At 71.3% G+C, this 54,348-nt stretch carries 55 protein-coding genes and 5 tRNA genes (1 of these 60 cut by a window edge); 30 read left to right on the forward strand and 30 right to left on the reverse strand.

Annotation, left to right across the window (positions count from 1 at the left end; translation table 11 throughout):
* Window positions 1-106, forward strand: the end of a protein-coding gene (locus ACIO5E_RS08795) for an acyl-CoA dehydrogenase (RefSeq protein ID WP_400665143.1). The gene continues 1,724 nt to the left of window position 1, outside the view; the window shows 106 of its 1,830 coding nt (coding positions 1,725-1,830); its start codon lies off the left edge, out of view; its stop codon occupies window positions 104-106.
* Between the two features lie 355 nt (window positions 107-461).
* Window positions 462-1,772, forward strand: a complete 1,311-nt coding sequence (locus tag ACIO5E_RS08800; RefSeq protein WP_400665146.1) for a M18 family aminopeptidase — start codon at window positions 462-464, stop codon at window positions 1,770-1,772.
* A 100-nt stretch (window positions 1,773-1,872) separates the two neighbouring features.
* Here the strand turns inward: ACIO5E_RS08800 and ACIO5E_RS08805 are convergent, their stop codons facing one another.
* On the reverse strand, window positions 1,873-3,687 hold the full coding sequence (locus tag ACIO5E_RS08805; protein ID WP_400665149.1) for an NHL domain-containing thioredoxin family protein: 1,815 nt from the start codon (window positions 3,685-3,687) through the stop codon (window positions 1,873-1,875).
* Window positions 3,688-4,134: 447 nt separating this feature from the next.
* Between ACIO5E_RS08805 and ACIO5E_RS08810 the strand changes: the two genes are divergently transcribed.
* Entirely contained in the window at window positions 4,135-4,887 is a 753-nt protein-coding gene (locus ACIO5E_RS08810) for a TIR domain-containing protein (protein ID WP_400665152.1), read from the forward strand.
* 68 nt (window positions 4,888-4,955) lie between these two features.
* A complete protein-coding gene (locus ACIO5E_RS08815) occupies window positions 4,956-5,846 on the forward strand; it encodes a macro domain-containing protein (protein ID WP_400665155.1) in 891 nt (296 codons plus the stop codon).
* Window positions 5,847-5,878: 32 nt separating this feature from the next.
* Here ACIO5E_RS08815 and ACIO5E_RS08820 read toward each other — a convergent pair whose 3' ends face one another.
* Together ACIO5E_RS08820 and ACIO5E_RS08825 are read right to left on the reverse strand one after the other, a co-directional pair.
* Window positions 5,879-6,349, reverse strand: a complete 471-nt coding sequence (locus ACIO5E_RS08820; RefSeq protein WP_400665158.1) for an NUDIX domain-containing protein — start codon at window positions 6,347-6,349, stop codon at window positions 5,879-5,881.
* 3 nt (window positions 6,350-6,352) lie between these two features.
* The gene (locus tag ACIO5E_RS08825; RefSeq protein ID WP_400665161.1) at window positions 6,353-7,096 is read right to left on the reverse strand and encodes an XRE family transcriptional regulator; all 744 of its coding nucleotides are present in this window, start codon (window positions 7,094-7,096) and stop codon (window positions 6,353-6,355) included.
* Window positions 7,097-7,413: 317 nt separating this feature from the next.
* Between ACIO5E_RS08825 and ACIO5E_RS08830 the strand changes: the two genes are divergently transcribed.
* Both ACIO5E_RS08830 and ACIO5E_RS08835 read left to right on the forward strand, forming a co-directional pair.
* Window positions 7,414-7,608, forward strand: coding sequence for a hypothetical protein (locus ACIO5E_RS08830; RefSeq protein ID WP_400665164.1), 195 nt, complete (start codon window positions 7,414-7,416; stop codon window positions 7,606-7,608).
* A gap of 797 nt (window positions 7,609-8,405) precedes the next feature.
* Window positions 8,406-8,942, forward strand: coding sequence for a hypothetical protein (locus ACIO5E_RS08835; protein ID WP_400665167.1), 537 nt, complete (start codon window positions 8,406-8,408; stop codon window positions 8,940-8,942).
* A gap of 473 nt (window positions 8,943-9,415) precedes the next feature.
* Here the strand turns inward: ACIO5E_RS08835 and ACIO5E_RS08840 are convergent, their stop codons facing one another.
* Both ACIO5E_RS08840 and ACIO5E_RS08845 read right to left on the reverse strand, forming a co-directional pair.
* Complete coding sequence (locus ACIO5E_RS08840; protein WP_400665170.1) at window positions 9,416-10,951, reverse strand: recombinase family protein; 1,536 nt, start codon at window positions 10,949-10,951, stop codon at window positions 9,416-9,418.
* A gap of 21 nt (window positions 10,952-10,972) precedes the next feature.
* On the reverse strand, window positions 10,973-11,113 hold the full coding sequence (locus tag ACIO5E_RS08845; protein WP_400665173.1) for a hypothetical protein: 141 nt from the start codon (window positions 11,111-11,113) through the stop codon (window positions 10,973-10,975).
* A 112-nt stretch (window positions 11,114-11,225) separates the two neighbouring features.
* Here ACIO5E_RS08845 and ACIO5E_RS08850 point away from each other — a divergent pair, with 112 nt between their 5' ends.
* Complete coding sequence (locus ACIO5E_RS08850) at window positions 11,226-11,474, forward strand: hypothetical protein (protein WP_400665176.1); 249 nt, start codon at window positions 11,226-11,228, stop codon at window positions 11,472-11,474.
* A 6-nt stretch (window positions 11,475-11,480) separates the two neighbouring features.
* On the opposite strand, the gene ACIO5E_RS08855 is transcribed toward ACIO5E_RS08850, so the two are convergent.
* Window positions 11,481-11,990, reverse strand: a complete 510-nt coding sequence (locus ACIO5E_RS08855; RefSeq protein ID WP_400665179.1) for a GNAT family N-acetyltransferase — start codon at window positions 11,988-11,990, stop codon at window positions 11,481-11,483.
* Window positions 11,991-12,080: 90 nt separating this feature from the next.
* On the opposite strand from ACIO5E_RS08855, the gene ACIO5E_RS08860 reads away from it, so the two are divergent.
* A complete protein-coding gene (locus tag ACIO5E_RS08860) occupies window positions 12,081-12,569 on the forward strand; it encodes an LURP-one-related/scramblase family protein (protein WP_400665182.1) in 489 nt (162 codons plus the stop codon).
* Between the two features lie 115 nt (window positions 12,570-12,684).
* Window positions 12,685-13,107 (forward strand): DUF350 domain-containing protein, encoded by a 423-nt coding sequence (locus ACIO5E_RS08865; protein ID WP_400665185.1) that lies wholly within the window; start codon window positions 12,685-12,687, stop codon window positions 13,105-13,107.
* 29 nt (window positions 13,108-13,136) lie between these two features.
* Here ACIO5E_RS08865 and ACIO5E_RS08870 read toward each other — a convergent pair whose 3' ends face one another.
* Window positions 13,137-13,484, reverse strand: coding sequence for a winged helix-turn-helix transcriptional regulator (locus tag ACIO5E_RS08870; protein WP_400665188.1), 348 nt, complete (start codon window positions 13,482-13,484; stop codon window positions 13,137-13,139).
* A gap of 127 nt (window positions 13,485-13,611) precedes the next feature.
* Here ACIO5E_RS08870 and ACIO5E_RS08875 point away from each other — a divergent pair, with 127 nt between their 5' ends.
* The gene (locus tag ACIO5E_RS08875) at window positions 13,612-14,502 is read left to right on the forward strand and encodes an NAD(P)-dependent oxidoreductase (protein WP_400665191.1); all 891 of its coding nucleotides are present in this window, start codon (window positions 13,612-13,614) and stop codon (window positions 14,500-14,502) included.
* Window positions 14,503-14,525: 23 nt separating this feature from the next.
* Window positions 14,526-15,095, forward strand: coding sequence for a GNAT family N-acetyltransferase (locus ACIO5E_RS08880; RefSeq protein WP_400665194.1), 570 nt, complete (start codon window positions 14,526-14,528; stop codon window positions 15,093-15,095).
* A 26-nt stretch (window positions 15,096-15,121) separates the two neighbouring features.
* On the opposite strand, the gene ACIO5E_RS08885 is transcribed toward ACIO5E_RS08880, so the two are convergent.
* The gene (locus ACIO5E_RS08885; RefSeq protein WP_400665197.1) at window positions 15,122-16,177 is read right to left on the reverse strand and encodes an aldo/keto reductase; all 1,056 of its coding nucleotides are present in this window, start codon (window positions 16,175-16,177) and stop codon (window positions 15,122-15,124) included.
* 224 nt (window positions 16,178-16,401) lie between these two features.
* Here ACIO5E_RS08885 and ACIO5E_RS08890 point away from each other — a divergent pair, with 224 nt between their 5' ends.
* A complete protein-coding gene (locus ACIO5E_RS08890) occupies window positions 16,402-17,304 on the forward strand; it encodes a class I SAM-dependent methyltransferase (protein ID WP_400665200.1) in 903 nt (300 codons plus the stop codon).
* 61 nt (window positions 17,305-17,365) lie between these two features.
* Here the strand turns inward: ACIO5E_RS08890 and ACIO5E_RS08895 are convergent, their stop codons facing one another.
* The 4 genes from ACIO5E_RS08895 to ACIO5E_RS08910 form a co-directional block, all read right to left on the reverse strand.
* The gene (locus ACIO5E_RS08895) at window positions 17,366-17,677 is read right to left on the reverse strand and encodes an ArsR/SmtB family transcription factor (RefSeq protein ID WP_400665202.1); all 312 of its coding nucleotides are present in this window, start codon (window positions 17,675-17,677) and stop codon (window positions 17,366-17,368) included.
* A gap of 182 nt (window positions 17,678-17,859) precedes the next feature.
* Window positions 17,860-19,593, reverse strand: a complete 1,734-nt coding sequence (metG, locus tag ACIO5E_RS08900; RefSeq protein ID WP_400665205.1) for a methionine--tRNA ligase — start codon at window positions 19,591-19,593, stop codon at window positions 17,860-17,862.
* Window positions 19,594-19,722: 129 nt separating this feature from the next.
* Window positions 19,723-19,923, reverse strand: a complete 201-nt coding sequence (locus ACIO5E_RS08905; protein WP_280674032.1) for a DUF397 domain-containing protein — start codon at window positions 19,921-19,923, stop codon at window positions 19,723-19,725.
* Window positions 19,920-20,771: a helix-turn-helix domain-containing protein gene (locus ACIO5E_RS08910; protein ID WP_400665209.1), complete on the reverse strand. Its 852-nt coding sequence runs from the start codon at window positions 20,769-20,771 to the stop codon at window positions 19,920-19,922. Before ACIO5E_RS08910 ends, ACIO5E_RS08905 begins: the two co-directional genes overlap by 4 nt.
* Before the next feature lie 310 nt (window positions 20,772-21,081).
* On the opposite strand from ACIO5E_RS08910, the gene ACIO5E_RS08915 reads away from it, so the two are divergent.
* Window positions 21,082-21,330: a hypothetical protein gene (locus ACIO5E_RS08915; protein ID WP_400665212.1), complete on the forward strand. Its 249-nt coding sequence runs from the start codon at window positions 21,082-21,084 to the stop codon at window positions 21,328-21,330.
* Window positions 21,331-21,417: 87 nt separating this feature from the next.
* Here ACIO5E_RS08915 and ACIO5E_RS08920 read toward each other — a convergent pair whose 3' ends face one another.
* The 3 genes from ACIO5E_RS08920 to ACIO5E_RS08930 all read right to left on the reverse strand — a co-directional run bounded on the left by ACIO5E_RS08920 (window position 21,418) and on the right by ACIO5E_RS08930 (window position 23,796).
* Complete coding sequence (locus tag ACIO5E_RS08920) at window positions 21,418-21,615, reverse strand: DUF397 domain-containing protein (protein ID WP_400665215.1); 198 nt, start codon at window positions 21,613-21,615, stop codon at window positions 21,418-21,420.
* A 113-nt stretch (window positions 21,616-21,728) separates the two neighbouring features.
* The gene (locus tag ACIO5E_RS08925) at window positions 21,729-22,331 is read right to left on the reverse strand and encodes a GNAT family N-acetyltransferase (RefSeq protein ID WP_400665218.1); all 603 of its coding nucleotides are present in this window, start codon (window positions 22,329-22,331) and stop codon (window positions 21,729-21,731) included.
* A 181-nt stretch (window positions 22,332-22,512) separates the two neighbouring features.
* Entirely contained in the window at window positions 22,513-23,796 is a 1,284-nt protein-coding gene (locus tag ACIO5E_RS08930; protein WP_280674037.1) for an adenylosuccinate synthase, read from the reverse strand.
* 126 nt (window positions 23,797-23,922) lie between these two features.
* Here ACIO5E_RS08930 and ACIO5E_RS08935 point away from each other — a divergent pair, with 126 nt between their 5' ends.
* The 3 genes from ACIO5E_RS08935 to purM all read left to right on the forward strand — a co-directional run bounded on the left by ACIO5E_RS08935 (window position 23,923) and on the right by purM (window position 27,768).
* Window positions 23,923-24,777: a diacylglycerol kinase gene (locus ACIO5E_RS08935; RefSeq protein WP_400665220.1), complete on the forward strand. Its 855-nt coding sequence runs from the start codon at window positions 23,923-23,925 to the stop codon at window positions 24,775-24,777.
* Window positions 24,778-25,019: 242 nt separating this feature from the next.
* Complete coding sequence (gene purF, locus ACIO5E_RS08940) at window positions 25,020-26,603, forward strand: amidophosphoribosyltransferase (RefSeq protein ID WP_280674039.1); 1,584 nt, start codon at window positions 25,020-25,022, stop codon at window positions 26,601-26,603.
* A 76-nt stretch (window positions 26,604-26,679) separates the two neighbouring features.
* Window positions 26,680-27,768, forward strand: a complete 1,089-nt coding sequence (gene purM / locus ACIO5E_RS08945; protein WP_280674040.1) for a phosphoribosylformylglycinamidine cyclo-ligase — start codon at window positions 26,680-26,682, stop codon at window positions 27,766-27,768.
* 147 nt (window positions 27,769-27,915) lie between these two features.
* Here purM and ACIO5E_RS08950 read toward each other — a convergent pair whose 3' ends face one another.
* Entirely contained in the window at window positions 27,916-28,173 is a 258-nt protein-coding gene (locus ACIO5E_RS08950; protein ID WP_280674041.1) for a DUF3073 domain-containing protein, read from the reverse strand.
* 386 nt (window positions 28,174-28,559) lie between these two features.
* Entirely contained in the window at window positions 28,560-29,717 is a 1,158-nt protein-coding gene (locus tag ACIO5E_RS08955; RefSeq protein ID WP_400665221.1) for a Glu/Leu/Phe/Val dehydrogenase dimerization domain-containing protein, read from the reverse strand.
* Window positions 29,718-29,915: 198 nt separating this feature from the next.
* Between ACIO5E_RS08955 and ACIO5E_RS08960 the strand changes: the two genes are divergently transcribed.
* On the forward strand, window positions 29,916-30,812 hold the full coding sequence (locus tag ACIO5E_RS08960) for a hypothetical protein (protein WP_400665222.1): 897 nt from the start codon (window positions 29,916-29,918) through the stop codon (window positions 30,810-30,812).
* A 485-nt stretch (window positions 30,813-31,297) separates the two neighbouring features.
* Window positions 31,298-31,504 (forward strand): developmental transcriptional regulator BldC, encoded by a 207-nt coding sequence (gene bldC / locus ACIO5E_RS08965; RefSeq protein WP_014137253.1) that lies wholly within the window; start codon window positions 31,298-31,300, stop codon window positions 31,502-31,504.
* Window positions 31,505-31,851: 347 nt separating this feature from the next.
* Here the strand turns inward: bldC and ACIO5E_RS08970 are convergent.
* Both ACIO5E_RS08970 and hrpA read right to left on the reverse strand, forming a co-directional pair.
* Window positions 31,852-31,925, reverse strand: a tRNA-Asp gene (locus ACIO5E_RS08970).
* A 117-nt stretch (window positions 31,926-32,042) separates the two neighbouring features.
* Window positions 32,043-36,026, reverse strand: coding sequence for an ATP-dependent RNA helicase HrpA (gene hrpA, locus ACIO5E_RS08975; protein WP_400665223.1), 3,984 nt, complete (start codon window positions 36,024-36,026; stop codon window positions 32,043-32,045).
* A gap of 186 nt (window positions 36,027-36,212) precedes the next feature.
* Here hrpA and ACIO5E_RS08980 point away from each other — a divergent pair, with 186 nt between their 5' ends.
* Both ACIO5E_RS08980 and ACIO5E_RS08985 read left to right on the forward strand, forming a co-directional pair.
* Window positions 36,213-36,731: a SigE family RNA polymerase sigma factor gene (locus ACIO5E_RS08980; RefSeq protein ID WP_400665224.1), complete on the forward strand. Its 519-nt coding sequence runs from the start codon at window positions 36,213-36,215 to the stop codon at window positions 36,729-36,731.
* Window positions 36,728-37,696, forward strand: a complete 969-nt coding sequence (locus ACIO5E_RS08985; RefSeq protein WP_400665225.1) for a hypothetical protein — start codon at window positions 36,728-36,730, stop codon at window positions 37,694-37,696. The genes ACIO5E_RS08980 and ACIO5E_RS08985 overlap by 4 nt, the downstream gene beginning before the upstream one ends.
* A 43-nt stretch (window positions 37,697-37,739) precedes the next feature.
* Here the strand turns inward: ACIO5E_RS08985 and ACIO5E_RS08990 are convergent, their stop codons facing one another.
* Complete coding sequence (locus ACIO5E_RS08990; RefSeq protein WP_400665226.1) at window positions 37,740-38,720, reverse strand: LysR family transcriptional regulator; 981 nt, start codon at window positions 38,718-38,720, stop codon at window positions 37,740-37,742.
* A gap of 180 nt (window positions 38,721-38,900) precedes the next feature.
* Between ACIO5E_RS08990 and ACIO5E_RS08995 the strand changes: the two genes are divergently transcribed.
* Window positions 38,901-39,821 (forward strand): zinc-binding dehydrogenase, encoded by a 921-nt coding sequence (locus ACIO5E_RS08995; RefSeq protein ID WP_400665227.1) that lies wholly within the window; start codon window positions 38,901-38,903, stop codon window positions 39,819-39,821.
* 47 nt (window positions 39,822-39,868) lie between these two features.
* Complete coding sequence (locus ACIO5E_RS09000; protein ID WP_400665228.1) at window positions 39,869-41,005, forward strand: alpha/beta hydrolase family protein; 1,137 nt, start codon at window positions 39,869-39,871, stop codon at window positions 41,003-41,005.
* 316 nt (window positions 41,006-41,321) lie between these two features.
* Here ACIO5E_RS09000 and ACIO5E_RS09005 read toward each other — a convergent pair whose 3' ends face one another.
* The 6 genes from ACIO5E_RS09005 to ACIO5E_RS09030 form a co-directional block, all read right to left on the reverse strand.
* A complete protein-coding gene (locus tag ACIO5E_RS09005; RefSeq protein WP_400665230.1) occupies window positions 41,322-41,747 on the reverse strand; it encodes a cytotoxic translational repressor of toxin-antitoxin stability system in 426 nt (141 codons plus the stop codon).
* Entirely contained in the window at window positions 41,744-42,160 is a 417-nt protein-coding gene (locus ACIO5E_RS09010) for a prevent-host-death protein (RefSeq protein WP_400665231.1), read from the reverse strand. Before ACIO5E_RS09010 ends, ACIO5E_RS09005 begins: the two co-directional genes overlap by 4 nt.
* Window positions 42,161-42,333: 173 nt before the next feature.
* Window positions 42,334-42,410, reverse strand: a tRNA-Phe gene (locus tag ACIO5E_RS09015).
* A 27-nt stretch (window positions 42,411-42,437) separates the two neighbouring features.
* A tRNA-Asp gene (locus tag ACIO5E_RS09020) sits at window positions 42,438-42,511 on the reverse strand.
* A gap of 55 nt (window positions 42,512-42,566) precedes the next feature.
* Window positions 42,567-42,639, reverse strand: a tRNA-Glu gene (locus ACIO5E_RS09025).
* 115 nt (window positions 42,640-42,754) lie between these two features.
* Complete coding sequence (locus ACIO5E_RS09030; RefSeq protein ID WP_280674049.1) at window positions 42,755-43,096, reverse strand: metallopeptidase family protein; 342 nt, start codon at window positions 43,094-43,096, stop codon at window positions 42,755-42,757.
* A gap of 70 nt (window positions 43,097-43,166) precedes the next feature.
* Between ACIO5E_RS09030 and crcB (ACIO5E_RS09035) the strand changes: the two genes are divergently transcribed.
* The 5 genes from crcB (ACIO5E_RS09035) to ACIO5E_RS09055 all read left to right on the forward strand — a co-directional run bounded on the left by crcB (ACIO5E_RS09035) (window position 43,167) and on the right by ACIO5E_RS09055 (window position 48,867).
* Window positions 43,167-43,664: a fluoride efflux transporter CrcB gene (gene crcB / locus ACIO5E_RS09035; protein WP_400665232.1), complete on the forward strand. Its 498-nt coding sequence runs from the start codon at window positions 43,167-43,169 to the stop codon at window positions 43,662-43,664.
* Entirely contained in the window at window positions 43,661-44,011 is a 351-nt protein-coding gene (locus ACIO5E_RS09040) for a DUF190 domain-containing protein (RefSeq protein WP_280674051.1), read from the forward strand. The genes crcB (ACIO5E_RS09035) and ACIO5E_RS09040 overlap by 4 nt, the downstream gene beginning before the upstream one ends.
* Window positions 44,008-44,382, forward strand: coding sequence for a fluoride efflux transporter CrcB (gene crcB / locus ACIO5E_RS09045; RefSeq protein WP_400665233.1), 375 nt, complete (start codon window positions 44,008-44,010; stop codon window positions 44,380-44,382). Before ACIO5E_RS09040 ends, crcB (ACIO5E_RS09045) begins: the two co-directional genes overlap by 4 nt.
* 1,122 nt (window positions 44,383-45,504) lie before the next feature.
* Window positions 45,505-47,832, forward strand: a complete 2,328-nt coding sequence (locus tag ACIO5E_RS09050; protein WP_400665234.1) for a DEAD/DEAH box helicase — start codon at window positions 45,505-45,507, stop codon at window positions 47,830-47,832.
* Window positions 47,833-48,036: 204 nt separating this feature from the next.
* Window positions 48,037-48,867, forward strand: a complete 831-nt coding sequence (locus ACIO5E_RS09055) for a TIGR02452 family protein (protein ID WP_400665235.1) — start codon at window positions 48,037-48,039, stop codon at window positions 48,865-48,867.
* 105 nt (window positions 48,868-48,972) lie between these two features.
* On the opposite strand, the gene ACIO5E_RS09060 is transcribed toward ACIO5E_RS09055, so the two are convergent.
* A complete protein-coding gene (locus ACIO5E_RS09060; RefSeq protein WP_063348325.1) occupies window positions 48,973-49,308 on the reverse strand; it encodes a hypothetical protein in 336 nt (111 codons plus the stop codon).
* 162 nt (window positions 49,309-49,470) lie between these two features.
* On the opposite strand from ACIO5E_RS09060, the gene ACIO5E_RS09065 reads away from it, so the two are divergent.
* Window positions 49,471-49,998, forward strand: coding sequence for an RICIN domain-containing protein (locus ACIO5E_RS09065; protein WP_400665236.1), 528 nt, complete (start codon window positions 49,471-49,473; stop codon window positions 49,996-49,998).
* 34 nt (window positions 49,999-50,032) lie between these two features.
* Here the strand turns inward: ACIO5E_RS09065 and ACIO5E_RS09070 are convergent, their stop codons facing one another.
* Window positions 50,033-50,728: a tyrosine-protein phosphatase gene (locus ACIO5E_RS09070; protein WP_400665237.1), complete on the reverse strand. Its 696-nt coding sequence runs from the start codon at window positions 50,726-50,728 to the stop codon at window positions 50,033-50,035.
* 150 nt (window positions 50,729-50,878) lie between these two features.
* Window positions 50,879-51,640, reverse strand: a complete 762-nt coding sequence (locus tag ACIO5E_RS09075) for an SDR family oxidoreductase (protein WP_400665239.1) — start codon at window positions 51,638-51,640, stop codon at window positions 50,879-50,881.
* Between the two features lie 131 nt (window positions 51,641-51,771).
* Here ACIO5E_RS09075 and ACIO5E_RS09080 point away from each other — a divergent pair, with 131 nt between their 5' ends.
* Complete coding sequence (locus tag ACIO5E_RS09080) at window positions 51,772-52,554, forward strand: DNA polymerase beta superfamily protein (RefSeq protein ID WP_400665241.1); 783 nt, start codon at window positions 51,772-51,774, stop codon at window positions 52,552-52,554.
* 37 nt (window positions 52,555-52,591) lie between these two features.
* Window positions 52,592-52,664 (forward strand) — tRNA-Lys (locus ACIO5E_RS09085).
* 328 nt (window positions 52,665-52,992) lie between these two features.
* Here the strand turns inward: ACIO5E_RS09085 and ACIO5E_RS09090 are convergent.
* Window positions 52,993-54,075, reverse strand: coding sequence for a fatty acid desaturase family protein (locus ACIO5E_RS09090; RefSeq protein WP_400665243.1), 1,083 nt, complete (start codon window positions 54,073-54,075; stop codon window positions 52,993-52,995).
* Window positions 54,076-54,348: the final 273 nt, after the last annotated feature.

Consider the following 54,348-nt stretch of genomic DNA (forward strand, 5'->3'; position numbering starts at 1 on the left):
GGCCCGCTTCTTCGCCAAGAACATCCTGCCGACCGTCACCCCGCAGCGGCTGATCGCCGAGGGCATGGACAACGAGATCATGGAGCTGGCGGAGGAGGCCTTCTAAGGCTCCCCACCCCACCGACCGCCTGACACCACCCTCACGCCGAAGGGCCCGGTTCTCCGCCGGGCCCTTCGGCGTCGGTGCGGTCGGGGGTGCGGGCGGTGCAGTTGGTACGGTCGGTGCCGTCGGTGCACTGCCAACTTCCTTGCGGGAAGCGGCAGTGCGGCCTCCCGATGACCGTCCGCGATCGGTGCGAACCTCTGGGTGTACGGAGTTTGGCGCGGCGTCACTTCACGGTTGCGTCCGCGTTCTGCATCCGTTGGGAGGTTCCGAGTGCCCTGTCCGTGTACGGGCATATGCTCAAGGTGCGAAGCCGACTCCCCATCCGGCTTCGGCCCTCCCTCGACTCAGGAGCAGTATGTCGACCGCCGCCGCCCGCCAGGCATTCTTCGACCGGACGCACAGCGACGATCTGATCGCGTTCCTCGGCACCTCGCCGTCCCCGTACCACGCGGTCGCGAGCGCCGCCGAGCGGCTGGAGAAGGCAGGCTTCCGGCAGGTCGCCGAGACCGACGCCTGGGACGGTGCCGCCGGCGGGCGCTACCTGATCCGCGGCGGTGCACTGATCGCCTGGTACCTGCCGGAGAGCGCCCGCCCCGAAACCCCGTTCCGCGTGGTCGGCACCCACACCGACTCGCCCAACCTGCGGGTCAAGCCGGTGCCGGACACCGGCTCGGCCGGCTGGCGGCAGGTCGCGGTGGAGATCTACGGCGGTGTCCCGCTGAACACCTGGCTCGACCGCGACCTCGGGCTCTCCGGGCGCCTTGCGCTGAAGGACGGCAGTTCGCGGCTGGTCCAGCTGGACGAGCCGCTGCTGCGCGTGCCGCAGCTCGCGATCCACCTGGACCGCCAGGTCAACGACGGCATGAAGCTCGACAAGCAGCGCCACCTCACCCCGATCTGGGGCCTCGGCCCGGTCGACGAGGGCTCGCTGATCGCCTACGTCGCCGAGCGCGCGGGCCTGGACGCCGCCGAGGTGGCGGGCTGGGACCTCATGACGCACGACGTCCAGCCCGCCTCCTACCTGGGCCGTGACCGCGAGCTGCTGGCCGGCCCGCGCCTGGACAACCTGCTGTCCGTCCACGCCGCCACCGCCGCGCTGGCCGCCGTCGCCTCGGCCGAGGGCGCCGCCGACCTGCCGTACATCCCGGTGCTGGCCGCCTTCGACCACGAGGAGACCGGCAGCGAGTCGGACACCGGCGCGCAGAGCCCGCTGCTCGGCAACGTCCTCGACCGCAGCGTCCACGCGCGCGGCGGCACCCCGGAGGACCGCGCCCGGGCGCTCGCCGGGACGATCTGCCTCTCCTCGGACATGGGCCACGCCGTCCACCCGAACTACGCCGAGCGGCACGAGCCGGGCCACCACCCGCTGCCGAACGGCGGGCCGATCCTCAAGGTCAACGTCAACAACCGCTACGCGACCGACGGCGTCGGCCGGGCGGTGTTCGCGGCCGCCTGCGAGAAGGCCGGCGTGCCGTGGCAGTCCTTCGTCTCCAACAACGCGATGCCCTGCGGCACCACCATCGGCCCGATCACGGCGGCGCGCCTGGGCATCCGGACGGTGGACTGCGGCATCGCGGCACTGTCCATGCACTCGGCGCGCGAGCTGTGCGGTGCGGAGGACCCGTACCTGCTGGCCAGCGCGATCAAGGCCTTCCTGGAGGGCTGATCCCCCATGGCGAAGGGGCCCGGCGGAGTTCGTTCCGTCGGGCCCCTTCGTTGTGGCCGCAACGCCGGGCGCCGGGCGCCGGGCGTGGGGTGTCGGGTGGCTACTCCAGTCCGGCGAGCACCAGCGGCAGTCGGCGGGCGCCGTCGGCGACCAGCTTCACGGGCACGCCCCAGTCCTGCTGGTGCACGTGGCAGGCCGGGAACTCGATCTCCGGGTCGTCGTCGCAGGACGCCGCCATCGCCGAGACGTGCAGCACGCCCTCGGCGACCTCGTCGGAGAGGACCAGCTCGCGGGAGAGGTCGGTGTCCGCGCCCGCGCCGGAGACCAGCAGCTCGGGCGGGGTCGCGCTGACCAGCAGCCGGGTGGACGGGCCGTAGCGCTCGTCCAGCTTCTGGCCGCTCGGCGCCGAGAACACCACGTCCAGGCGGAACGCGCCCGGCGCGACCTCGGTGGCCGCCCGCTGGGTGCGGTGTGCGACCGACTCGACCTGCACCGCCTCGTCCGGCAGCCGCAGCCTGGTCAGCCGGTGCCGGGCCGACTCGACCACCACGATGTCCCCGTCCACCAGGACCGCGCCGGACGGCTCGCGCAGGTCGGTGGCCAGCGTGGTGACCTCGCCGTTCGCCGGCTCGAAGCGGCGCAGCGCGTGGTTGTAGGTGTCGCTGACGGCCACCGAGCCGTCCGGCAGCACGGTGACGCCCAGCGGGTGCTGGAGCAGCGCCTGGGCGGCCGCGCCGTCCCGGTGGCCGAAGTCGAACAGACCGGTGCCGACGGCGGTGTGGACCGTCTTCGTTTCACGTGAAACCCAGCGCAGCGCGGAGGTCTCCGAGTCGGCCACCCACAGCTTCCCGCCGTCCGCCGAGACCGCCAGGCCGGACGGCTGGGCGAACCAGGCCTCGTCGACGGGCCCGTCCACCAGGCCTTCGTTGGTGGTGCCGGCCGCGACGCCGACGGTGCCGGCGGCCGGGTCGTACGCCCACAGCTGGTGCACGCCGGCCATGGCGATCCACACCCGGCCGTCGAACCAGGCGACGTCCCAGGGCGAGGAGAGGTCCACCTCGCGGGCCGGGCCCTCGGTGGCCGAACCCTGCCACCACTGGCGGCCGGTGCCGGCCAGGGTGGTCACGCTGCCGTCGGCCAGCCGCAGCCCGCGCAGCGCGTGGTTGACGGTGTCGGCCACGATCACGTCGTAGTCCGAGCCCTCCGGCAGCAGCGCCAAGCCCTGCGGCTCGCTGAACCGCGGGCTGGTGCCGTCCACCAGGCCGCGCTGGCCGTCGCCGATCCGGCGGACCACCGTCTCGCCGTCCTCGGCCAGCTCGACCAGCGAGTGGTGGCCGGAGTCGGCGACCAGGTAGTGCCCGTCGGGCAGGCGGATCGCCTTGCCGGGGAACTTGAGGTCCCCCGCGGTCGGCTCCGGCGCCACGTACGGGCCGTCGCCGCGGCGCAGCGTGCCCTTCGCCGCGTGCTCGGCCTCCAGCTCCTCCACCAGCCGCGCGATCGCGTGCGCGTGGCCCTCACCCGCGTGCTGGGCGACCACGTACCCCTCCGGGTCGATCACCACCAGCGTCGGCCAGGCCCGCACCGCGTACTGCTTCCACGTCGCCAGCGCCGGATCGTCCAGCACTGGGTGGTGCACCTCGTACCGGGCGACCGCGTCCACCACGGCCTGGTGGTCCGCCTCGTGCACGAACTTCGGCGAGTGCACCCCGACGATCACCACGGTGTCCCGGTGCTTCTCCTCCACCTCCCGCAGCTCGTCCAGGACGTGCAGACAGTTGATGCAGCAGAAGGTCCAGAAGTCTAGTACGACACACTTACCTCGCAGGTCGGCAAGCTTGAGTTCCTTGCCGCCTGTGTTGAGCCATCCACCGGCGCCGACCAGCTCGGGGGCGCGGACACGTGCACGAGAAGCCATGCACACATCCAACCCCATCGGGTCGTGGAAGCATTCCGTACGGCCCATGGAGGGGAGCGACAGCCGGCTGAGGACAGGGGTGAGGCACGTCAGAAGCCCAGGAGAGCGCCGGGGGGCTCACGGAGCGTGCTGCTGGTGCCGCCCGAGGTGTGCTCATGGAGGCTGCGGGCTACGACCCGGATCGGAGCCGAGTAAATCCGCCGCTGTTAGGAGGTCCAGGTCCCTGCGATATGGATGGCCGGTGCCCATGGTGTCTGCATGAACTTATGTGATCAAAGATTTGGCTGACAATTCTGAGGCGCATTGATGCTAGAGGTGCAGCTGGTGTCAGTGGCCTGACAGGGGCCGTACGCCACAGGGTCTTTGGAGAAACATGAACGTCCTGACAGCAGGGAGCATCCTCGCTACACTCGATTCATGTCTGACCCTTGGCCTTCTGATCGCATAATGCAGCTGACCGAGTCGCTGGCTTCGATGACTCAAGCTGAAAGCGAGAAGTTCTTCTTCGCGCATGGCCTCGATGACGCGTATCGGAAGCCAGGCGCCTGGAGTTCTAAGGCACTGAAGGTCACATCAGCCCTTAGAGAAGCCAAAGCAAGGGGTGGAGATTTCTATGTTCACCTCCTTGGCGAAGCAGAGAGATTTTCTACTAAAAGCGGCCGAGGCGAAGCGTTGGGAAGTGGCCAGAGAACTGTGTCGAATGACCGATCGATATTCATAAGCCATGCCACCCATGACAAGATTCTGGCCGATGAACTCCGTAGGCTCCTTTTGCTTGGCGGGGTGCCGAATGATCAAATCTTCTACTCTTCTCAGAGATCGACCGGAATTCCTTCCGGCGAGAGCATTCCGGCTCGCTTGCGCTCCACTCTCTTGAAGTCAACCCTTGTCATCGAGCTGGTTAGTAGAAATTTCTTGGCGCGCCCCTACTGTCTGATGGAAATGGGGGCGGCGTGGGCCCTGGAGAAAGATACGTACCCCGTAGTAGTTCCTCCGTTGAGCCTGGGAGAGGCGATCCAGGCGGTGGGTGACATCCGGATGGCATTCCTTGGGGATGAGTCGGATGTCGATGCTTTGGTCGATGAGCTGCATGAGCGACTAGAAAAGATTCCGGGGATTTCGCTACCGTTGCAGCAATGGAATTATGCAGGGCGGGAATTTAAAAGCTTCTGGGTGCGGCATCGAGATGCTGGGCAATGATTCCGGCCGGCCCCCTGGATGGTCCTGAGAGTTGCGATGGCTGATTTCGGCTGCCGTAAACGAGACTGGTGACTGTGAGTTCGCTTAGTATGTTTGCTTCCCGCGGCATCTGCCGCTGCATTGGAAATAAACGCTGGTGGCGCAGCCTGGCAGCCAACTCTACTCTGGCATTCGGGGTCGGTTCGGGGATTATTCAGCTACTTTTTGCCTTGTGGCCGAATATTGAGACGTCACGCATCGCCATCCTCCTTGCCCTGATGGTGTCATCGCTTGCTTGTGGGGTCCTGAGGGCTGTTCCCCGGACGAAAGTCAGTCGGAGCTTTGGTAGGCCTGATATCACTGTCGTAGTCAAAGTGGGAGACCTTTTTGACGAGCAATCCCATTTAGTCATAGGCTTCAATGACGTATTTGACACGGACTGGACAGGGGATGTCGTAATATCGCGGGGGAGTGTGCAGGGGCAGTTCTTGGACCGGGTTTACGCTGGAGATATCGACCAGCTGGACAGTGATCTTTCTGTCTCTCTTGCTGGGTTCCCGGTGCAGAGTCGGGAGACCAGGTCTAGCAAGCGTGCGGGAAAACTTATTCGCTATCCCGTCGGCTCCGTCGCGGTGCTTTCCAGTGGCGAGAAAAGCTACTTTTGCTCGGCCTATGGAAAGATGGAGAATGACTTGACGGTGAGCTCAAATATGGACGATCTCTGGCTGAGTCTTGGGGGTCTCTGGAGGGCAGTAGGCCGTCATGGTAGGCGAGAAGCCATTGCGATGCCAATTATCGGCTCCGAGATGGCCCGCATAGATCACGCTGATCGAGAAATGCTCGTAAGGATGATCCTTCTGTCTTTCGTAGTCAACTCCCGCGAGCGCCTGATATCCAAGAAGCTAACGATCGTCATACACCCTGATGATGCCCACCGGGTAGATATGCTGGAAATGGGTGCTTTTCTTAGAGTTCTGTGAGAAGTCGCGCCGACGGAGGCTCGGGCCGCCGTCTAACCGAGGTACGGAGAAGTCCTCTGCTCCAAGAAGTGCCGGAGCCGTAGGTGCTGGGTGTGGTGCATCGGCAGGTTGGTGATCTCCTCGGGGAGGACGAAGCGGAGGTCGGTGGACTCGTCGGAGATGCGCAGCGTGCCGCCGGTCACCCGGGCGGAGAAGCAGACGTTGAACTGCTGCCTCACCTCGCCGTCCGAGTAGGCGATGACGTGACGCGGGTCGGTGTACGTGCCGACCAGGCCGGTGATCTCGACTTCCAGGCCGGTCTCCTCGAAGACCTCCCGCACGGCCGTGCCTGGCAGCGACTCGCCCAGATCCATCGTCCCGCCGGGCAGGGCGTACAGGCCGTTGTCTACCCGTCGTTGGAGCAGGATGCGCCCGGCGTCGTCCGTCACGACGGCGGATGCGGCGACCACCAGTCGGTTGGGCTTGGGGGCGTTGGGATCGTCGTAGTACTCGGTCCGTGCCACGGATCAGCTCTCCTCGACCGGTCGGGCGGTGTTCCACACCGCATCGAAGCTCGAAGCGTAGGTGTCGAAGAGCGTTCCCGCACCTGTCCGTCGAAGGTGCCAGACCGGCGCTCCGAAGGCGTTCACGCCCCATACGTGGGCGTTCACCAACAACTGGTCGTCGGCCCGGTAGAGGCTGTTGTAGAGCGTGGTGCCGTGGGTGCGGATCTCGATGCCGGGCGTGCCGAGGAGCGGCCGGTAGTGCATGAGGGCGAGCCTGCACCGTGACTCGATGCCGTGGCCGAACTTCTCTTCCTCACCGCGCTGCCGCACGTTCTCGCTGTCGGGGTCGCCGATGGCGATCCGGACCACACAGCCCTCGGCAGCGCGCTCCCGAAGTAGATCGTTGAGCCGTGGGTAGGCCTCGTGGAGGAACACAGCGGCGTAGACCAGCACGTCGATGTGCTCGGTGGCCTTCTCCAGCAAGTTCACGATGGCGGATACCGGTAGGTCGGCCCGCTGCTCGTACAGGGCCACGAGTTCGGGGCTTATCGCCCGCGCGGCACGTGGCTGCCGCAGACTCGGCCACAGAGCGAACATGTCTTCTCCCAGCGCTTCGGCAGCCGCACGGGCCGTCCCCAATCGGGGCGTACGGTTCTGATTGGCCCAACGCTCAACGGATTTGGTGTCGACGCCGGCCTTGTCCGCCAGGGCGGCGCACGTCCAACCACCCGCCGCCATAACGGCTTTCAGTCTCTCGTTCGGCATCTCGCGTGTCTCCCCGCAAAGCCCGGACTCTTGTAGGGACGTTGTACCGCGTGAGGGACGTTCTGAAGTGTCCTTTGCGCGAGGTTTCACCGTCCAGGGCGCTGTCAGATCTTGGTGACAACTCGGCGGAGGAAGACCAATGACGGCGAAGAACCGGAGTGCGCAGATGTTCCCCGAACGCAGGGCGGTGCGTCGCAGGACGTTGGCGTCGTTCAACCGTGTCAGCGACCACGACACCGGGATGTCGGCCTGGGCGGTCACCCGAGCGCTGCCCGAGTGCCAGGACACGACGGTGCCCTGTGACGGGAGTTAGCCGCATGTCGATCGTCGGACGCATCCTGCCGATCACGACCGAGACCGCCCCGGACGCCGGCCAGTGCCCCGGGTGCGGCCTCTTCGACGGCATGGAGGCGCAGTACCCGGACATGCCCACGATCCTGCGCAAGGTCGCCAAGTGGCGTGCCCAGCACGTGGACGACGGGGAGTGCCTGGCAGTGCGCCATGACGGATGACGTCCAGGGAGCCCCGCAGGCCCCCACGGAAGGCCCTTGTGAGGATGCTGCGCCCGTGGACCCGTTCGGCTGGATGAGGTCCCACCCGTGGCCCCCATCGCGGCCCGCCGTGCTCCGACCGGTCCTGTCTCCGGAGGAGTTCAGCGAGGCCCCGTTGACGCCCGAGGAACGCGACCGGCGGGCGGATCTCCTCACCAGACTGCGAGAAGCCAACAACCCATGGCGCTAACGTGCCTCGCGGACTCGCCTTGAGTGCCCTGAACACCCCGTCAGCGACCGTCAGAGGTGCCTTCGCGACCCTGCTTCTTGGCGGCTCTTGATCTGAAGACTCTTGCAGAGATGACTAGTTGATCACCGTGGGGCGAGAAATCGGCAACACACCCAGGACGCGTCTGTCGAGCTGGGGCCGGGACTGCCAGCGGCTACGTCTTGTCCGGTTCGTGGTTCGTCTTGCGAGATGTTGTAGCTATGGCGAGCACCGGCCCGTAACGCTTGGTGGCGCTGTCGCTGGTCGGGCTACGTCCCGCTTGACCCCGCCTACGTCCACCGGAGCCACAGCGGACCACTCACGCCCCTGCCGTCTCGGGCTCCGGTGCGCCATGATGTGGCCCACACATCACCTGCCGAGAGATCCGGATCATGGGCATCGTTTACGGATTGGCGTTCTTCTGGGGGGCATCGGCTTCCCTCTCCAGCGGGCGAACGATGAGCACATATCAGCGTGGTGGCACGCGGTCGTCGCCGCTCTTCTCATAGGTATCGCATCGGTCTTCCTGGCGCTCGCTGTCCCGAGGGCCATGACCGCCTTCGCCTCCGGAAGCGCGATCGGCTGCCTCATTGGCATCGTGGGCGCCCCGTTCTGGGGTCATGCCAACCAGGAGGCTGGCTTGGCTGTCGGACTGATTGCCGCACTGCTGGTGCTGGCGGTAACGCGGCGGGCGATGAACGTGCAGGCAAGCGCAGCACCTCGGGCCACAGTCCCGCTTGCAGCATTCGCTCAGCGGATCGAGCGCACTACGTCGCAGCAGATCGGCACCCCAACTCACCCTGCCGGCTTGATGGCAGAAGGGATGGTCGAGCCGTTCCTGACGACCGCCACTGGCGGTGAAGCAACCATCACTCTGGAGCGCGGGTCCGGACTGCGAGCTGTGACCTCAGCGGCGACGTTCGCAGTGGAGCTTGAACACGTCGTCGACTTCAGCGTTGCACCGGGAAAGTTCAAGGACGGTCGACAGTTGCCCTGGTTGACGCTAAGCCCCACCTACCCCTTCATGCTCGGGGTATGGCTACAACCGGACGAAGCGCACAGGTGGCGTGGAGCATTGCCGAGTTGATACACCGCCCGGAGTACCGAGATCCAGGCCAGGTGGCTGCAAATCTGCTGCTGGGGGCGCAGATCGGCCTTTAACCTACCTGGATCTCCCATGGGGGCGGTTTGGGAGTCCACCCATCGGTGGCCCCGTAGGACCGACGGGCAAGGATCTAGCGGGATGGGACACCGCGAAAACGGTCCGATCAGCCATGCGGGAGATTTCCCTCCCTGCCGCGCTGGGGCAGGAGTGGAAGGGGGCACCCGCCTGGTCGGCGGCGAGAGGCAGTGCGGTACAGGTGACGTGGTGACGAAATGACGGCCAGTTCTGGTTTCTCTATGACACACGCGGTCTAGAGAAAACCTGGATCACCCGTCATTCCGTCACCACGTCACCTTCGCCGGCCGACCGCGAACGCCCACATGGCCGCCAGCGGGCACGAAGAAGCCCCACCCGACCATCGGGCCGGACGGGGCTGGGAGGGTCACACAGAGCGGCTACTCCGTGATCGCTGCCCACTCGATGCGGACGCGCTGCTCCGGGACGAAGCGCTTGCCACGTTCGCCCTTGCTGATGAACACGCCGTCTATGGCCAGAGACAGGCGGTCCCGCTTCTGGTCCTGCGTTGACGCCTCCCAGGCGGGATACAGCATTTCGCCGTCCAGCAGCGGTGTGATGTCGACTGCGGGGAGTGGGATGTTGGCGAGGTCGGCGCGTAGGCCGTCGATGCGGCTCTGGAGTCGGGCGGCGAGGCGGTCGTAGCGGTCGAGTGCGCCGGGGCGGTCGAACTCGCCACGGACGTAACGGGCTTCTTCCAGGTCGGCCAACCGGGCCTCCTGGTCGGTGATTTCGGAGGCGATCGCGTCTCGCTTGGCGAAGGTTTCGGGATCGGTCCGCTTCATCCACCGGTCGGCGATCGTCACCAGCAACGGGTCGTCCAACTCCAGAGCGGGGAGCAGCGACAGGAAGCGCTCGGACACGTAGTCGTCCACCCGGTCGGCCATGGCGCTGGCGCCGGGGCACTGGTTGCCCGCTCGGCGGGCCATGCACTGGTAGCTGTTGCCGACCTTGTGCATCCGGCGACCGCACCCGGGTACGTCGCAGAAGATCAGGCTGGTGAGCAGCGCCGTGCCGGTCGGCTTCGGCATCCGCTTGCCTGCGTGGGTACGGGTCCGGGATTCGAGCTGCCGGATGATCCGTTCGCGCTCGCCGACCGTGATGATGCCTTCGCCGATGCTCACTGTGTCCAGCGTCTCGGGGTCTCGGTAGGGGAAGACTCGACTGGTGAACCTGCGGCTGCCGTCCTCGGCTTCGATGGTTTCGGTCTCGGGCATGAGACCGGCGAAGGCAGGCGACTTGACCAGGTTCATGATGCTCGCGGCGTTCCACTGACCGCCCCGGGCCGAGGGGATGTCGTACTCGTTGAGCAGTCGGGCGATCTGCACGAGGGACTTGCCGGCCAGCGCGTCATCCGCGATGAGGCGGGCGTAGACGGCCGTCTCGGGGTCGTGCGTCAGCTTCTTCGTGGCGGCGTCGACCAGCAGCCCGTACGGGGGCTGTCCACCGATCCATTGGCCCTGGCGGCGCAGGTGCCGCTTCGCGTGGGCCACGCGGGTGCCGAGGTTCTTCGACTCGGACCGGGCGAGTTCGGCGAGCATGGCGACGACCATGCGGGCCGAGTCGTTCGAGGTGTCAAGGCCGTCGACGACAGAGACCAGACGGCCGCCCGCCCTCTCGATGTCGTCCAGGACCTTGCCGACCTGCCCGATGCCCTTCCGGGACAGCCGGTCCAGCTTCCACACGATCAGCGTCCCGACGACGCCCGCAGTCACGGAGGCAAGGGCAGAGTCGAACCCCTTGCGCTCAACGTCCTTGAAGCCGGAGCGCCCCCGGTCGATGTGGACCTTGCGGACCGTCAGTCCATTGCGCTCGGCCCACGCACGGCAGTCGGCTTCCTGCCGTTCGATCGCCGTCTTGCCGTCCCGGTCCAAGGACAGCCGAAGGTACAGGTCACACAGGGTGTGGTGGTGCACGTACGCCCCCTCTGGAGATCCCTACATTGTGTAGGACTTCCAGAAGTCCAGGATGGTGATCTTGCCCCGGAAGTCGGCGAGTGCCAGCTCCTTGCCACCGGTGTTCAGCCAACCGCCTGCCCCGACCAGCTCGGGGGCGCGTACACGTGCACGAGATGCCATGCCCGTATCCAACCCCATCGAGGGCGGGCGGCATTCCTGGCGGGGTGGGTGGAGGGAGTGGGCGGGCGTGTCGGTGGGGGCGGGGCCTCGGGTCCGTGCTGTCGTTGTCCGCATGGTCACCTCATCTGTTCTCCGATCGGCCCTGACGGTCGCGGCCGCCGTTCTGCTCGCCACCGGTGCGGCCACCGCCACGGCGGTGGCCTGGTCTGGCCCGCGTGACGTCACCGCGGAGCAGTGCCAGGACGCCGGGGGGTGGGTGGAGGGCTCGGGGTACTGCGTGGGGGCCGTCGGCGACGACGACTGGGGGCAGCCCGTCGAGGGGCAGGCCATCAACCCCCACCCGGCTCCCGGGAAGGAGTGAGGGGCCCTACGGCCGGGGGAGCCCCGCCTGCCAGCGGGTTTCGCCGTCCTGCTGCTCGTCGGTGGGGGTGAGGCCGAGGGCGCGGGCGATGGCGGCGGAGGCGTGGTGGTCGGGGTGGATGTGGGCGGTGACGGTCGTGACGCCGGCGACGGTGAGGTGGGCGAGCAGGGCGCGGGCGGCCTCGGTGGCCAGGCCACGGCCCTGCCAGGGGGTGCCGACCACCCAGGCGAGTTCGGCGGCGTCGGGGTGGACGGTGGTCTGGACGTAGCCGGTGAGGCGGCCGTCGGAGCGCAGCCGTAGCGCCCAGTTGCCCCAGGTCTCGGCGGGGTCGGGGGAGCCGGCGGCGAGCCGGGCGTAGCGGGCGCGCAGTTCCTCGGCGGTGGCCGGGCGGCCGCCGGTGAAGGCGTGCAGGGCGGGGTCGGCGAGGGCGGCGGCCATCTCCTCGGCGTGCTCGGGGCCGATCGGGAGGAGGTCGAGGCGCTCGCTGCGCAGCGGGGCGGCGGGGTCGGGGCTCATGCCGGTATTGAACGCCCGTGCGCGGCGGTGCTTCCCGGCGGGCGGGGGGATCGGGTCGAATGGGGGGACGTCGACACGGAGGAGGCCGCTGTGCGGTACCTGGTCAGGGAGAAGCTGTTCGCGGTCGGAGACGACTACTGGATCGAGGACGACCGGGGCCACAAGGCGTACCTGGTGGACGGCAAGGTGCTGCGGCTGCGGCACACCTTCGAACTGAAGGACGCGCACGGGCGGGTGGTCGCGGTGGTGAAGGAGAAGGCGTTCACCGTCCGCGACGCGATGAAGATCGAGGACGCCGACGGCGAGGTGATCGCGACCGTCCGGGAGAAGCTGTTCACCCCGTTCCGCGACAAGTACCTGGTGGAGCTGGCCTCCGGCGGCGAACTGAAGATCCACGGGAACCTGCTCGACAAGGACTACCGGATCGAGAACCACCACGGCGACGACCTCGCCCGGATCTCCCGCAAGTGGTTCCGGATCCGGGACACCTACGGAGTGGAGATCGCCGACGGCGCCGACACCGGCCTGCTGCTCGCCATCGCCGCCTGCGTCGATCACCTGGTGGAGGAGGACCGCTGACCGTCGCGGGTTTCCGGATCCCCGGCTGGCCGCCCACCCGCGTGGGGTATCTTTTGCCAACCCTTGACCAGGTCGGCAGGGGGGTCGGTGAGCGGACCGGGGGCTGGAACACACGATGAACGACATCCTGCACGGGCTCGGCGCGGCGGCCGCCTACGGAGCCGTCGGGGTGGTGCTGCTGCTCCTCGGCGTCGGTCTGGTGGACCTGCTGACGCCCGGGCGGCTCGGCCACCAGATCTGGGTCGAGCGCAACCGCAACGCCGCCGTGCTGCTCAGCTCCGCGCTGCTCGGCATCGGCGGCATCGTCTTCACCGCGATCATGTACACCTACGCGGACTTCGCCAAGGGCCTGGTCTCGACCGCCTGTTACGGCCTGCTCGGGCTGGTGCTGATGACCGTCGCCTTCTGGGCGGTGGACCTGCTGACGCCCGGCAAGCTCGGCGCGATCCTGGTCGAGCCGGAGCCGCACCCCGCGGTCTGGGTTTCGGCCAGCTGCAACATCGCGGTCGCGGCGGTGGTGTCGGCCGCGATCGCCTGACGGGCCGTGGTCAGCCTGAAGGGCCGTGCTCAGGCGGGGTGCGGGGCGCCGCCGAGGACGTGTTCGCGGCCCCACGCGCCCAGCGGGGCCAGCGCGGCGTTGAGCCGTGCCCCGGCTTCGGTCAGCGCGTACTCCACCCGGGGCGGCACTTCGTCGTACGCCTCCCGGTGCACGATGCCGTCCGCCTCCAGCTCGCGCAGATGCGCGGCCAGCACCTTCTCGGTGATCCCCGGTACCAGCCGGCGCAGCTCCCCGAACCGGCAGCTCGGGCGCTCGCCCAGCGCCCACAGGATCAGCACTTTCCACTTGCCGCCGATGACGTCCATCGCGGCGTCGATCCCGCAGACGTACGCCCCCGGCCTCGGCACGGTCGCCATGTCCACCACCCCTCCGACCTTCTGAGCGTCTTTTGGCCCTCCGGGCCTCGATGCTCACCTCAGGGTAACCACCCACTTCGAAGTGCGTACTTGATCACCTGTCGGGTCGGCGCGGAGGCTGATCGGCATGGCACAGAACACCGTTGAGGACTCCCCCAAGACCCCCGTCACCCTGCTCGGCCTCGGCGCGATGGGCACCGCGCTGGCCCGGGCCTGGCTCGCCGCCGGGCACCCGCTGACCGTCTGGAACCGCACCGCGGCCCGCGCCGGGGCACTCGCCCCCGCGGGCGCCGCCGTCGCCGCCACCCCGGCCGAGGCCGTCGCGGCGAGCCGGTTGGTGGTCGTCTGCCTGCTCGACGACGCCTCCGTCGACGAGGCGCTGGCCGGCGCCGACCTCGCCGACAAGGACCTCGTCAACCTGGTCACCAGCACCCCCGGCGAGGCCCGCGCCCGCGCCGCCTGGGCCGAGCGACGCGGCGCCCGCTACCTGGACGGCGGGATCATGGCCGTCCCGCCGATGATCGGCGTCCCGGCGGCCGGGCCGTACGTGTTCTACAGCGGCTCGGCGGCGCTGTTCGAGGAGCACCGGGCGGCCCTCGGAGCCCCGGCCGGCGCCCGGTACGTCGGCGCCGACGCGGGCTTCGCGGCCCTGCACGACGTGGCGCTGCTCAGTGCGATGTACGGCATGTTCGCCGGCGTGGCGCACGCCTTCGCGCTGATCCGCGAGGAGCCCGTCGCACCGGGCGAGCTGGCGCCGCTGCTGGGGAGTTGGATCACCGCGATGTCCGGGTCGATCGCCAGTACCGCGGAGCAGCTGGAGAGCGGCGACTACACCGGGGGCGTGGTCTCGACCCTGGCGATGCAGGTCGCGGGCCAGGGCACGCTGCTGCGCACGGCCGAGGAGCAGGGGGTGAGCGCGGAACTCCTGGCTCCGTACTTACGGCTGATGGAGCGTCGGCTGGAGGCCGGCGGCGGCGAGGAGGACCTGACCGGGGTCGTCGACCTGCTGCGGCGGTGAGGCCCGGCCGGTAACGTACCGGCATGGCTGACCTTGAAGAACGCGCCAACGTCGTCGCGTCCGGCTCACGGCAGGCCGGGGTCGGGGTGTCCGTTCGACGGCGCCGCGGCACCGACCTCGCCGACTGCGTCCGGGTGCTCGGCGACGTCCACACCACCGACGGCTACCCCGCCGACTGGCCAGACCGGCCCGCCGCCTGGCTCACCCCCGACGGCCTGCTCGCCGCCTGGGTCGCCGAACTGGACGGCCACCCGGCCGGCCACGTCGGCCTCTCCCGCAGCGCCCCCGGCGACGTCGCCCCCGGCTTGTGGAGCCGCCGCACCGGCGGCCGACCGGAGCTCACCGCCGTGATCGGCCGGCTCTACGTCGCCCCCACGGCCCGCGGCCACCGGATCGGCGCACGGCTGATGGCGGCCGCCGTGGCGCACGCGCGGGCGCTCGGCCTCCACCCCGTCCTGGACGTCCTCGCGACCGACACCCCGGCGACCGCCTTCTACCGGCGCCTCGGCTGGACCCGGCTCGGCAGCGGCGAACAGCAGTGGGCCACGGACCGCACGGTCGTGGTCCACTGCTTCGCCGCACCGAGGGAGTGAAGGGGCCCCGGTTCGTCGGTTGCCGGCTACCCCGCCGATCGGTCCGCGGCGGGGCGGCGGCGGAGCGCGGGGGTGGTGACGGACGGGGGCTGCCAGACGCCGTCGGGGTGGTAGACGTTGGTGCCGGGCGGGACGATGGCGTCGATGCGGTCGAGGACGGCGTCGTCGAGGACCAGGTCGGCGCCCTTGAGGGCCGCCTCCAACTGGTCGTGGGTGCGCGGGCCGAGGATCACCGAGGTGACGGCGGGGTGGGCCAGCGGGAAGGCCACGGCCAGTTCGGGGAGGGTGCGGCCGAGGTCCTCGGCGAGGGCGGTGAAGGCCTCGACGGCCTCCAGCTTGGCCGCCGTGGTGGGCAGCGCCGGGTCGAACCGGCCCGGGGTGATGACGGGGCGGCCGGTGGTCAGGTCGGCCGGGCGGTCCTTGCGGTAACGGCCGGTGAGGAAGCCGGAGGCGAGCGGGCCCCAGGTCAGCGCGCCCATGCCGAGCCGCTGGACGACGGGCAGCACGTCGCGCTCCACGCCGCGGGCGAGCAGCGAGTACGGCGGTTGCTCGGTGCGGAAGCGCGGCAGGGCGCGGCGCTCGGCGACGTGGTACGCGTCGACGATCTGCTCGGCGGGGAAGGTGGAGCAGCCGAAGGCGCGGATCTTGCCGGCCCGGACGAGGTCGCCGAGGACGGACAGGGTCTCCTCGACGTCGGTGGTGTGGTCCGGCCGGTGGATCTGGTACAGGTCGATCCGGTCGGTGCGCAGCCGGCGCAGGCTGTCCTCGACCGCCCGGACGATCCAGCGCCGCGAGTTGCCGCCCCGGCCCCGGCCCTCGCCCATCGGGAAGTGCGCCTTGCTGGCCAGCACGATCTCGTCGCGGTCACCGCGGGCGGCCAGGGTCTTGCCGACGATCTCCTCGGACTCGCCGGCCGAGTACATGTCGGCGGTGTCCACGAAGTTGATGCCCCGGTCGAGGGCGGTGTTGATGATCCGGGCGCAGTCGTCGTGGTCGGGGTTGCCGATGGAGCCGAGCATCATCGTGCCGAGGCAGTAGGCGCTCACTTCGATGCCGGTGCCGCCGAGGACGCGGTAGCGCATGGTGCAGCTCCCCTGGTGGTGGGTCGGTGGTGGCTCAGAGGCTAGGGCTTGGAGTGTGCTCTAGGGCAAGGCCCGCGGGCGGCCGGGGACGGGCGCTGCGCGGTGCGCGTTTGCGGAACCGGCAACAAAGCTTGCCGATGTGGCGGGTCCGGTCGCAGCCTGGCCGTGGAGGTGGGCGCCATGGGCGACCACCCTTGCGCCATCCACGATCGGAGAGGACCGTCATGTCCGAACACCAGCACCGGCACGGGCAGGGGCACCAGTCCGGGCACCACCACCACGGGCACGTCCCCGCCGCCGACTTCGACTGGGACGCCCTCGCCGCCGACCTGGAGCAGGAGGCCGAACTGCGCGCCTGCGCCGTGACCGGGGCCGCGCAGTGGCTGCGGTCGCTGCACGGCGCGGCCGGGGAGGTGCGGCGGGTACTCGACGTCGGCAGCGGTCCCGGGGTGATCGCCGGACTGCTCGCGGACGTCTTCCCGGAGGCCGAGACGGTCGCCGTCGACCAGTCGGCCGCCCTGCTGGACCGCGCCCGGACCCGCTCCGGCGGCCGCCTGAGCGTCCAACAGGCCGACCTGCCCGCCGAGTTCGGCAAGCTCGGGGAGGCCGACCTGATCTGGTCCGGCAACGCGATCCACCACCTCGGCGACCAGCAGGCCGCACTGACCTCCCTCGCCGCGACGCTGCGGCCCGGCGGTCTGCTGGCCGTCGCCGAACGAGGCCTGCCGCTGCGTTACCTGCCGCGCGACTTCGGCCTCGGCCGGCCCGGCTTCCAGGCCCGGATCGACGCGGCGCACGAGGACGGCTTCAGCACCATGCGTGCCGAACTGCCCGGCGCCACCGAGGAGGTGGAGGACTGGCCGGCCATGCTCGGCCGCGCCGGTCTGACCCCCAGCGGCACCCGCACCTTCCTGATCGACCACCCGGCCCCGCTCGCCCGCCCCGCCCGCGAGCGCCTCCACACCCAGCTCGCCCGCCTGCGCGACCAGCTCACCGACCACCTCGACCCCGAGGACAGCAGGACCCTCGACGCCCTGCTCGCCGAGGACGCCCCGACCGGCATCCTGCACCGCCCGGACGCCTTCTACCTTGCGGCCATGACCGTCCACACCGCCCGCAAGGCCTGACCGCGCCCACCCCACCCCCGGGCGACGCCGCCCGGGCGGGGCAAGCGCTGGGCCCGGGCGGCTACAGGATGTGGCCGAGGGTGGTGATGAGGTCGGCCATGCGGACCTCGTCGCGGCGGTAGTGGGTCCACTTGCCGATGCGGGTGGCGCGGACGAGGCCGGCCCGCTGGAGGTCGGCGAGGTAGGCGGAGACGGTGGACCGGGCGAGGCCGGCCTTGGCCTGGATGTGGCTGACGCGGACGCCGACCTTGTGCGGGTCGGCGATCGCGTCCTCCAGCGGGAAGTGGCGTTCGGGGTCGCGCAACCAGGCCAGCAGTTGCCGGCGCGTCGGGTTGGCGATCGCCCGCAGGTCGGTGACCAGGTCGGCATCCATGGCTGGAAGCGTACCGGCGAGGGTTCGGCGACGGCCCTACCGGCGAGGCGACGGCCCTACCGGCGACGGGCCCTCCAGCAAGGCCTCGGCGAGCAGCGGATGCCCGGGCCGTGAGGCCACCGCACGCTCGAGGGCCCCGACCGTTCCCGCGGTCGGGGCCCTCCGGGGCGTGCGGACGGGCCTCAGCCCTCCTGGCCGCCGAAGCGGGTGGTCCAGGCGGCCAGGTCCTCGTCGGTGATCTTGGCGAACAGCACCGGCGGCACCGTGAACGCCGTCCCGGCCGGCACCAGGTCCAGCGCCCGCGCGTCCTCCGGGCTCACCCAGGAGCGGGCGGCCGCCGGAGCGTCCTCGGCCAGGGCGAACGCGCCTCGCATGGCCGCCGCCGCGGTCGGGATGAACGGCTCGGAGACCACCGCGTACAGCTGGATCAGGTTCATCGCCGTGCGCAGGGTCAGCGCCGCGGCGTCCGGGTCGGTCTTCACCTGGAGCCACGGCGCCTTCTCGTCCAGGTACGCGTTGCCCGCGCTCCACAGCGCGCGCAGGGCCTGCGCCGCCTTGCGGAAGTTGAGAGCGTCCAGCTGGGCCTCGTACTCGGCCAGCAGTCCGACGACCTGCTCGCCGAGGCGCTGCTCCGCCTCGCCGGGCGCGTGGCCGCCCGGGACGGCGTCGCCGAAGCGCTTGCGGCTGAAGGACAGCACCCGGTTGACGAAGTTGCCGAGGGTGTCGGCGAGGTCCTTGTTGACCACGGAGGCGAAGAGGTCCCAGGTGAAGCTGGAGTCGTCCGACTCGGGGGCGTGCGCCATCAGGAAGTAGCGCCAGTAGTCGGCCGGCAGCAGTTCCAGGGCGACGTCGGTGAAGATGCCGCGCTTCTGGCTGGTGGAGAACTTCCCGCCGTAGTACGTCAGCCAGTTGAAGGCCTTGACGTAGTCGACCGTCTTCCACGGGCGGCGCGAGCCGAGGATCGTCGCCGGGAACATCACGGTGTGGAACGGGACGTTGTCCTTGGCCATGAACTCGGTGTACCGGACGGTCTCGTCGGCCTCGTACCACCAGGACTTCCAGTCCCGCAGCTGCCCGGCCGGGGCCGCGTCCGCCCACTCCTTGGTGGCGCCGATGTACTCGATCGGGGCGTCGAACCAGACGTAGAACACCTTGCCCTCGGCCGCCAGCTCCGGCCAGACGTCGGCCGGCACCGGGACGCCCCACTCCAGGTCACGGGTGATCGAGCGGTCCTGCAGGCCCTCGGTGAGCCACTTGCGGGCGATCGAGGAGGCCAGCACCGGCCACTGGTCGCCGTTGGCGGAGATCCACCCCTCCACCTCCTCGGTCAGCCTCGACTGGAGCAGGAACAGGTGCCTGGTCTCCCGGACCTCCAGGTCGGAGCTGCCGCTGATCGCCGAGCGCGGCTCCAGCAGGTCGGTCGGGTCCAGGACCCGGGTGCAGTTCTCGCACTGGTCGCCGCGCGCCTTGTCGTAGCCGCAGTGCGGGCAGGTGCCGACGATGTAGCGGTCCGGCAGGAAGCGGCCGTCGGCGTTGGAGTACACCTGGCGGACCGAGCGCTCCTCGATGAAGCCGTTGCGCTGCAGTTCGCGGGCGATCTCCTGGGTGATCTCCCGGTTCTGCGGCGAGGAGCTGCGGCCGAAGTGGTCGAAGGACAGCCCGAAGCCATCGTAGACCGCCTTCTGCGCGTCGTGCGCCTGGGCGCAGAACTCGGCGACCGGCAGCCCGGCCTCCTGCGCGGCGAGTTCGGCGGGCGTGCCGTGCTCGTCGGTCGCGCAGATGTACAGCACCTCGTGGCCGCGCTGGCGCAGATAGCGGGAGTAGACGTCCGCCGGGAGCATCGACCCGACCATGTTGCCCAGGTGCTTGATCCCGTTGATGTACGGAAGGGCGCTGGTGATCAGGTGCCGAGCCATCCTCGGATGCTCCGATTTCTCCCGCACGCGCACCCCACCCGGAGTGCTGTGCCAGGCGCAGGGGTCCACTGTGGGTTGCCAAGCCTACCGCCGCCGTGACGGCTGCCGTCGCCGGTCGGGCGGTGCCGGTCAGACGGTGCCGAAGTCGCCGTACCGGTCGAACTCCCCGGCCTTCACCCCGCGGACGAACGCGGCCCACTTGCGCGGCGTGGTCCGGACGACGACCTCGGCGCGGTCCGACTCCCGGATCTCCACCAGGCCGTCGGCGGTCCGGATCTCGACGCACTCGTTGCTCTCGCCGCTCGACGACGACTTCTGCCAGTCGCTCATGCGAAGTCTTTCAGTAAGGCCCGGATGAAGTCCCGGGACTCGTCCGGGTCGAGCGCGATCGTCGCGGTCTCCTCCTTGATCCGGCGGTACGTCTGCAATTCGTCCTCGGCGTGCACGAACTTCGGCCCCTGGGAGAGATCGACCTGGACGGTGTCGAGCTCCGGAACCGGCCCGCGGGCGAGATACAGGCTCTCCCCGGAGCCCGGATAGGTGTCCACGCTGAACGGGATGGTCCGGATCTCCACTCCGGGCCGCTCGGAATCCTCCAGCACGCCGAGCAACTGCTCGCGCAGCACCACCGGCCCGCCGAACTGCATGCGCAGCGCGGATTCGTGGATGAAAGCCGTGTACGGCTTCGGGCGCTCGGTGAAGATCCGCTGGCGCTGAATCCGGAACGCCGTCCGCGCGTCCGCGTCCTCCCGGGGCAGCGGCGGCCGCAGCCGGGCGAACACCGCCGAGGCGTACGCCGGGGTCTGCAGCAGCCCGGGGATGAAGGTGGTGTGCAGGATCGCCAGCGATTCGGCGTGGTGCTCCATCTCCGCGACGTCGATGATCCCGCTCGGGATCCGCCCGCGGTAGCCGTCCCACCAGTACTTCCGCCGGTCCTGGGTCATCGCGAGCAGCGCGTCGAGATAGGGGCCGTCCGCACAGCCGCAGGTACGGGCCCAGAGCCGGAGCCGTTCGGCGCTGATGCCGGACTTCCCGTTCTCCATCTGCGAGATCTTGGGCAGGTCGGTGCCCAGGGTGGCGGCCAGGTTCTTGGGCGTCACGCCCACGCGTTCGCGCATCTTGCGCAGCTCGATGCCAAGGCGCTGCTGGCGCACGGTCGGCGACAAGCGGGGTGGCATGACTCTCTTCTCCGGATGGCGGGCTTCGGTCGATGCTTCCGGTGAAGTGTGCCGTGCTTACCCGGCCCTAGCTACTGAAATGGCTGATACCCCACGATGGAGTGAACGTTCTCTTGCTCGGTAGCAAGTCTTGCACCCCGGGCCTATGGTCGTTGCCGCGTCAGTCACTGACTTGTTGTCGTCTGAACAGCCGCCAATCAGCCGTAAATACACACCAGATGCATGGTCGGCACGCTCGACATCACCGACCGGAGACTGTCATGCCGCTTCCGCTGCTTCTCACCCCTCCCCGCCGCATTCCCGTAGCCCGGTGAACGCCCTGCTCGTCGCCGGTTTGTCCGCCCTCCTGCTCGCCGTCCTATTCGTCGGCTGGCTGGTCTGGCTCGTCAACGCCCAACCCCGCGAACCCCGTTCGCCGAAATCCGAGTTCGCCGGGCGGAATTCGCCCGTCGGCAAGGACAAGGCAGGCCCTTTTCCCGGCCGGCGTGCCATTCCCCGGCCCGCCCGGAACGTCCGGCCGTCCGCCGTGGTGCGATCGCCCGGAAACGCCGACAACTGAGACCGGTCGGTCTGAGCCCCGGATCGCGGGAGAAGCCCGCTCCGGCCGGCGGCCCCCCGTGGCAGAAGGGACCGCCGGAACGGATCGTCAGGCTTCGTCGGCGATGAAGTGGTCGAATTCGCCGGCCTGGACGCCTTGGAGGAACGCCTCCCACTTCTGCGGGGTGGTGCGGACGACGACCTCGGCGGTGGCGGTCTCGCGGATCTCGACGATGCCGTCGACGGTCCGGATTTCGAGGCACTCGTCGGCCTCGCCGGCCAGGGATGGCCGCTGCCAGTCGCTCATCTTGGCTCCTACGGACGACTCGGATGCTGGTGGACGGTGGAACTTCCCCATGGTTACCCGATGGCCACCCCGTCGCGGGGCCTCCGCCACGGACCGGGGGCGCACCGGGGGCATCAGCCGCGCGAAAGACGGCCGGTGAGGCGGGCCTTGGCGGCCGGCCACTCGTCGGCGAGCATCGAGAAGTACGCGGTGTCCCGCCAGACGCCGTTGGCGCGCAGCTTCTCCCGGCGGTGGATCCCCTCGTACTGGGCGCCGAGCCGCAGGATGGCGTTGCGGGAGCGGTCGTTGAGGGCGTCGGTCTTCCAGAACACCCGGCCCATGCCCAGGTCCTCGTAGGCGTGGGTGAGCAGCAGCAGCTTGGACTCGGTGTTGATCGCCGTCCGCCACGCGGACCGGGCGTACCAGGTGCCGCCGATCTCCAGCAGCTCGTCGACCTCGCTGAACGCGTAGTAGCCGGTGATGCCGACGGCCTTCCCCGTCCGGAAGTCGACGGCGGCGAACTTCACGGCCTCCCCGGCCGCCACCTCCGCGAGGCGGACGTCGAGGATCGCGCCGAGTTCCTCCTCGGTGGTCGGCGGCTGGAAGGGGATCCACCGCCAGACGTCCGGGTCGGGGCCGACGGTGGCCCACAGGTCGGGGAGGTGGTGGCGCCCCAGGGGCTCCAGGCGGACGTGGCGGCCGGTCAGGGTGACGGGCGTGGGCAACTGCGCGGTCATGATCCGAAAGTAGCGCCGCACTGCACTAGATGCAATGGGTATCTGCACTAGTGCAAAATGTTCGGGGTGAGGCCGACCGGCACGTGGTGGGCGGCGCCGCGACGCCCACCATGTGCCGGTCGGTCCAAGCCGAAGGGCCCTGCGGGACGCATCCCGCAGGGCCCTCAGACGGTCACGGCGCTCAGATGAACGAGTTGATCTGGATCGTCTCGTCGCGGCCCGGGCCGACGCCGATGGCGGAGATCGGGGCGCCGGACATCTCCTCCAGCGCCTTCACGTACGCCTGCGCGTTCTTCGGCAGCTCGGCGAAGGTCTTCGCCTTGCTGATGTCCTCGGTCCAGCCCGGCAGCGTCTCGTAGATCGGCTTGGCGTGGTGGAAGTCGGACTGGTTGTAGGGGAGCTCCTCGACGCGCTTGCCGTCGACCTCGTAGGCGACGCAGACCGGGATCTGCTCCCAGCCGGTGAGCACGTCGAGCTTGGTGAGGAAGAAGTCGGTGAGGCCGTTGACCCGGGTCGCGTAGCGCGCGATGACGGCGTCGAACCAGCCGCAGCGACGGTCGCGGCCGGTGGTGACACCGCGCTCGCCGCCGATGCGGCGCAGCGCCTCGCCGTCCTCGTCCAGCAGCTCGGTCGGGAACGGGCCGGAGCCGACGCGGGTGGTGTAGGCCTTGAGGATGCCGATGACCCGGTCGATCTTGGTCGGGCCGATGCCGGCGCCGGTGCAGGCGCCGCCCGAGGTCGGGTTCGACGAGGTCACGAAGGGGTACGTGCCGTGGTCGACGTCGAGCAGGGTGCCCTGGCCGCCCTCCAGCAGGACCACCTTGTTCGCCTTCAGCGCCTGGTCCAGGACGAGGGTGGTGTCGGCGAGGAAGGGCTTGATCTTCTCCGCGTAGCCGAGGTACTCCTCGACGACCAGCTCGGCCGGGATGGCGCGGCGGTTGTACAGCTTGACCAGGATCTGGTTCTTGTCGTGCAGCGCCGCCTCGATCTTCTGGCGCAGGATCGACTCGTCGAACAGGTCCTGGACCCGGATGCCGACGCGGTTGATCTTGTCCGCGTAGGTCGGGCCGATGCCGCGGCCGGTGGTGCCGATCCGGCGCTTGCCGAGGAAGCGCTCGGTGACCTTGTCCAGGGTGCGGTGGTACGGCGTGATCAGGTGGGCGTTGCCCGAGATCAGCAGCTTGGAGGTGTCGATGCCGCGGTCGTTGAGACCGCTCAGCTCGGACAGCAGCACGCCCGGGTCGATGACGACGCCGTTGCCGATCACCGGCGTCACGTTAGGGCTGAGGATGCCGGAAGGGAGCAGGTGCAGGGCGTACTTCTGGTCGCCGATGACCACCGTGTGACCGGCGTTGTTGCCGCCCTGGTAGCGGACGACGTAGTCGACGGAACCGCCGAGGAGGTCGGTGGCCTTCCCCTTGCCCTCGTCCCCCCACTGAGCGCCAACGAGCACGAGTGCCGGCACAGGCGTACACCCCTTCCGGTTGGGGCATCCTGCGTAGGCCGCAGTCTGCCCCGAGATAGACGAAGCCCCTGGCGCAGTAGCGCAAGGGGCTCTTGCACCGAGAGATTACCTGAGGAAGGACCGGTCGTGTCGTCCCTGTCCACGCCCGCAACCGGCGGCCCCGAGCCGCTCCTGCTGCTCCTCGACTCGGCGGCCCGGCAGACCGACGGCGAGTCGGTGCGGATCGCGAAGGACGTGCTCTGCGGGGGTGCGGACGTCAAGGTGGTCTACCCGGAGAGTCCTTCCGAACTCGATCGGGTGCTTTCGCACCGGGGCCGGCGGCGCCCGGTGGTGATCGGTTCCGACCTCGCGCTGCAACGGGTGCTCCAAGCCCTGTACCGGCAGCGTGAGCTGGGCGCGGATCCGGTGGGCATGGTTCCGGTCGGCCGCTCGGAGGAGCTGGCGGCGGCCCGCGCGCTCGGTGTGCCGGGCGAGCCGGTCCGGGCCGCGCGGGCGGTGCTGTCGGGCGCGTCGCGCAAGTTCGACCTGCTGGTGGACGACGGCGGCGGGGTGGCGCTGGGCGGGGTGCGGATCACCGGCGCCGGGGCGCGTCGGCCGGGCGGCCGTACGGGTGGCTGGCGTTCGCTATGGGCGAAACTGGCTGCGGCCGAGCAGGCGAACGCACTCACGGCGGACGGCCGGCCCTCCGCCGAGCACCACCCCCGGATCCGGGTCGAGGCCGACGGCCGGCTGCTCGCGGACGTGCACCGGCCGGTGCGGCTGGTCCAGGTGACGCTGCCGGGCGGTGAGTCGGACGGCGGGGGCGTGCTGGAGGTGGTGGTCCGCGCGCCCGGCGCACTGGTGCGCGCCCGGGCGGCGAGCGTCTCGGTGGTCGGGCGCGGCTTCGGCTACGAGGCGGACGGCCACCCCGTCGGCCCGGTCCGCGCCCGCACCTGGACGGCACATCCGGGCGCCTGGGGCCTGCTGCTGCCCGCCGCGTGAAGCCGGGGTGAACCCCGGGTGAGCAGGCTCACGTTCGTCACCTCCCCGCCCCCCGGCACTCCGCACACGGAACGCCCCAACAGGCGCGAACCGCAAGGCCAACCGCCACCGGCCGGAATTCCCCCCACCCGAAATCCCCACTTGGTAAGGGGTTTTGTCTACGCGCGTTACCGATCGATCGCCGGACAATCCCGGCCGCCCGGGTTCCGGAAGCCCGTGCGCACTGCCCTAGACTCGAAGACGTGCCACGTGGTGACGGAAGACTCAACCACGATCTTCTTCCCGGTGAGAAAGGCCCCCAGGACGCTTGCGGCGTCTTCGGTGTCTGGGCTCCCGGCGAGGAGGTCGCCAAGCTCACGTTCTTCGGCCTTTACGCCCTGCAGCACCGCGGTCAGGAATCCGCGGGCATCGCAGTGAGCAACGGCTCCCAGATTCTCGTCTTCAAGGACATGGGGCTCGTCTCCCAGGTCTTCGACGAGGCCTCGCTGGGGTCGTTGCACGGGCATATTGCCGTCGGACACGCCCGCTACTCGACCACCGGTTCCTCGGTCTGGGAGAACGCCCAGCCGACCTTCCGCGCGACCGTGCACGGTTCGCTGGCCCTCGGGCACAACGGAAACCTGGTGAACACCGCCGAACTGGCGGCCATGGTCGCCGAACTGCCCGGCGAGGAGCACGTCTCCCGCTCCGGGCGCACCGCCGCGACCAACGACACCGACCTGGTGACGGCGCTGCTCGCCGGCCACCCGGACCTCTCCATCGAGGAGACGGCCAAGGTCGTGCTGCCCAAGGTCAAGGGCGCCTTCTCGCTCGTCTTCATGGACGAGCACACCCTCTACGCCGCCCGTGACCCGCAGGGCATCCGCCCGCTGGTGCTCGGCCGGCTGGAGCGCGGCTGGGTGGTCGCCTCCGAGACGGCGGCACTGGACATCTGCGGCGCCTCCTTCATCCGCGAGGTCGAGCCCGGCGAGCTGATCGCCATCGACGAGAACGGCATGCGCAGTTCCCGCTTCGCCGAGGCGAAGCCCAAGGGCTGCGTGTTCGAGTACGTCTACCTGGCCCGCCCCGACACCAGCATCGCCGGGCGCAACGTGCACCTCTCCCGGGTGGAGATGGGCCGCCGCCTGGCGAAGGAGGCGCCCGTCGAGGCCGACCTGGTGATAGCGACGCCGGAGTCCGGCACGCCCGCCGCGATCGGCTACGCCGAGGCCAGCGGGATCCCGTACGGCTCCGGCCTGGTGAAGAACGCCTACGTGGGCCGCACCTTCATCCAGCCCAGCCAGACCATCCGTCAACTCGGCATCCGGCTCAAGCTCAACCCGCTGCGCGAGGTCATCCAGGGCAAGCGCCTGGTCGTGGTCGACGACTCGATCGTCCGCGGCAACACCCAGCGCGCCCTGGTCAAGATGCTCCGCGAGGCGGGCGCCGCCGAGGTCCACATCCGGATCTCCTCGCCGCCGGTCAAGTGGCCGTGCTTCTTCGGCATCGACTTCGCCACCCGCGCGGAGCTGATCGCCAACGGCATGACCATCGAGGAGATCGGCCGCACGCTCGGCGCGGACTCCCTCTCGTACATCTCGATCGACGGCATGATCGAGGCCACCAAGCAGCCCAAGGACCGGCTCTGCCGGGCCTGCTTCGACGGCGAGTACCCGATGGAGCTGCCGGACCCGGCGCTGCTCGGCAAGCTCCTGCTGGAGGCCGAGATCAAGGGCGGCCAGCAGCCGCCGGCCGTGCGCGGCAAGCCGACCAGCGGCAGCGACCTGGACGGCGTCCAGTCGCTGCTCGGCGGGGCGGGCGCGGCCGACGCGCTGCGCCGCCCGTAAAGAACCCACGGTGGGGTCCCGCGAACCGGGACCCCACCGCTGTTCCGACCCCCACCACAGACCCGAAAGGGCCGCAGTGACCAGCAGCAACCAGAACGGCGCCACCTACGCCGCCGCCGGCGTCGACATCGAGGCGGGCGACCGCGCCGTCGAGCTCATGAAGCAGTGGGTGAAGAAGGCCAACCGCCCCGAGGTGGTCGGCGGTCTCGGCGGCTTCGCCGGCCTCTTCGACGCGTCCGCCTTCAAGCGTTACGAGCGGCCGCTGCTGGCCTCGGCCACCGACGGCGTGGGGACCAAGGTGGCCATCGCGGCCGCCATGGACAAGCACGACACCATCGGCCACGACCTGGTCGGCATGGTCGTCGACGACCTGGTGGTGTGCGGCGCCGAGCCGCTGTTCATGACCGACTACATCTGCGTCGGCAAGGTCGTGCCGGAGCGGGTCGCCGCGATCGTCAAGGGCATCGCCGAGGGCTGCGCCCTGGCCGGCTGCGCCCTGGTCGGCGGCGAGACCGCCGAGCACCCGGGCCTGCTCGGCCCGGACGAGTACGACGTCGCGGGCGCCGGCACCGGTGTGGTCGAGGCCGACGCGCTGCTCGGTGCGGACCGCGTGCGGGCCGGCGACGTGGTGATCGCGATGGCCGCCTCCGGCCTGCACTCCAACGGGTACTCGCTGGTCCGCCACGTGCTGCTGAACGAGGCCGGCTGGAAGCTGGACCGCAAGGTCGAGGAGTTCGGCCGCACCCTCGGCGAGGAGCTGCTGGAGCCGACCCGGATCTACTCGCTGGACTGCCTGGCGCTCACCCGCGCCACCGAGATCCACGCCTTCTCGCACGTCACCGGCGGCGGCCTGGCGGCCAACCTGGCCCGGGTCGTCCCGGACGGCCTGCACGCCCGCCTGGACCGCGGCACCTGGACCCCGCTGCCGGTCTTCCAGACCGTCGCCGAGGTCGGCAAGGTGGCCACCCTGGAGATCGAGAAGACGCTCAACATGGGCGTCGGCATGGTCGCGGTCGTCCCGCCGTCCTCGGTGGACGTCGTGCTGGCGATCCTGGAGGACCGCGGCGTCGAGTCCTGGCTGCTCGGCGACATCGTCGAGCGCACCGACGGGCACGAGGGCGGCGCGGCGCTCTACAACGCCTACGAGGGATTCACGGCGGGCTGAAGCCCGGCCCGACGACGAGAGGGCCCCTCCGGCGCACCGGAGGGGCCCTCTTCGTCGTTCTACCGTCCGCGGGCGGCACCGGTCCGCGGGAACGCCGAAGACCGGCCCGGCGCCCTGGGCGCCCGGACCGGCCGGCAGAACTGCTGACTACGAGCGGCGGGAGGCCTGCGACGGCCCGGTGCCCGGCTCGGTGTCGTCCTCGTCGTCGAGGTCGGCGTAGCGGGCGGCGTACTCCGCGTACGGGTCGTCGTCCTCCTCCTCCTCGATCGGCTCGGGGTCGATCGAAGCGGTGGACGGCGATACGCCCAGCTCGTTGGACAGACGGTTAGCGTCAAACCCGCCGCTGTTGTACTTCAGCTCGCGGGCGACCTTCGTCTGCTTGGCCTTGGCCCGGCCGCGCCCCATGGGTCGACCCCCTCAACGATGGGGCTCACGGCCCCGAGTCTGACACGTGTTCATGATCAGGACCGGCCTGCCCGAATGGGAGGACCGTCCCTTGGAGCATTAACGGTACCTGTTTCCGCCGCTGGACGGTACGTCGTCGGTGTGACGTGGCGCGCACCGACTGCACCCGAGACCAGGTCTTCCCAGGTCAGGGGAGGTTTTGCGGCAGTTTGCGCGCTGTCCGGAGGTGTCTGAGGTCCGTCGTTCCAGGACCGATTATCCCCCCAAGGGGGACCTCGGATCACCCGATCGGGCGCAGAAGTGAGAATCCGGTTCCACATCGTGATGCGCGGGGGACGGAGGGGTTCACCCGTCCCCCGCGCATCGGGGCTCCGCGGGGCGCCGGATCAGGCGCGGCGGGCACCCGGCAGCAGGACCGTGCGCAGCGCGCTGATCTCGCGCATCCGCTTCTCGGCCAGACGGTCGGCGGCGACCGCCGGCGGGACGCCGTCGGAGGCGGCCCGGGTGAAGATCTCCAGGGTGGTGTCGAAGATCTTGGTGGCCTTGTTCTTGGCCCGCTCGAAGTTGAAGCCCTCGATCTCGTCGGCGACCTGGATCACGCCGCCGGAGTTCACCAGGTAGTCCGGCGCGTAGAGGATGCCGCGGTCGGCGAGGTCCTTCTCGACGCCCGGGTGGGCCAGCTGGTTGTTGGCCGCGCCGCAGACGATCGCGGTGCCGAGCTCGCCGAGCGCGGCCACCGTGGCGTCGGTCAGCGCGCCGCCCAGGGCGCAGGGGGCGTAGACGTCCAGCCGGGCCTGGAGCAGGGCGGCGGTGTCGGCGACGACCTCCACCTCCGGGTGGGCCGCGCGAACGCGGTTGACGGCGGCCTCGGAGACGTCGGTGATGACGACGCTGGCGCCGTCCGCGACGAGGTGGCCGACCAGGTAGTGGCCGACCTTGCCGACGCCCGCGACGCCGACCCGCTTGCCGCGCAGGGTCGGCTGGCCCCAGCGGGCCTGGGCGGTGGCGCGCATGCCCTGGAAGACGCCGAAGGCGGTCAGGATGGAGGAGTCGCCGGCGCCGCCGTGCTCGGGCGAGCGGCCGGTCACGAACTCGGTCTCGCGCGCGATGACGTCCATGTCCTGCACGTAGGTGCCCACGTCGCAGGCGGTGATGTAGCGGCCGCGCAGGGACTCCACGAAGCGCCCGTAGGCCCGGAGCATGGCCTCGTTCTTGTCCTTGTTCGGGTCGCCGATGATGACGGCCTTGCCGCCGCCGAGGTCGAGCCCGGCCAGCGCGTTCTTGTAGGACATGCCGCGGGACAGGTTGAGCGCGTCCTCCAGGGCCGCCTCCTCGGAGGCGTACGGGAAGAAGCGGGTGCCGCCGAGGGCCGGGCCCAGTGCGGTGGAGTGGATGGCGATGATCGCCTTGAGTCCGGAGCTGCGGTCGTGGCAGAGGACGACCTGCTCGTGGCCGTCGCCGGGGGCGCCGTCCTGCTCGGTACGGAAGATCCTGCTGAGCACTCCGGGTGCGGGGTGCGTGGCGGATGTCTGTACGTCGGTCACTGTGGTGACTCCAGTATCGAAGGCCCGCCTGCTGTGGTGCGGGCGCCTAAGGCGAAGCGTAGTCGTGGGACCGCCGCCGATCCGCCCTCTTGTCCGAGCTCGTACCGGCCGTCCGAGGAGTGAGACGGAGCGGGTGCGCGGTGCGGGCGCGAACGGTTCGGGGGCGCGCCCTCCCCGGGTCGGGCGGCGCGTGCGACGATGCAGGACGTGACCGTCGTACGCACCTCGGTACTGCCGCCCTACGCCGCCCACCTGCGGGTCTACGAGCCGCTGGCCGCCTATCCGGAGCCGGAGCGGGCGCGCTGGCAGGCCTACGCGGCGGAGCACGGGCCGGACGCCGTCGAGGCGGCGCAGCCGGTGGCGTCGGCCGTCCTGGAGGAGCAGCGGGAGGCACTGGCGGAGCTGGCCGCCCGGACGCCCCGGGCGCTGCCCGAGCGGGAGAGCGAGCGGGCCTACGTACGGGTGCTGGACGGCGTGCTGTACGTCTGTCCGTGGGCGACCAGGCTGCGCAGCTGGCAGGCGCTGGAGGAGTTGCGGGCGGCGGCGCCGGTGGCGCTGCTGGACACCGCGGTGCCGCCGGTGGCCCGGGCGGCCGCCGAGACGGACCGGGAGCGCTGGCGGGCCGGGCACCCGGACGCCCGGCCGTGGATCCTGACCAGCCGGTGGGAGGTGCCGGTGCGCTGGTTCCTGCCGTTCGGGGACGAGGACCGCTGCTTCGTGCCGGCGGGGGAGCCGGGCAAGCCGGGGCGGGCGGCGGCGCTGTTCTACCTGGTGCCGATGGCGCAGGCGCGGCGCCGGGTGGCGCGGGCCTTCCGGGCGCTGCGTGAGGAGGTGCCGGACGGGGAACTGGTCCGGGGGGCGGAGCGGATCGGGCGGTGGCTGGAGGAGTTCCATCCGCGCTCGCTGGTGGAGCTGGACTACGGGGGGCTGGTGCATCTGCTGGGGCCGGAGCGGTTGTTGGCGGACCGTTCGGCGGGGGAGCTGGAGGAGGGGCTGCGCGCGCTGCGGGCGGGGGACACCGCGGAGGCGCTGCGCGCGTACGGGGAACTGACGGTGCGGTGGCGGCGGGTGCTGGCGCTGAGGTACGCGAACTGATGTCCGACGGCCCGTGTATGACTGGAAGAGTCCTACGGCCCGAGCGTGATGACCAAGGTCCCGGTTCGGGTCAATAGCTGTCGAACGTGACACTACTCACCGTTGACGCGAACTTACCCCTATGTGCAAAAATGGGACAACCAGCCCAACTTCACGTGAGCGTGCCCACTTTTGGGTGGTTCTGGAGTCGATGCGTGCTTTGCGGGGAAACGGAGGGTCTGGTCCCTTCGTAACCGGGCGTCACGGCCGCGTGACTGCCCGTTATGGGGTGGTCCATCGCCATCCGTCGGTCTTGAACCCGTGAGGGGTCAATTTTGGCGGTTTGGTCGATAGGGCTGGACGGATGGTGTAGTTGTAGACACCAGGACAAGCCGTTCGTCCTATAACCGACTCGGCCCGTCTATGCCATTTCGGGCATCGCGGGCCAAGGTGCAGAATTTGAAGGATAGAACCGCCCTGGTTCGGTTCTCCCGAGGAGGCCGCTCATGACCGCTCGTACCCCTGATGCTGAGCCCCTGCTGACGCCGGCAGAGGTTGCCACCATGTTCCGCGTGGACCCGAAGACGGTTACCCGCTGGGCCAAGGCGGGCAAGCTGACGTCCATTCGCACGCTCGGCGGTCACCGCCGTTACCGCGAGGCGGAGGTGCGCGCTCTGCTGGCCGGGATTCCCGCTCAGCGCACTGAGGCCTGATAGGCCAAAGGCTCTTTGAAGGGGCCGCTTACCGGACTCCGCCGGGTCCGGTAAGCGGCCCCTTTGCCATGCCCGCCGGTACCCGGGGGAACGTACGGAATGTTGAACTCCGGATAACGATTCGATGCGCATGTGGCGGGGGGGATTTACAGTTAATGGCTGTACAATTTTACATATTAAATTAGTGAGGTCGTGGTGGGGGTGGTGCAGGGGGGTTCTGAGGAAAAGATAAGTGACGACCGTCACGCCGTCTGTCGCTTGTGGTCTATACCTAGTCCGGGATAGAAGCCGGACGGTCAAAAGCGAGAGGCCCGGAACCTGACGGTTCCGGGCCTCTCGCACTGCGGCGATCCCGACGGGACTTGAACCCGCGACCTCCACCTTGACAGGGTGGCGAGCTAACCAACTGCTCCACGGGACCAGAGTTTTCTGATCTCGTTCACTCGCTTGCCGCGCTGCGAACAAGACAGATCGTAGCCCATGGTGGGCCCCCAGGTCGAACTGGCACCTGAGGGCCCCCGAGGAGGCCGCGCCCAGCTCAGAGCGTGGCCCTGGCCGCCTCCATCGCCTTGGTGATCCGCTTCTCCGAGACCGGGCTCGGCGTGCCCAGCGACTGGGCGAAGAAACTGACCCGCAGCTCCTCGATCATCCAGCGGATCGCCCGCACCTCCGCGGACGGCTGCCGCCCGGCCGGCACCGCCGCCAGCAGCTCCCCGTACTCCTGCTGCACCTGCTGGACCTTCAGCAGCTGCTGGGCGTCCCGCTGCGGGTGGTTGGGCAGCGCCTCCAGCCGGCGGTCCACCGCCAGCAGGTAGCGCTTGAGGTCCGGCAGCCGCTGCCAGCCGGTGTCCGTGACGAAGCCCGGGTGCACCAGCGAGGCCAGGTGCAGCCGGATGTCGTTCACCGCGTTCAGCAGCACCGGGCTGCTCACCGACTTCAGCCGGGTCGAGGCCTTGTGGAAGGCGATCAGCGCGGTGGCCGTCTTCAGCGTGGTGTCCGCGGACAGGTCGTACAGGTCCGCCCGCACCTTGTCGTGGAGCTTGCCGAAGGCCGCCTCGTCCCAGGCCGGGCCACCGGCCAGGGTCATCAGCCGGTCCGTCGCACAGGCCACCACGTCCTCGAACAGGGCGTTGACCGAGCCGTGCGGGTTGTACGACAGCGCCAGCTTCGCCTGGTTGCCCAGCCGGCCCTGGATCGACTTGGCCGGGGAGGTGGTGGACAGCATCAGCAGCCGCCGGGTGCCCTCCCACATCGCCTGCGTCTGCGCCTCCGGGGTGTCGAACAGCTTGACGCCGACGGCCTCCCGCTCGTCCACCAGGGCCGGGTAGGCGCGCAGCGAGTGGCCGCGGGAGCGCTGCTCGAAGGTGCGCTGGAGGACGGGCAGGCCGCTCGGCCAGGCGGCCAGCCCGCTCTGCTCGATGCCCTGGCCGGAGGCCGCCGAGGACAGCGTCTCCTTGAGCTTCGGCTTGAGCCGCAGCCGCAGCTCCTCCAGGTCCTTGGACTCGGCGAGCTTCTTCTTGCCGTCCACCACCCGGAAGGTCACCTTGAGGTGGTCCGGCACCCGCTCGTCGTCCCAGGCCTCCGGCGGGACGGTGATCGCCGTCAGCCGCTTGAGGACGTGTTCCAGGGTCGGCAGCAGCGGTTCCTGGCGGTCCTTCACCTGACGCAGCGCGGCCTTGGCGAAGTCCGGGGCCGGGACGAAGTTGCGCCGGACCGCCTTGGGCAGCGACTTGATGTAGGCGGTGACCAGCTCCTCGCGCAGGCCCGGGATCTGCCAGTCGAAGCCCTCCGCGGTGACCTGGTTGAGCACCGGCAGCGGGATGTGGACGGTGACGCCGTCCGCGTCGCTGCCCGGTTCGAACTGGTAGGTCAGCCGGAAGCGGAGCTTGCCCTGCTGCCAGTGGTCCGGGTAGTCCGCCTCGGTGACGCCGTCCGCCGAGTCGTTGATCAGCATCGACTTCTCGAAGTTGAGCAGGTCCGGCTGCTCGTGCCGGGCCTTCTTCCACCAGGAGTCGAAGTGCCTGGTGGAGACGATCTCCTCCGGCAGCCGGCTGTCGTAGAAGTCGAACAGGGTCTGGTCGTCGACCAGGATGTCCCGGCGGCGGGCCCGGTTCTCCAGCTCCTCGACCTCGCCGAGCAGCTTGCGGTTCTCGGCGAAGAACCGGTGGTGGGTCTCCCAGTCGCCCTCGACCAGCGCGTTGCGGATGAACAGCTCGCGGCAGAGCTCCGGGTCGATCCGGCCGTAGTTGACCTTGCGCTGGGCGACGATCGGCATCCCGTAGAGGGTCACCCGCTCGTACGCCAGGACGGCGCCGGCCTTCTTCTCCCAGTGCGGCTCGCTGTAGCCGCGCTTGATCAGGTGGCCGGCCAGCGGCTCCACCCACTCCGGCTCGATCTTCGCGTTGATCCGCGCCCACAGCCGGGACGTCTCGACCAGCTCGGCCGACATCACCCAGCGCGGCGGCTTCTTGAACAGGCCGGAGCCCGGGAAGACCGCGAACCGGGCCCCGCGCGCGCCGCCGTACTCGCGCTTCTCCACGTCGAACAGGCCGATGTGGGAGAGCAGGCCGGCCAGCAGCGACTGGTGGATCCGGTCGGCGTCCGGCTCGGCGTCCTCGCGCGGCTCCTCGATGGTGACGCCCAACTGCTTGGCGACCGTGCGCAGCTGGGTGTAGACGTCCTGCCACTCCCGTATCCGCAGGTAGTTCAGGAACTCGGCCTTGCACATCCGGCGGAAGGCCGAGGAGGAGAGCTCCTTCTGCTGCTCCCGGACGTAGCGCCACATCGCCAGGTAGGCGAGGAAGTCGGAGCTCTCCGAGGTGAACCGGCGGTGCCGCTCGTCGGCGGCCTGGCGCTTCTCGGCGGGGCGCTCGCGCGGGTCCTGGATGGAGAGCGCGGCGGCGATCACCATCACGTCGCGCACGCAGCCGTTCTTGTCGGCCTCCAGCACCATCCGGGCCATCCGCGGGTCCACCGGGAGCTGGGCCAGTTGGCGGCCGAGCGGGGTGAGGCGCTTGCGCGGGTCCTTCTCCTCCGGGTTCAGCGCACCCAGCTCGTGCAGCAGGTGCACGCCGTCCTTGATGTTGCGCGAGTCCGGCGGGTCCAGGAACGGGAAGGCGGCGATGTCGCCGAGGCCGGCCGCCGTCATCTGCAGGATCACCGAGGCCAGGTTGGTGCGCAGGATCTCGGCGTCGGTGAACTCGGGGCGGGAGAGGAAGTCCTCCTCCGAGTACAGCCGGATGCAGATGCCGTCCGAGGTGCGGCCGCAGCGGCCCTTGCGCTGGTTGGCGCTGGCCTGGCTGATCGCCTCGATCGGCAGCCGCTGCACCTTGGTGCGGTGGCTGTAGCGGGAGATCCGGGCGGTGCCCGGGTCGATCACGTACTTGATGCCGGGGACGGTGAGGCTGGTCTCGGCGACGTTGGTGGCGAGGACGATCCGGCGGCTGCCGGAGCGCTGGAACACCCGGTGCTGCTCGGCCGAGCTCAGCCGGGCGTACAGCGGCAGGACCTCGGTGGACTTCAGCTTCAGCCGGTCCAGGGCGTCGGCGGTGTCGCGGATCTCGCGCTCGCCGGAGAGGAAGACCAGGATGTCGCCCGGGCCCTCGGCCTGCAGCTCCTTGGCCGCGTCGCAGATCGCCTGGATCTGGTCCCGGTCGCGGTCGACGTCCGTCGCCTCGTCGGCGTCGTCCTCGTCCAGGACCGGGCGGTACCGGACCTCCACCGGGTAGGTGCGGCCGGAGACCTCGATGATCGGGGCGTCGCCGAAGTGCCGGGAGAAGCGCTCCGGGTCGATGGTCGCGGAGGTGATCACGACCTTGAGGTCGGGGCGGCGGGGCAGCAGCTGTTTGACGTAGCCGAGGATGAAGTCGATGTTCAGACTGCGCTCGTGCGCCTCGTCGATGATCAGGGTGTCGTACTGGCGCAGCTCGCGGTCGGTCTGGATCTCCGCGAGCAGGATGCCGTCCGTCATCAGCTTGACCAGGGTGTCCTGGCCGACCTGGTCGGTGAACCGGACCTTCCAGCCGACGGCCTCGCCCAGCGGGCTGTTCAGCTCCTCCGCGACCCGCTCGGCGACCGTGCGGGCGGCGATCCGGCGCGGCTGGGTGTGGCCGACCAGGCCGCGCACGCCGCGGCCCAGCTCCAGACAGATCTTCGGGATCTGGGTGGTCTTGCCGGAGCCGGTCTCGCCCGCGACGATCACCACCTGGTGGTCCCGGATGGCCGCCAGGATCTCGTCCTTCTTCTGGCTGACCGGCAGCTCGGCGGGATAGGTGATGGTCGGGACGGCGCCGCGGCGCTGCTCGACCAGCAGCTCGGCGCGGTCGATGTCGGCCGCGATCTCGGCGGCGACCTTCTGCCGGGCCTCGGGCTTGCGGACCCGACGGGCCCCCTCCAGCCGGCGCCCGATCCGCACCTGGTCGCGCAGGGTCAGCTCGGGCAGGCGGGCGGCCAGCTCACCGATGCCGGGACCCTCGGCGGGTGCGGGGGCGGACTGGACTGCGGGAGAACTCACTGCGGGCATCCCTCTAGGTTCGCAAGGAGGTGCGGCGGTGCGCACCTCGGTTTTCGAGCTCCTCCAGTGTCACAGTCGCCGACGGCCGAGCGCGAACGGCGGGTCGGGTCGGGGTGGGAACGGTTCCCGTCGGCCCGGCGGAGCCGGGCAACGGTTCGGGGCCGTTCCGGGCTCTGGGGGGATGAGGAGGTGCTCATGGGAGCCCAGAAGGCCGCGCGGGACGAGGAGTTCCGCGCGTTCACCGGCAGCGCGTGGACGCGGCTGCTCAGGACGGCGTACCTGCTCGCGGGGGACCGGCACAGCGCCGAGGACCTGGTCCAGCAGGCCCTGGAGCGGGCGTACGTCGCCTGGGGCCGGGTCCGGGCGGCCGACGACCCGCACGCCTACGTGCGCCGGATCCTGATCAACGAGCACGCCCGGCGGTTCCGTCGCAGGGCGTCCGAGGAACTGGTCACCGCCGTCCCCGACCGGGCCGCGCCGGCCGGGCCCGACCCGGACGACCGGGCCGCGCTGCTCGCCGCCCTCGGCACGCTGCCGCCCCGGCAGCGGCAGGCCGTCGTGCTGCGGTACTGGGAGGACCTCACCGAGACCCAGACCGCCTCGGCGATGGGCTGTTCGGTCGGGACGGTGAAGAGCCAGGCGGCCAGGGGGCTGGCCAAGCTGCGGGCGGCCTCCTCACTCAGCGGGCTGACGAGCATCGGAGGCGGAAGATGAGCAACGAGGACATGGTCGGGGCCGGGTACGAGGGCGGGGTCGGGGTCGAGGGCGGGGCCGGTTACGAGGGCGGGGTCGAGGCCGCGGCGGCACGCGGGCTGGGCGAACTGGCCGGGAGCGTCGAGGGCGGGGCGATCCCGTACGACCGGCTGGTCGCCGGGGGACGGCGGCGGCTGCGGCGTCGGCGGTTGCTGACCAGCGGAGCGGTCGCGGTGCTGGTCGCGGCGGTCGTCGGCGGGGGGACGGCGCTCGGTGGGCTCGAGCGCGGGCTCGGGCGCGGCGCGGGAGCGGTGGAGGTGGCGGCGGCTTCGTCGGTCACGGCGGCGGCCCCGGCTTCCGCGCCGGTCGCGGCCGCCCCGACCGTCGCCGTGCGGGATCCGTTCACACCGATCCGGACCATGGTCGGCCACGGAACCGCGGCGGGCAGGCAGTGGCAGGCGTGGACGGCCCTGTGGCCGGCGACCGCCACCAAGGAGGACGCCTTCCGGCAGGCCCAGCTGATCTGGGAGGACCGGCACACCGCGATCCCGCAGCTGCCGAAGACCACTCAGACGGACATCGACCGCGGCTGGCACCCCGACCTCGACCTGGTGAACCTCTACCTCACCGTGGACGGCAAGCGCCAGGTGGACGACACGGTGCACGACACGCCCGCTCCGGGGACACCGGGCGCGGACTCGACCACCGGCAGCATCTCGCCCTCGGGGTCGATGCTCGGGTTCAAGGGCGGCGAGATGGGCACCGCGCCGGTCGTGATCGCCGCCGCCCGGCCCGACGTCGCGAAGATCGTGGTCACCTGGGACAACGGCGGTTCCACCGAGGCGGTGCCGGTCACCGTCGGGGACTCCCCGACGCGTTGGTACGCCATCGCCAAGAAGCCGGGTGCCCAAGCGGACACCTACACGTACTACGGGGCGGACGGAGCAGTGCTGAGCTCCGAGGTGAGCTGGTTCCGCTCCTCCTGAGCCGCCGCCTCGGCCACGGCCTCTCACGGGCTGAGCAGACGGCTCACGGGTTGAGCGCGGCCTGGTCGGCGTCCGGCAGCCAGTCGCGGGCCGGGTCGTACTCCAGCCACCGGCTGCTGCGGGCCTCCGCGGCGAACGCCCGCAGCAGCGGTTCCAGCCAGGGGTGGGGATCGGCGGCGCCCCCGTCCTCGCGCCACAGCAGGGACCACGCGTAGAGCGGCGTCGGGTCGGCCAGCGGCACCGTCCGCACCCCCGGGCGGCCCGGGCCGGAATGGACCTCCGGCAGCGGGCAGTCGGCGGGTACGAGCGAGAAGCAGGACGGATCGGTGCGGACCTGCTCGACGAAGTGCTCCAGTCCCAGGTTGGTCGAACCGACCCGCTCGGTGACCTCGAACCGGGCCGCGAAGCGGGTCAGGAAGTCCAGCCGGTCCACGGCCGCCGGGTAGCGCAGCACACTGCTCCGCAGCTCCGCCGGACTCAGCACGTCCCGGTCGGCCAGCGGGTGGTCGGTGCTCAGCAGTGCGTCCACCGGCTCCAGCCGCACCAGCCGGTGCCTCAACCCGGCGTCACCGCGGTCCGGCAGCGCGTGCACCCGGCCGAACCCGGCATCCGACTCCCCGCGCCGCAGCGCCGCCGCGACCGACGGCAGGTCCCGGCCCGGCACCGGCTCCACCTCCAGGCCCGGCGCCCCGCCGACCGCCTGCGCGACCGTCCGCATCGGCGCGTACAGATGCCCCCAGACGTCGATCCGCAGCGGCCGCTCGGCACACCCCACCGCCGCCACCGCCCGGTCCCCCTGCTCCAGCACCCGCCGAGCCGGCCCCAGGAACCGCCGCCCCGCCCCGGTCAGCCCCACCCCCCGCGCGTCCCGCTCCAGCAGCCGTACCCCGAGCGCCCCCTCCAACCGGGACACCCGCTTCGACACCGCCTGTTGGGTGATCCCCAACCGCCCCGCCGCCCGGCCGAAGTGCAACTCCTCCGCGGCCGCCACGAACGCCCGCACCTGCGCGAGATCAAGATCCATGGCCGCCCACCCTAGGGCCTGTCCTCAAGCCCCCGCCTGCGTGGCGGCGGGTCTCGGCTCCACAACCGATGGTTGTCGTTGCCGCGCCGGGGTTGTTGGACCGGGGGCGGGACCGCGCGGTGGGGTGGGGGTGTGCCGGGGCCGGAGGGGCCGGGGCGGTGTCGAGGGAGGCTGAGCGGGATGAGGGCGCTGGTGGGGACGGGGTCGGCGGCTGCGCCGGTCGGGTTCGCCGAGGTCGGGCAGCCGCGGCCGGGGCCGGGGGAGGCCCTGGTGAAGGTCGAGGCGTTCTCGGTGAACCGGGGTGAGACCTTCCAGCTGGAGGCACCCCGCCCCGGCTGGCGGCCGGGCAAGGACGTCGCCGGGCTGGTCGTCCAGGCCGCCGCCGACGGCTCGGGGCCGGCCGTCTGCCGGCGGGTGGTCGGCCACCCGCCGGCCGGGGGCTGGGCCGAGTACGTGGCCGTGCCGACCTCCTCGCTCGCCGAACTGCCCGACACCCTGGACGCCGTCCGCGCCGCCGCCCTCCCGCTCGCGGGCCTCACCGCGCTGCGCCTGCTCCGTACCGCGGGCGCGCTGGCCGGGCGCCGGGTGCTGCTGACCGGGGCCTCCGGCGGCGTCGGGCACTACGTCACCGAACTGGCCGCCGCCGGCGGCGCCGAGCTGACCGCGGTCACCGCCTCGCCGGAGCGCGGCCGCCGGCTGGCCGAGCTGGGCGCGGCCGAGGTGGTCCACGAAATCGGCGCGGCGCGCGGCCCGTACGACCTGGTGCTGGAGTCCACCGGCGGCGCCGCCCTGCCGCTGGCGCTCGCCAGGCTGGCCCGGCGCGGCACCCTGATCTGGTTCGGCCAGGCCTCCCGGACGCCCGTCACCCTCGACTTCTTCGACTTCTTCGCCGGCCCGGAGTCCGCCACCCTGCGGCACTTCCACTACGCCGACTCCGACGTGCCGGACGGCGAGGACCTGGCCACCCTGGTGCGCCTGGCGGGGGAGGGCAGGCTCACCCCGGAACTCGGCCGGGTCGCGCCCTGGAGCGAGACCGCCGCCGTCCTCACCGACCTGCGCGAGCGCCGGATCCGCGGCAAGGCCGTGCTGACCGTCGCCTGACCGAGTCGGGCCGGACAGGCCCTGAGGACCGAAGAAGGGAACCCCCGATGTCCGACACCCCCGACCTGAGCTTCCTCGACGCCCCCGGCCTCCTGGCCGCCTTCGTCGAGGAGAACCGCCCGCGTGCCCACGGCGCCGGCCTCGACCCGTACGAGTACACCCGGGTGACCGCCCCGCTGACCTCCCTGCGCGACTGGCCGGCCGCCTGCCGCGCCGCCGGCCACCGCTACACCGAGGCCGCCGACCGCGCCGCGGCCGGGGGCCGTACCGTCACGGCCGGCAGCAGCCACCGGGCGGCCGCCCGCTGGTTCCACGCCGCCGGGCTGCTCCCGCACCCCGACCGGGCCGCCGCCGCCCGCACCGCCGCCGAGGCTGACGGGGCGATGCGACGTGCGCTGGCCCTCCTCGACCCGGACGCGGAACGCGTCGAGGGCGAGGGCTTCGCGGGCTGGCTGCGCCGCCCGGCGGCGGCCACCGGGGGCCGCTCACCGGTGGTGGTGGTCGTGCCGGGGATGGACTCCGGCAAGGAGGAGTTCCACGCGGTCGCCGAGGCACTGCTGGCCCGCGACCTCGCCGTCCTCGCGATCGACGGCCCCGGGCAGGGCGTGCTGGCCACCACCAGCACGCCGGAACCGGACTACCACCGCGTCGTCGGCCGCGCCCTCGACGCCCTGGGCGCCCTGGGCGCCGGGAGTCGCCTGGACCTGGCCCGGACGGCGGTGATCGGCCTCAGCCTGGGCGGCTACTACGCCGCCACGGCCGCCGCCCACGAGCCCCGCATCCGGGCCGCCGCCCTGGTCAGCGGCCCGTACCGGCTGGACTGGGACGCCCTCGTCCCGTTCGTCACCGCGACCCTCGCCCAGCGCTGTGGCGGCCTCGACGCCGCCCGCGCCTTCGTCCGCCGGGTGGATCTGACCGCCCTCGCCCCCGCGATCACCACCCCGCTCCTCGTGGTCGAGGGCGGCGAGGACCGCATCCCCGGCGTCACCGCCGCCACCGCCCTGGTCGAGCAGGCCCCCGACGCCGAACTCCTGCTCGTCCCGCACGGCAACCACCTGCTGGGCACGGCCCTCCCCGACTGGCTCCCCGCCACCGCCGACTGGCTCACCACCCGCCTCACCGGCCACGGAACGCCCGGCCACGGAGCGGTGGGTGACGGATCGGTTGGCAGCTGCGTGAGGTGACGCCGGAACGGCGAAAGCCCCCGCAGCGAAATCGCTGCGGGGGCTTCCCGATGGTGGCCAGGGCCGGGGTCGAACCGGCGACCTTCCGCTTTTCAGGCCGATCCCGAGGCGCGGTATGCGTCGGTTCGGGTGATTCCGTCGTCCGTGGCCTTGAGTTCCGGCAGCGGCTGGCCGGGCTTCGCGACCGCTACCGGCACCTGCCCGGCCTGCTGCGCCGGCTCGAAGACCGGGCCCTGCGGGGCTGACGCCCGTTCTTCCCGATTGCGGGGCGCGCGGAGAGACACCAGCGGCTCAGGCGGCCATCCAGCAACTGGCGTCAGTGGCCCTCGGTCCAGAACTGCTGGAGTCGCGCGATCGCCTGGTCCTTGTTCAGCGCGGCGACCTGATCCTCGGTGAGTCCGACGCGGTTGATCAGCATGTGAACCAGATCCACGGGAAGCGCCTCGCGTGGTGGCGCGGGCGCGCCTCGATCGGGGAGTGTGCCGTCCAGGACGCACGGCCAGAAGGCACCCTCCGTCACGTCCAACTGGTCGCGGAGGATGTGCGCCCACATGCTCGCGCCGTACACGGTGCGATCGACCGGATGCGACACTCGCGTACGCAGGATCCGACCATCGGGGAGCCCGAACTCATAGGTGATGTGGTGGGTGCCGGTGCGGCCACGCGCGTCACGTACGCGATCCCAGCCTTCAACCTTGCAGAACTGCTCGTGTCGCTCGCGCGTCGGCTGGGGCCAGGTCACTTCGCGACTCCGAGCAGCCAATCACGGAGCTGCGCGTCGTCGCTCAGACCGATCAGCTGGACCAGCCCCCAGTTGTCGCGGTGGTTCGGAGCGCTCATGAGTCGGTCCTGCCAGTCCTCCGCATACTCGCGGAGCGCGTCGACCATCTCGTCGATGGCCTCATCGAACGTGCCGCCATCCGCGGCGACCGGGAGGCCGGGGAAGAACACCGACCAACCACCGCCCTCGGCGACGACCTGGGCCTTCGACGGGCACAGCAGCGTGAGGGCGTGGCGCAGCCGCCCTGCGTCGACTACCGCGGCATAGCCGGTGTCTCGGCGAACGGTCGCAACCCGGCCCTGCCCGGCTGCGTCCAGTAGATCCTTCAGGTGTGCTCGGGCTTCGGTGTAGCTCTCGTAGTGGACTGCTGTCATGGGGAGCCTCCTCGTCCGACAACCAGGGTCGCGCCCGCCACCGAGTACGTCAAGTACGTCACGTACGCCACGTACTCGCTATCGAGGGGGAGGACGGTGACCGTCCGCTGTCCCGTTGGCGTCAAACGACACGAAGAAGCCCCCGCAGCGAAATCGCTGCGGGGGCTTCCCGGTGGTGGCCAGGGCCGGGGTCGAACCGGCGACCTTCCGCTTTTCAGGCGGACGCTCGTACCAACTGAGCTACCTGGCCGTACTGCACCGTCTCTTGCGAGACGAGCGATCCCGACGGGACTTGAACCCGCGACCTCCACCTTGACAGGGTGGCGAGCTAACCAACTGCTCCACGGGACCTTGTAGTGGTTGCCCACTAAGGTCTTGCGGCACTGCTTTTTACTACGGTACTGCGTGCCCCCAACGGGATTCGAACCCGTGCTACCGCCTTGAAAGGGCGGCGTCCTGGGCCACTAGACGATGAGGGCTTGCGGCCTGTCCCGCTGTTTCCAGCGTTCGGGGACGTCGAGAAGCATATGGGATGCCGGGCGGATCGCCAAAACGGGTTTCGGCCGGGTGGGTGGGGGCGGCCCGGGCAGGGGGTCAGGACCAGCCGAGTTCGTCGAGTTCGTGGTCGTCGAAGCCGAAGTGGTGGGCGACCTCGTGGATGACCGTGGTGCGGACCTCCTCGACGACCTGGTCGTGGGTCTCGCAGTGCCGGAGGGTGGGGCCGCGGTAGATGAGGATCCGGTCGGGCAGGACGCCCGCGTACCACTCGCCGCGTTCGGTGAGCGGGGTGCCCTCGTAGAGGCCGAGGAGTTCCGGGTCGGCGGGGTCGGGTTCGTCCTCGACGAAGACGGCGACGTTGTCCATCATGGCCGCGAGCTGCGGGGGAATCTGGTCGAGGGCGTCACTGACCAGCGTCTCGAACTCTTCCCGGGTCATCTCCACCGGATCATTGTCGGGTCTGGAGTGACGGTGTGCCAGGTGGCGGGAGCCGGTGTTTGATGGGGCTATGGCGACTTCGGACGGCACGGTGGACGGGCCGGCGCGGACCCGGCCGGTGGGCGGCGAAGCGGTGGCCCGCAGGCGGCCGCCGGTGTGGCGGGGGCAGGGGCCGACCGTGGCGGTGGTCGCGGTCGGCGGGGCGATCGGGGCGGTGGCGAGGTACGGGGCCGGGCTGGCCTGGGCGAACGGGCCGACGGCGTTCCCGTGGACGACGCTGCTGATCAACGTGGTCGGTTGTGCGGTGATCGGGGTCTTCCTGGTGGTGATCACCGAGGGGCGTCCGGCGCATCCGCTGCTGCGGCCGTTCTTCGGCACCGGGGTGCTGGGCGGCTTCACCACCTTCTCGACGTACGCGGTGGACATCCGGCGGCTGGTGGAGGCGGGGCGGCCCGGGATCGGGCTGGCGTACCTGGGCCTGACGCTGCTGGGCGCGCTCGGCGCGGTGTGGGCGGCGGCCGTCCTGACGCGGCGTCTGATCGGCCGCGGCGCCGGGGGTGTGCGGTGAGCCGGCTGAGCGGGCCGGCGCTGCGGCTGACCGTGCTGGTGGGGGAGAACGACCGCTGGCACCACAAGCCGCTGTACAGCGAGATCGTGCACCGGGCGCGGGCGGCGGGGCTGGCCGGGGCGAGCGTGTTCCGGGGGATCGAGGGGTTCGGGGCGTCGTCGCTGGTGCACACGGCACGGCTGCTGTCGCTGAGCGAGGACCTGCCGGTGGCGGTGGTGATCGTGGACGAGGAGGAGCGGGTGCGGGCGTTCCTGCCGCAGCTGGACGGGCTGGTGGCGGAGGGGCTGGTGCTGCTGGACCGCTGCGAGGTGGTCAGGTACGTGGGGCGGGAAGGGGCTTCGGGGTGAACTGGCTGTTGGTGGTGGCGGGCGCGGTGGTCGGGGCGCCGCTGCGGTACCTGACCGACCGGGCGGTGCAGGCCCGGCACGACTCGGTGTTCCCCTGGGGGACGTTCACGGTGAACGTGGTCGGCAGCCTGGTGCTCGGCCTGGTGACCGGGGCGGTGGTGGCGGGTGCCGCGTCCGCGCAGGTCCAGGTGCTGCTGGGGACGGGGCTGTGCGGGGCGCTGACCACGTACTCGACGTTCTCGTACGAGACACTGCGGCTGGTCGAGACCGGGTCCGGGCGGTACGCGCTGGCGAACGTGGTGGGCGGCGTGGTGGCGGGGCTGGCCGCGGTGTACGCGGGGGCGGGGCTGGCCTCGGCGCTCTGGGGCTGAGCCGGTCCGCCCGGGGTGCCAGGTCCGCCCGGTCCGCCCGGGGCGTCGGCGGGGGCGTCGACGGGCGTCGTGCGCGCGGGCACGGCCGGGGCCCCGGGTGCTTCCTGGCGCGCTGCCCGTGTCCCGTCGGGGCGGGCGCGCGTTGGGCACCGAAAAGCGGCCGCGCGAGCAGTGGGCGGCCCGGGCGGGGCGGTGGAGAGGAAGCTCGGTGGCTTCGGTGCGTACGGCTTCGGTGCGGGTGGTGGGACTTCGTACGGTTCGTCCGGCGGGGCCGCGGGCGGCGGGACTTCGGGCGGCGGCGGTGCTGGCGGTGGCCGGGCTGGGGCTGACGGGGTGCATGTCGGTCGGTCCGGGGGCGGAGGAGGAGCGCGGCGTGGCGCCGGTCGGGCAGGTCGGTCCGGCGGGCAGGCCGGGGGTGACGGCCGGTCCGTCGGCCTCGCCGACCGGCGGGCACTCGGGGGGTGCGTCCGGGCGCCCGGAGCGTCCGGGGGGCGTGCAGGGTGAGAACGCGCCGAGTGGGGCGACGGCCACGGTGGCGGGCGAGGTGGCGCCCGGCGTGAACGGCGCGGCTGCCGGCGTGGTCCCGGTGCCGGGGGCGCCCGCCGTCGACGCCGCGCCGGGTGCCACCGGCGTGAACGGTTCGGCAGGCGGCGTGAGCGCCAGCCCCGCGCCCCGGCCGGGCCCCGGTGCGTCGGCCGGTACCGGCGGTCAGGCGGGCACCGGAGGCACCGGGGGCGCGGGCGGCACCGGCGACGGCCGCTCCGCCGGCGGAGCGGCGGGCACGCCGTCGGCCTCGCCGAGCAGCCACCCGTCGGCCTCCCCCGAGCCCGGGCACACCTCACCCGCCGCGACCGTCCCGCCGACCCCGGAGCCCTCGGCCGGTAGCTCCGGTTCCTCGGCCCCGAGCCCGCGGGCGGGTGGGCATTAGGGGGCTGGCCAGGGCATTTGCCTCTGATCCCGGGGGTCCTCTATGGTGGTAGATCGTTCGTTTGATTCATTTGACTGGCGCCCTATTCCCATCTGGCGCCCTTGGCGCGTTCCGGCGATCCGTGGCTGACCGCATAGAGGCGGTTGTGAAACAGAACCCGGACTTTGGCGCGTGCCACTTCCGGAAGGTTTTGCATGTCTCTCGTTGACGACGCCCGCTTCGCCATGCCCGCGAGCGAGTCCGCCGCCGATGTCACCACCGAATCCACCCCCGACGCCGTCGAGGTCGAGCCGACCGACGCCGTCACCGAGACCGTCGAGGACGTCGACACCGACGTCGAGCTCGACGAGGTCGACGCCGAGGCCGAGGCCGAGGACGCCGAGCCCACCATCACCTTCGGCGACCTGGGCCTGCACGACGACGTCGTGCGCGCGCTCGCCAAGCGCGGCGTCACCACCCCGTTCCCGATCCAGGCCGCGACCATCCCGGACGCACTGGCCGGCAAGGACGTCCTGGGCCGCGGCCGTACCGGCTCCGGCAAGACCCTCAGCTTCGGCCTGCCGCTGCTGACGCGCCTCGCCGACGGCGAGCGCACCAAGCCCAAGCACCCGCGCGGCCTGATCCTCGTCCCGACCCGCGAGCTGGCCATGCAGGTGGCCGACGCCCTGGAGCCGTTCGGCTCGGTGCTCGGCCTCAAGCTGAAGGTCGTCTGCGGTGGCACCTCGATGTCGAACCAGATCTACGCGCTGGAGCGCGGCGTCGACATCCTCGTCGCCACCCCCGGCCGTCTGCGCGACCTGCTGAACCGCGGCAGCGCCAAGCTCGCCGACGTCAAGACCGTCGTGCTCGACGAGGCCGACCAGATGGCCGACATGGGCTTCCTGCCCGAGGTCACCGAGATCCTCGACCAGGTGCCGGCCGGCGGCCAGCGCCTGCTGTTCTCCGCCACCCTGGAGAACGAGATCGACACCCTGGTCAAGCGCTACCTGAAGAACCCGGTCACCCACGAGGTCGACCCGTCGGCCGGCGCGGTCACCACCATGACCCACCACATCCTCGTGGTGAAGCCCAAGGACAAGGCGCCGATCACCAACGCGATCGCCGCCCGCAAGGGCCGCACGATCATCTTCGTCCGCACCCAGATGGGCGCCGACCGCGTCGCCGAGCAGCTCATCGAGGCCGGCGTGAAGGCCGACGCGCTGCACGGCGGCATGACCCAGGGCGCCCGTACCCGGGTCCTCGGTGACTTCAAGGACGGCTACGTCAACGTCGTCGTCGCCACCGACGTCGCCGCCCGCGGCATCCACGTCGACGGCATCGACCTGGTCCTCAACGTGGACCCGGCCGGTGACCACAAGGACTACCTGCACCGCTCCGGCCGCACCGCGCGGGCCGGCCGCTCCGGCGCCGTCGTCACCCTGGTGCTGCCGCACCAGCGCCGTGGCGTCTTCCGCCTGATGGAGGACGCGGGCGTCGACGCCTCGCGCCACATCCTCGACCACGCCTTCGACGCCGAGGTCGCCAAGATCACCGGCGCCCGGTCGCTCACCGAGGTGCAGGCCGAGAGCGCCGCCAACATCGCCGGTGCCGCCGAGCGTGAGCTCGCCGACATGACCCGCCAGCTGGAGCGCGCGCAGCGCCGCGCCACCGAGCTGCGCGACGAGGCCGACCGCCTCGCCGCCCGGGCCGCGCGCGAGCGGGCCGAGCTGGGCATCGAGGACGAGGCCCCGGCCGCCGAGGCGGGCGACGAGGCCGCTGCGCAGGCTCCGGCCACCGAGGCGACGGCTCCGGCCGCCGCGCCGCAGGCCGAGGAGCGCACGCCGTCGTACCGCGAGGCGCGCACCGAGCGCCCGGCGTTCGGCCGGGACCGCGACCGGGACCGGGACGACCGTCGCTCCGGTGGTGGCTTCAACCGTGACCGTGACGACCGTCGTTCGGGTGGTTTCGACCGGGACCGTGACGACCGCCGTTCCGGTGGTGGCTTCAACCGTGACCGTGACGACCGTCGTTCGGGTGGTTTCGACCGGGACCGTGACGACCGCCGTTCCGGTGGTGGCTTCAACCGTGACCGTGACGACCGTCGCTCCGGTGGTGGCTTCAACCGCGACCGCGACGACCGTGGCGCCCGCTCGGGCGGTTTCGACCGTGACCGTGGCGGCTTCAACCGTGACCGGGACGACCGTGGCGGCCGTTCCTTCGGTGACCGTCCGGCCCGTTCCGGTGGCTTCGACCGTGACCGCGGTGGCTTCAACCGTGACGACCGTGGCGGCCGTTCCTTCGGTGACCGTCCGGCTCGTTCCTTCGGTGACCGCCCGTCCTTCGGCCGGGACCGCGACGAGCGCGGCGGCAGCAACAGCCGTCCGTTCGCGCGTCGTGACGACCACCGCTCCGGTGGCCGTCCGCAGGCCTCCGGTGGTGGCTTCAACCGCGATCGTGACGACCGTGGCGCCCGCTCGGGCGGTTTCGACCGTGACCGTGGCGGCTTCAACCGCGACGACCGCAAGCCGCGCTGGAAGAACTGACGCCGTACGGCCGGTGGGTGACCACCGGTAGCCGAGCACGGACGACGTAGCCGAGCACACACGAAGGGCCCGCTCCATGGACTGGAGCGGGCCCTTCGCGTTCCCCCGATACCCCCCGGTATCCCTCGTGTCCCCCGAGGTGTTGTTCTGTGGTTGAGAATAACCTGTGGCGCGCCACTGCGGAAGTCCCGTAGCGTCCCGGACATGAGCAGCAGACTGCATGACGTGGCGCGGGTGAACGAGGAGATCGCCGAGCGGGGGAGCTACCGGGCATCCGGCGGCGAACTCGTGCCGGCGGGGGAGCAGTTGGCGGCCGCCAGGGCCGGTACGGTGTCGTACACGCCGGAGGCGCTGGACGCGCTGCTGCGGGCCGGGGGCCCGGGGCCCGGGCCACGCGGGCCGGTGGAGGTGACGGCCGAGGGGAGCATCGAGGCCGCCCGGCGCCTGGTCGAGGACGGGGCCGGCCCGGTCGGGGTGCTCAACTTCGCCTCCGCGCGCAACCCCGGCGGCGGCTACCTGCGCGGGGCCCGCGCGCAGGAGGAGGACCTGTGCCGCAGCGCGCTGCTGTACACCTGCCTGCTGGAGGCGCCGGACTACTACGAGGCGCATCGCGCCTCCACCGACCTCCGGTACAGCCACCGGGTGATCGTCTCCCCCGACGTGCCGGTGGTCCGCGGCCGGGGCGGTGACCTGTTGGCGCTGCCGTACCCGGTCACTTTCCTGACCTCGCCCGCGCCCAACGCCGGTCAGCTGGAACGGCGTTCGGCCGACGTGGACGTCCGGGGCGTGCTCGCCGAGCGGGCCGTCCGGGTGCTCGCGGCGGCGGCCCGGCACGAGGTGCGCGCGCTGGTGCTCGGGGCCTGGGGCTGCGGGGTGTTCCGCAACGACCCGGGCCAGGTCGCCGAGGCCTTCGAGGGCGCGCTGGCCCGGTACGGGGCGGCCTTCGAGCGGGTGGTGTTCGCGGTGTGGGACCGCTCACCGGTCTCGGCGAACCGGGCCGCGTTCGAGGCGCGGTTCGGCGCGGCGGTGCGGTGAGGTCGGCTCGGGCCGGTGGGTGAGACCGGCGAGGCGTGCTCGGGCCGGTGGGTGAGGCCGCGGCGGGCGAGGCCGGCGAGCGGTCCGTCGTAGGGCCTGCGCCGGTTACCGCTTGCGGGCGGCCAGCGCCGTCGCGGCCGTCGAGGCCGCCGCGACCACACCGGTGACGGCGAAGACCGACGGCCAGGCGCCGATCTTCTTCGCCAGCGGGTGCGAGCCGCCGAACGCCGCCACGTACAGGCCGGTCAGCGCCGCCGCGGTGGCCGCGCCCGAGCTGCGGTGCCACTGCGCGGCCGCCCCGGCACCGGCCACCGCCAGCACCGCGCCGCCCAGTTCGCGCCGGCCGCTCCAGCGCGCGACGCCGTAACCGCCGACCAGACCGCTCGCCGCGGTCAGCGCGGCGGGCGCGGCGGCCGAGAGCACGTTCGGGACCTTCGCCATCGTCGACTCCACTCGTAGAGGTTGTCTCGCGATTTCCTGTTCCGGTCTCCGACCCTAACCCGGCCGTCCGGCGCGGCCGCCCGGGCCTCCACCGCCGGCAGGCAGGCCCCTACCGGAACGCCTGCTCCGCGCTCTGCGCCGGCGCCGTCCGGGGCGACCAGGTTGAACGCGCCGGTCGCGATCGCCCGGCGGCCGTCCTGGGCCACGAGGCCTGTCGGTCCCCGGTGGCAGACTTCGACCGTGACTGACACCGCGATCGCCGACGGCCGCTACCTGATCCGCAACGTCGGCAGCGGCCTGCTGCTCGAAGTCGCCGACGGCAGCCGGCGCAGCGGCGCGCGCGTCCGCCAGGGCGCGGACGACGGCTCCGACGCCCAGCTCTGGCAGCTCACCGCCGTCCACCCGGGCGGCGCCCTCCGCCACCTGGAGAACGCCGCCAGCGGCAAGCGCCTCGACGTCGCGGGCGCCTCGCCCGACAACGGCGTCCCCATCCAGCAGTGGTCCGCCAACGCCTTCGGCGCCCAGGAGTGGTTGCTCGAAGCCCACGTGGACGACCCGGGCACCTACACCATCACCAGCTTCATCAGCGGCAAGCCCCTCACCGCCGCCACACCGCCCGACCTCGCCGTCCACCAGTGGGAGGACACCGACTCCGCCACCCAGTGGTGGCGCTTCGAGCGCCGGGGATAGCGGGCCGGGCAGGTCCGGGTAGGTCAGGGCAGGGTCAGGCTGACAGGTTGGCGTGCAGGGCGGTCAGTTCCTCCTCCGTGACGCCGTGCGCCCGGAGGTAGGCGGGGATGGAGGAGTGCCGGGCGCGGATCCAGCCGAGGGCGGAGGCGAGCAGTTCGGCGCCGACGGGACGGGAGATGCGCTCGGTGCCGGTCTCGTCGAGGTACGGGGTGGGGCCCTGGTCGAGGCCGAGGCCGACGTTGGAGCGCAGGAAGTCGGCGGTGACGTCCGTCTCCGAGGCGCCGAGCAGGGACTGCAGGACGGCGATGGTCAGGCCGGTGCGGTCCTTGCCGACGGCGCAGTGCACGACGGTGGGCAGCCCGCCGGGGGCGGCCAGACGGCGGACGACGGCGGCGAGCGAGGGGCCGGCGTGCTCGGCCATGAAGGGGTAGAGGGCGGCCTGGTCCTCGGGCCAGGGCTGGTCGACGTCCTCGCGGTTGGCGGGCAGCGTCGGCAGGTTCAGGGACTCCAGGTCGAGGCCGTGCCGCAGGTCGGGCCAGACCTCCAGCTCGACCGGGCTGCGCAGGTCGAGGACGGTGCGCAGGCCGAGGTCCTTGAGGCGCCGGGCGCCCTCCTCGGTGAGGGTGTGGAAGGAACCGGAGCGGTAGAGCACGCCCCGCCGCAGGGCGCCGATCCCGCCCGCGTCACGGAAGTTGCGCACACCGGGGATGTCGATGAAGGCGTCGGTCATGGCCCCACCGTACGGGCGGGGAGCGGGCCGCGGAAGGAAACCGGAGGGAGCCTTTCAGCGTCCGCCGGCCGCCGACCCGGAGCCGGCTCGCATCGGTGCTGGATCAGCGCCGGGCGCCCGGGGTACCGCCCCGGGCGCCCGGAACCCGCCTCAGCGTCCGCCGGAGACGTCCAGGAACGCGTTGGTCGTGTACGAGGCGGCCGGGGAGAGCAGGAAGAGGATCGCCTCGGCGACCTCCTCCGGCCGTCCGCCGCGCTGCATCGGCAGCCCGGGGGCGACCCGGTCGACCCGGCCGGGCTCGCCGCCGAGGGCGTGGATGCCGGTGTGGATCAGGCCGGGGCGGACGGCGTTGACCCGGATGCCCTCGGCGGCGACCTCCAGAGCGAGGCCGCGGGTCATCGAGTCGACGGCGCCCTTGGCGGCCGCGTAGTCGACGTACTCGTTGGGCGAGCCGAGCCGGGAGGCGGCCGAGGAGACGTTGACGATGGCGCCGCCGCGGCCGCCGTGCCGGGTGGACATCCGGCGGACGGCCTGGGCCGCGCACAGGAACGGGCCGGTGATGTTGGCGGCCCAGATCCGGTTCAGCCGGTCCTCGTCGATGTCCTCCAGCCGGCACTGCTTCTCCAGCGTGCCGGCGTTGTTCACCAGGCCGGTGAGCAGCCCGAGTTCGGCGTCCACGGTGGTGAACAGCCGCTCCACCTCGGCGGTGCGGGTGACGTCGGCCCGGACGGCGAGCGCGGTGCCGCCCTCGGCCCGGATCGCGTCCACCACGGCGGTGGCCGAGGCCTCGTCCGTGCGGTAGTTGACGCAGACCCGGTAGCCGCGGCGGGCGGCCAGCAGGGCGGTGGCGGCGCCGATGCCGCGGCCGGCGCCGGTGACCAGGAGGACCTCGTCGGAGTGGGTGGTCGACATGGCCGGTACGCTACCCGGCGCTCCGGCCGGACAGCGTCCCGGAGCGGAAATCATTCGCCCGGCGCGGCCCGGACCGGCGAGGATGCGGTACCGGCGTCGCCACCGCCCGCCTGGCCGAGAGGAGCCCGACGATGTCCGCCGCACCCGCCGCACCCGCCGCGCCCGGCACCGCGCCCGGCACCGCGCCCGGCACCGTGCTGCTCGCCGGCGTCGTTGGCTCCACCGCGTACGGCTTCGCCCACGCCGGTTCCGACATCGACCGGCTCGGCCTGTACGCCGCCCCCACCGAGGAGTTGCACGGCCTGCACCGACCGGCCGAGTCGCACGTCACCACCGGGCCCGACGTCACCCTGCACGAGGCCGCCAAGTGGTGCCGCCTGGCGCTGTCCTGCAACCCGACCGCCTCCGAACTCGTCTGGCTGCCGGACGACCTGTACGAGATCCGCACCCCGCTCGGTGGTGAACTGGTCGAGATCCGCTCGAGTTTCCTCAGCGCGCCGGCCGTCCGGAAGGCCTATCTCGGTTACGCAGAGCAGCAGTTCCGCAAACTGCTGACCCGCGACACCACCGACCCGGCCACCCGCCGCCGGGCCGCCAAGCACGCCCGGCACCTGGTCCGGCTGGTCGAACAGGCCGTCCGTCTGCACGAGACGGGTCGCAACCTGGTCCGCCTCCCCGACCCCGAACGCGTCCGCGACCTGGGTGAACGCATCGCCGATCGTCCCGCTGTCGCCGAATCCCTGCTCGCCGACGCCGCCGACCGCCTCGCCCGCCCCGGCGTCCTCCCGGCCGCCCCCGACCCGCGCCCCGTCGAATCCTGGCTCCGTCGTGTCCGCGCCGCCCACTACACCCCGTTCCCCACCCCCGGCGCGCCCGCGCTATCCACTGGCGGAGCCCTGGGCCCCACCGGGTAGGATCACGATGGCCCTCCCCGACCGGGACCGGGGCCGCGGGCCACTAGCTCAATTGGCAGAGCTGCGGACTTTTAATCCGTAGGTTCAGGGTTCGAGCCCCTGGTGGCCCACCGGGAGAGATGGCTCTCCGGTGTGTACGTCCTGCAGCACCCCGGCCGGGGTTCATGGCCGGGGTGCTGTTGCGTTCGAGCCTCGCGGGTGCGGTCCGGCCGGTGGACGTGAGGCCAGGACGCCTGTCGGGCAGGGGACTTGGGCAGGCGGTGCGGTCCGACGGTCAGCGCGATGACGGCGAGGCCGGTGGCGAAGGTGCTCGGTTCCCGCCGGACGGGTCGTGCACGAGAGTGACAGCGGCACCCCGGCTGTTCGTGCTGCCGGGGTGCCGCTGGGTCTTCGGGGTGCGGGCGGGTGGGCCGCCCGTCGTGGGACCGGAGGGGTGGGTCAGGCCGGGGTGCGGAGGGGGGCGCCGGTGTGGTGGAGGTGGGCGAGGATCTCGCGGTAGGAGCGGAAGAGGCCGGTCTCGTAGTAGGGGATCTCCTTCTCGGCGCAGAAGGCGCGGGTCATCCGGGCGGCGCGGCGCAGGGCCGGGGTGGGCATGCTCGGGAAGAGGTGGTGCTCGACCTGGTAGTTGAGGCCGCCCATCAGGGCGTCGAGGAAGAAGCCGCCGCGGACGTTGCGGGAGGTGAGGACCTGGCGGCGGAGGAAGTCGAGCCGCATGCCCGGGGTGACCATCAGCATGCCCTTGTGGTTGGGGGCGAAGACGCAGCCGAGGTAGACGCCGAGCAGGGCCTGGTGGATGGCGAGGAAGGCGAAGGCCTTGCCGACCGGGAGGGCCGCGAAGACCAGCCCGAGGTAGGCGGCGAAGTGGACGACCAGCAGGACGCCCTCCAGGTACGGGCGCTTCATGATCGGGCTGCGCAGCGCGCGGAAGCTGTTGAAGCTGAGGTTGAGGCCTTCGAGCAGGAGCAGCGGGAAGAAGAGGAAGGCCTGACGGCGGCCGATGAAGCGGGCGAGGCCGCTGGCCTGCCGGGCCTGGCGCTGGGACCAGACGACGAGGTCGGGGGAGACGTCCGGGTCCCGCTCCTCGTGGTTGGGGTTGGCGTGGTGGCGGGTGTGCTTGTTCATCCACCAGCCGTAGCTCATGCCCATCAGGAGGTTGGCGACGATGCGGCCGCCGATCTCGCCGGCCCGGCGGCCGGTGAACACCTGGCGGTGGGCCAGGTCATGTGCCAGTAATCCGAGTTGGGCGAAGACGATGGACATGGCGGCGGCCAGTGCGAGTTGGAGCCAGGTGTCGCCGAGGGCGAACATGGCCCACCAGCCGCCGAGGAACGCGGCGAGGACGAGGCCCGCGCGGACGGTGTAGTAGACCGGGCGCCGGTCGAGCAGGCCCTCGGCCGTGATCCGGCGGCTCAGTTGGGCGAAGTCGCTGCCGCCGGTGCCGGACTGGGCGGTGTCCGGTGGTCCGGCTGGCTGCGGCGGCCGGGTTTGCGCGGTCGGCGTCCCCGCGGTGTCGGTGGTCATGGTGATGAGTGTGGTCTAGCGAACGGGCCTTGAGAAACGGGGGCAGCCCCAGGGGCGGGGGGAGGAAAACCCCCGGGCCGGTCGGACGGGGGTGCTTGTGTGACGTTTGGTGTCTCGTGGGGTTGCCGGTGCGTGGCGGACGTGGTGTAGGTCACGTTGGAATCGGCTGGTTTCGGGTGTTCTGTAGGGGGATTGGGCGATGGCGGCCGTGGCTGGTGGTGTACCGGAGGTCGGTGATCACGTCGGGCCAAAATATGATCGGAAGCCACGTTG

The organism is Kitasatospora sp. NPDC087314, from assembly GCF_044744365.1.
Lineage (GTDB): Bacteria > Actinomycetota > Actinomycetes > Streptomycetales > Streptomycetaceae > Kitasatospora.

Coding starts and splice junctions, on each gene's coding strand:
- ACIO5E_RS08800 (WP_400665146.1), top strand. CDS start 462: ATGTCGACCGCCGCCGCCCGCCAGGCATTCTTCGACCGGACGCACAGC.
- ACIO5E_RS08805 (WP_400665149.1), bottom strand. CDS start 3,687: ATGGCTTCTCGTGCACGTGTCCGCGCCCCCGAGCTGGTCGGCGCCGGT.
- ACIO5E_RS08810 (WP_400665152.1), top strand. CDS start 4,135: ATGCAGCTGACCGAGTCGCTGGCTTCGATGACTCAAGCTGAAAGCGAG.
- ACIO5E_RS08825 (WP_400665161.1), bottom strand. CDS start 7,096: ATGCCGAACGAGAGACTGAAAGCCGTTATGGCGGCGGGTGGTTGGACG.
- ACIO5E_RS08830 (WP_400665164.1), top strand. CDS start 7,414: ATGTCGATCGTCGGACGCATCCTGCCGATCACGACCGAGACCGCCCCG.
- ACIO5E_RS08835 (WP_400665167.1), top strand. CDS start 8,406: ATGACCGCCTTCGCCTCCGGAAGCGCGATCGGCTGCCTCATTGGCATC.
- ACIO5E_RS08845 (WP_400665173.1), bottom strand. CDS start 11,113: ATGGCATCTCGTGCACGTGTACGCGCCCCCGAGCTGGTCGGGGCAGGC.
- ACIO5E_RS08850 (WP_400665176.1), top strand. CDS start 11,226: ATGGTCACCTCATCTGTTCTCCGATCGGCCCTGACGGTCGCGGCCGCC.
- ACIO5E_RS08855 (WP_400665179.1), bottom strand. CDS start 11,990: ATGAGCCCCGACCCCGCCGCCCCGCTGCGCAGCGAGCGCCTCGACCTC.
- ACIO5E_RS08865 (WP_400665185.1), top strand. CDS start 12,685: ATGAACGACATCCTGCACGGGCTCGGCGCGGCGGCCGCCTACGGAGCC.
- ACIO5E_RS08870 (WP_400665188.1), bottom strand. CDS start 13,484: ATGGCGACCGTGCCGAGGCCGGGGGCGTACGTCTGCGGGATCGACGCC.
- ACIO5E_RS08875 (WP_400665191.1), top strand. CDS start 13,612: ATGGCACAGAACACCGTTGAGGACTCCCCCAAGACCCCCGTCACCCTG.
- ACIO5E_RS08880 (WP_400665194.1), top strand. CDS start 14,526: ATGGCTGACCTTGAAGAACGCGCCAACGTCGTCGCGTCCGGCTCACGG.
- ACIO5E_RS08885 (WP_400665197.1), bottom strand. CDS start 16,177: ATGCGCTACCGCGTCCTCGGCGGCACCGGCATCGAAGTGAGCGCCTAC.
- ACIO5E_RS08890 (WP_400665200.1), top strand. CDS start 16,402: ATGTCCGAACACCAGCACCGGCACGGGCAGGGGCACCAGTCCGGGCAC.
- ACIO5E_RS08895 (WP_400665202.1), bottom strand. CDS start 17,677: ATGGATGCCGACCTGGTCACCGACCTGCGGGCGATCGCCAACCCGACG.
- metG (WP_400665205.1), bottom strand. CDS start 19,593: ATGGCTCGGCACCTGATCACCAGCGCCCTTCCGTACATCAACGGGATC.
- ACIO5E_RS08905 (WP_280674032.1), bottom strand. CDS start 19,923: ATGAGCGACTGGCAGAAGTCGTCGTCGAGCGGCGAGAGCAACGAGTGC.
- ACIO5E_RS08910 (WP_400665209.1), bottom strand. CDS start 20,771: ATGCCACCCCGCTTGTCGCCGACCGTGCGCCAGCAGCGCCTTGGCATC.
- ACIO5E_RS08920 (WP_400665215.1), bottom strand. CDS start 21,615: ATGAGCGACTGGCAGCGGCCATCCCTGGCCGGCGAGGCCGACGAGTGC.
- ACIO5E_RS08925 (WP_400665218.1), bottom strand. CDS start 22,331: ATGACCGCGCAGTTGCCCACGCCCGTCACCCTGACCGGCCGCCACGTC.
- ACIO5E_RS08950 (WP_280674041.1), bottom strand. CDS start 28,173: ATGGGGCGCGGCCGGGCCAAGGCCAAGCAGACGAAGGTCGCCCGCGAG.
- ACIO5E_RS08960 (WP_400665222.1), top strand. CDS start 29,916: ATGCAGGACGTGACCGTCGTACGCACCTCGGTACTGCCGCCCTACGCC.
- bldC (WP_014137253.1), top strand. CDS start 31,298: ATGACCGCTCGTACCCCTGATGCTGAGCCCCTGCTGACGCCGGCAGAG.
- hrpA (WP_400665223.1), bottom strand. CDS start 36,026: ATGCCCGCAGTGAGTTCTCCCGCAGTCCAGTCCGCCCCCGCACCCGCC.
- ACIO5E_RS08980 (WP_400665224.1), top strand. CDS start 36,213: ATGGGAGCCCAGAAGGCCGCGCGGGACGAGGAGTTCCGCGCGTTCACC.
- ACIO5E_RS08985 (WP_400665225.1), top strand. CDS start 36,728: ATGAGCAACGAGGACATGGTCGGGGCCGGGTACGAGGGCGGGGTCGGG.
- ACIO5E_RS08990 (WP_400665226.1), bottom strand. CDS start 38,720: ATGGATCTTGATCTCGCGCAGGTGCGGGCGTTCGTGGCGGCCGCGGAG.
- ACIO5E_RS08995 (WP_400665227.1), top strand. CDS start 38,901: ATGAGGGCGCTGGTGGGGACGGGGTCGGCGGCTGCGCCGGTCGGGTTC.
- ACIO5E_RS09000 (WP_400665228.1), top strand. CDS start 39,869: ATGTCCGACACCCCCGACCTGAGCTTCCTCGACGCCCCCGGCCTCCTG.
- ACIO5E_RS09010 (WP_400665231.1), bottom strand. CDS start 42,160: ATGACAGCAGTCCACTACGAGAGCTACACCGAAGCCCGAGCACACCTG.
- ACIO5E_RS09030 (WP_280674049.1), bottom strand. CDS start 43,096: ATGACCCGGGAAGAGTTCGAGACGCTGGTCAGTGACGCCCTCGACCAG.
- crcB (WP_400665232.1), top strand. CDS start 43,167: ATGGCGACTTCGGACGGCACGGTGGACGGGCCGGCGCGGACCCGGCCG.
- ACIO5E_RS09050 (WP_400665234.1), top strand. CDS start 45,505: ATGTCTCTCGTTGACGACGCCCGCTTCGCCATGCCCGCGAGCGAGTCC.
- ACIO5E_RS09055 (WP_400665235.1), top strand. CDS start 48,037: ATGAGCAGCAGACTGCATGACGTGGCGCGGGTGAACGAGGAGATCGCC.
- ACIO5E_RS09060 (WP_063348325.1), bottom strand. CDS start 49,308: ATGGCGAAGGTCCCGAACGTGCTCTCGGCCGCCGCGCCCGCCGCGCTG.
- ACIO5E_RS09070 (WP_400665237.1), bottom strand. CDS start 50,728: ATGACCGACGCCTTCATCGACATCCCCGGTGTGCGCAACTTCCGTGAC.
- ACIO5E_RS09075 (WP_400665239.1), bottom strand. CDS start 51,640: ATGTCGACCACCCACTCCGACGAGGTCCTCCTGGTCACCGGCGCCGGC.
- ACIO5E_RS09080 (WP_400665241.1), top strand. CDS start 51,772: ATGTCCGCCGCACCCGCCGCACCCGCCGCGCCCGGCACCGCGCCCGGC.
- ACIO5E_RS09090 (WP_400665243.1), bottom strand. CDS start 54,075: ATGACCACCGACACCGCGGGGACGCCGACCGCGCAAACCCGGCCGCCG.